The organism is Streptomyces sp. AM25, assembly GCF_058146165.1.
Genome location: NZ_JBKIWN010000004.1, coordinates 56,391 through 111,571, shown reverse-complemented (window position 1 = coordinate 111,571; position 55,181 = coordinate 56,391). Strand labels below are relative to the sequence as shown.

At 70.5% G+C, this 55,181-nt stretch carries 55 protein-coding genes and 1 tRNA gene (2 of these 56 cut by a window edge); 29 read left to right on the top strand and 27 right to left on the bottom strand.

What is annotated here, in order from left to right:
• The 3 genes from glpK to ACLHRZ_RS06620 all read right to left on the bottom strand — a co-directional run.
• Positions 1–222, bottom strand: the start of a protein-coding gene (gene glpK, locus ACLHRZ_RS06630) for a glycerol kinase GlpK (protein WP_490417326.1). It extends 1,320 nt beyond the left edge of the window; 222 of the gene's 1,542 nt are visible here — the first part of the coding sequence; the start codon lies at positions 220–222; the stop codon falls past the left edge of the window.
• Between the two features lie 42 nt (positions 223–264).
• Positions 265–1,047 (bottom strand): MIP/aquaporin family protein, encoded by a 783-nt coding sequence (locus ACLHRZ_RS06625; protein ID WP_490417325.1) that lies wholly within the window; start codon positions 1,045–1,047, stop codon positions 265–267.
• A 294-nt stretch (positions 1,048–1,341) separates the two neighbouring features.
• Entirely contained in the window at positions 1,342–2,106 is a 765-nt protein-coding gene (locus ACLHRZ_RS06620) for an IclR family transcriptional regulator (protein WP_490417324.1), read from the bottom strand.
• Between the two features lie 277 nt (positions 2,107–2,383).
• Between ACLHRZ_RS06620 and metH the strand changes: the two genes are divergently transcribed.
• Positions 2,384–5,890 carry a methionine synthase gene (gene metH / locus ACLHRZ_RS06615; RefSeq protein WP_490417323.1) on the top strand — a complete coding sequence of 1,169 codons (3,507 nt, stop codon included), beginning with the start codon at positions 2,384–2,386 and terminating at the stop codon, positions 5,888–5,890.
• Between the two features lie 36 nt (positions 5,891–5,926).
• On the opposite strand, the gene ACLHRZ_RS06610 is transcribed toward metH, so the two are convergent.
• Positions 5,927–6,409: a DUF4188 domain-containing protein gene (locus ACLHRZ_RS06610; RefSeq protein WP_490417322.1), complete on the bottom strand. Its 483-nt coding sequence runs from the start codon at positions 6,407–6,409 to the stop codon at positions 5,927–5,929.
• 81 nt (positions 6,410–6,490) lie between these two features.
• Here ACLHRZ_RS06610 and ACLHRZ_RS06605 point away from each other — a divergent pair, with 81 nt between their 5' ends.
• A complete protein-coding gene (locus tag ACLHRZ_RS06605) occupies positions 6,491–7,120 on the top strand; it encodes a MerR family transcriptional regulator (RefSeq protein WP_490417321.1) in 630 nt (209 codons plus the stop codon).
• A gap of 4 nt (positions 7,121–7,124) precedes the next feature.
• Here the strand turns inward: ACLHRZ_RS06605 and ACLHRZ_RS06600 are convergent, their stop codons facing one another.
• Both ACLHRZ_RS06600 and ACLHRZ_RS06595 read right to left on the bottom strand, forming a co-directional pair.
• Complete coding sequence (locus ACLHRZ_RS06600) at positions 7,125–7,457, bottom strand: winged helix-turn-helix domain-containing protein (protein WP_490417320.1); 333 nt, start codon at positions 7,455–7,457, stop codon at positions 7,125–7,127.
• Positions 7,454–7,873, bottom strand: a complete 420-nt coding sequence (locus ACLHRZ_RS06595; RefSeq protein ID WP_490417319.1) for a hypothetical protein — start codon at positions 7,871–7,873, stop codon at positions 7,454–7,456. The genes ACLHRZ_RS06600 and ACLHRZ_RS06595 overlap by 4 nt, the downstream gene beginning before the upstream one ends.
• Positions 7,874–8,407: 534 nt before the next feature.
• Between ACLHRZ_RS06595 and ACLHRZ_RS06590 the strand changes: the two genes are divergently transcribed.
• The 5 genes from ACLHRZ_RS06590 (at position 8,408) to ACLHRZ_RS06570 (ending at position 11,051) form a co-directional block, all read left to right on the top strand.
• Positions 8,408–8,938 (top strand): DUF6879 family protein, encoded by a 531-nt coding sequence (locus ACLHRZ_RS06590; protein ID WP_490417318.1) that lies wholly within the window; start codon positions 8,408–8,410, stop codon positions 8,936–8,938.
• Positions 8,939–8,968: 30 nt separating this feature from the next.
• Entirely contained in the window at positions 8,969–9,820 is an 852-nt protein-coding gene (locus ACLHRZ_RS06585) for a helix-turn-helix domain-containing protein (protein WP_490417317.1), read from the top strand.
• 61 nt (positions 9,821–9,881) lie between these two features.
• On the top strand, positions 9,882–10,157 hold the full coding sequence (locus ACLHRZ_RS06580; protein ID WP_490417316.1) for a hypothetical protein: 276 nt from the start codon (positions 9,882–9,884) through the stop codon (positions 10,155–10,157).
• A gap of 57 nt (positions 10,158–10,214) precedes the next feature.
• On the top strand, positions 10,215–10,439 hold the full coding sequence (locus tag ACLHRZ_RS06575; protein WP_490417315.1) for a DUF397 domain-containing protein: 225 nt from the start codon (positions 10,215–10,217) through the stop codon (positions 10,437–10,439).
• Positions 10,440–10,550: 111 nt separating this feature from the next.
• Positions 10,551–11,051 carry a hypothetical protein gene (locus tag ACLHRZ_RS06570; RefSeq protein ID WP_490417314.1) on the top strand — a complete coding sequence of 167 codons (501 nt, stop codon included), beginning with the start codon at positions 10,551–10,553 and terminating at the stop codon, positions 11,049–11,051.
• On the opposite strand, the gene ACLHRZ_RS06565 is transcribed toward ACLHRZ_RS06570, so the two are convergent.
• The 6 genes from ACLHRZ_RS06565 to ACLHRZ_RS06540 form a co-directional block, all read right to left on the bottom strand.
• On the bottom strand, positions 11,029–13,287 hold the full coding sequence (locus ACLHRZ_RS06565) for a glycoside hydrolase family 31 protein (protein WP_490417313.1): 2,259 nt from the start codon (positions 13,285–13,287) through the stop codon (positions 11,029–11,031). The two genes, ACLHRZ_RS06570 and ACLHRZ_RS06565, sit on opposite strands and share 23 nt — an antisense overlap.
• Positions 13,288–13,296: 9 nt before the next feature.
• Positions 13,297–15,546, bottom strand: coding sequence for an FUSC family protein (locus tag ACLHRZ_RS06560; protein ID WP_490417312.1), 2,250 nt, complete (start codon positions 15,544–15,546; stop codon positions 13,297–13,299).
• A 207-nt stretch (positions 15,547–15,753) separates the two neighbouring features.
• Positions 15,754–16,983: a cysteine--1-D-myo-inosityl 2-amino-2-deoxy-alpha-D-glucopyranoside ligase gene (gene mshC / locus ACLHRZ_RS06555; RefSeq protein WP_490417311.1), complete on the bottom strand. Its 1,230-nt coding sequence runs from the start codon at positions 16,981–16,983 to the stop codon at positions 15,754–15,756.
• 135 nt (positions 16,984–17,118) lie between these two features.
• Positions 17,119–17,967 (bottom strand): SCO1664 family protein, encoded by an 849-nt coding sequence (locus ACLHRZ_RS06550; protein WP_490417310.1) that lies wholly within the window; start codon positions 17,965–17,967, stop codon positions 17,119–17,121.
• Positions 17,931–18,521, bottom strand: coding sequence for a DUF3090 domain-containing protein (locus ACLHRZ_RS06545; protein WP_490417309.1), 591 nt, complete (start codon positions 18,519–18,521; stop codon positions 17,931–17,933). The genes ACLHRZ_RS06550 and ACLHRZ_RS06545 overlap by 37 nt, the downstream gene beginning before the upstream one ends.
• 98 nt (positions 18,522–18,619) lie before the next feature.
• Positions 18,620–19,321, bottom strand: a complete 702-nt coding sequence (locus ACLHRZ_RS06540; RefSeq protein ID WP_490417308.1) for a histidine phosphatase family protein — start codon at positions 19,319–19,321, stop codon at positions 18,620–18,622.
• 65 nt (positions 19,322–19,386) lie between these two features.
• Between ACLHRZ_RS06540 and ACLHRZ_RS06535 the strand changes: the two genes are divergently transcribed.
• Complete coding sequence (locus ACLHRZ_RS06535) at positions 19,387–20,370, top strand: magnesium and cobalt transport protein CorA (protein ID WP_490417307.1); 984 nt, start codon at positions 19,387–19,389, stop codon at positions 20,368–20,370.
• Between the two features lie 15 nt (positions 20,371–20,385).
• Here ACLHRZ_RS06535 and ACLHRZ_RS06530 read toward each other — a convergent pair whose 3' ends face one another.
• Together ACLHRZ_RS06530 and ACLHRZ_RS06525 are read right to left on the bottom strand one after the other, a co-directional pair.
• Positions 20,386–21,174 (bottom strand): ferritin-like domain-containing protein, encoded by a 789-nt coding sequence (locus ACLHRZ_RS06530; RefSeq protein ID WP_490417483.1) that lies wholly within the window; start codon positions 21,172–21,174, stop codon positions 20,386–20,388.
• Between the two features lie 205 nt (positions 21,175–21,379).
• Complete coding sequence (locus ACLHRZ_RS06525; RefSeq protein WP_490417482.1) at positions 21,380–22,429, bottom strand: LLM class F420-dependent oxidoreductase; 1,050 nt, start codon at positions 22,427–22,429, stop codon at positions 21,380–21,382.
• 168 nt (positions 22,430–22,597) lie between these two features.
• Here ACLHRZ_RS06525 and ACLHRZ_RS06520 point away from each other — a divergent pair, with 168 nt between their 5' ends.
• A complete protein-coding gene (locus tag ACLHRZ_RS06520; RefSeq protein ID WP_490417306.1) occupies positions 22,598–23,581 on the top strand; it encodes an aldo/keto reductase in 984 nt (327 codons plus the stop codon).
• Entirely contained in the window at positions 23,578–25,686 is a 2,109-nt protein-coding gene (locus tag ACLHRZ_RS06515; RefSeq protein ID WP_490417305.1) for a helix-hairpin-helix domain-containing protein, read from the top strand. Before ACLHRZ_RS06520 ends, ACLHRZ_RS06515 begins: the two co-directional genes overlap by 4 nt.
• A 22-nt stretch (positions 25,687–25,708) precedes the next feature.
• On the opposite strand, the gene ACLHRZ_RS06510 is transcribed toward ACLHRZ_RS06515, so the two are convergent.
• Positions 25,709–26,464, bottom strand: a complete 756-nt coding sequence (locus ACLHRZ_RS06510; protein WP_490417304.1) for a hypothetical protein — start codon at positions 26,462–26,464, stop codon at positions 25,709–25,711.
• Between the two features lie 47 nt (positions 26,465–26,511).
• Between ACLHRZ_RS06510 and ACLHRZ_RS06505 the strand changes: the two genes are divergently transcribed.
• Entirely contained in the window at positions 26,512–26,700 is a 189-nt protein-coding gene (locus ACLHRZ_RS06505; protein ID WP_171080410.1) for a DUF5703 family protein, read from the top strand.
• 82 nt (positions 26,701–26,782) lie between these two features.
• On the opposite strand, the gene ACLHRZ_RS06500 is transcribed toward ACLHRZ_RS06505, so the two are convergent.
• From ACLHRZ_RS06500 to ACLHRZ_RS06490, 3 genes are all read right to left on the bottom strand, one after another.
• The gene (locus ACLHRZ_RS06500) at positions 26,783–27,685 is read right to left on the bottom strand and encodes a chaplin (protein WP_490417303.1); all 903 of its coding nucleotides are present in this window, start codon (positions 27,683–27,685) and stop codon (positions 26,783–26,785) included.
• Between the two features lie 153 nt (positions 27,686–27,838).
• Complete coding sequence (locus ACLHRZ_RS06495; protein WP_490417302.1) at positions 27,839–28,072, bottom strand: chaplin family protein; 234 nt, start codon at positions 28,070–28,072, stop codon at positions 27,839–27,841.
• A 152-nt stretch (positions 28,073–28,224) separates the two neighbouring features.
• On the bottom strand, positions 28,225–29,565 hold the full coding sequence (locus ACLHRZ_RS06490; protein ID WP_490417301.1) for a M20/M25/M40 family metallo-hydrolase: 1,341 nt from the start codon (positions 29,563–29,565) through the stop codon (positions 28,225–28,227).
• Positions 29,566–29,809: 244 nt separating this feature from the next.
• Between ACLHRZ_RS06490 and ACLHRZ_RS06485 the strand changes: the two genes are divergently transcribed.
• Positions 29,810–29,897, top strand: a tRNA-Leu gene (locus ACLHRZ_RS06485).
• Positions 29,898–29,985: 88 nt separating this feature from the next.
• Here ACLHRZ_RS06485 and ACLHRZ_RS06480 read toward each other — a convergent pair.
• Positions 29,986–31,182, bottom strand: coding sequence for a tyrosine-type recombinase/integrase (locus tag ACLHRZ_RS06480; protein ID WP_490417300.1), 1,197 nt, complete (start codon positions 31,180–31,182; stop codon positions 29,986–29,988).
• Between the two features lie 221 nt (positions 31,183–31,403).
• Here ACLHRZ_RS06480 and ACLHRZ_RS06475 point away from each other — a divergent pair, with 221 nt between their 5' ends.
• The 8 genes from ACLHRZ_RS06475 to ACLHRZ_RS06440 all read left to right on the top strand — a co-directional run bounded on the left by ACLHRZ_RS06475 (position 31,404) and on the right by ACLHRZ_RS06440 (position 37,510).
• The gene (locus ACLHRZ_RS06475; RefSeq protein WP_490417299.1) at positions 31,404–31,955 is read left to right on the top strand and encodes a hypothetical protein; all 552 of its coding nucleotides are present in this window, start codon (positions 31,404–31,406) and stop codon (positions 31,953–31,955) included.
• A 75-nt stretch (positions 31,956–32,030) separates the two neighbouring features.
• Positions 32,031–32,201, top strand: coding sequence for a helix-turn-helix domain-containing protein (locus ACLHRZ_RS06470; RefSeq protein ID WP_490417298.1), 171 nt, complete (start codon positions 32,031–32,033; stop codon positions 32,199–32,201).
• A complete protein-coding gene (locus ACLHRZ_RS06465) occupies positions 32,201–32,698 on the top strand; it encodes a hypothetical protein (protein ID WP_490417297.1) in 498 nt (165 codons plus the stop codon). The genes ACLHRZ_RS06470 and ACLHRZ_RS06465 overlap by 1 nt, the downstream gene beginning before the upstream one ends.
• Positions 32,699–32,922: 224 nt before the next feature.
• A complete protein-coding gene (locus tag ACLHRZ_RS06460) occupies positions 32,923–33,390 on the top strand; it encodes a helix-turn-helix domain-containing protein (protein ID WP_490417296.1) in 468 nt (155 codons plus the stop codon).
• Between the two features lie 50 nt (positions 33,391–33,440).
• A complete protein-coding gene (locus tag ACLHRZ_RS06455; protein ID WP_490417295.1) occupies positions 33,441–34,346 on the top strand; it encodes a phage major capsid protein in 906 nt (301 codons plus the stop codon).
• A gap of 143 nt (positions 34,347–34,489) precedes the next feature.
• Entirely contained in the window at positions 34,490–34,837 is a 348-nt protein-coding gene (locus ACLHRZ_RS06450) for a hypothetical protein (protein ID WP_490417294.1), read from the top strand.
• 464 nt (positions 34,838–35,301) lie between these two features.
• A complete protein-coding gene (locus ACLHRZ_RS06445; RefSeq protein ID WP_490417293.1) occupies positions 35,302–36,048 on the top strand; it encodes an Lsr2 family DNA-binding protein in 747 nt (248 codons plus the stop codon).
• Between the two features lie 88 nt (positions 36,049–36,136).
• Positions 36,137–37,510 (top strand): DUF3987 domain-containing protein, encoded by a 1,374-nt coding sequence (locus tag ACLHRZ_RS06440; protein ID WP_490417292.1) that lies wholly within the window; start codon positions 36,137–36,139, stop codon positions 37,508–37,510.
• A gap of 65 nt (positions 37,511–37,575) precedes the next feature.
• Here the strand turns inward: ACLHRZ_RS06440 and ACLHRZ_RS06435 are convergent, their stop codons facing one another.
• Positions 37,576–37,785 (bottom strand): DUF397 domain-containing protein, encoded by a 210-nt coding sequence (locus ACLHRZ_RS06435; RefSeq protein ID WP_490417291.1) that lies wholly within the window; start codon positions 37,783–37,785, stop codon positions 37,576–37,578.
• The gene (locus ACLHRZ_RS06430; RefSeq protein ID WP_490417290.1) at positions 37,772–38,659 is read right to left on the bottom strand and encodes a helix-turn-helix domain-containing protein; all 888 of its coding nucleotides are present in this window, start codon (positions 38,657–38,659) and stop codon (positions 37,772–37,774) included. Before ACLHRZ_RS06430 ends, ACLHRZ_RS06435 begins: the two co-directional genes overlap by 14 nt.
• A gap of 200 nt (positions 38,660–38,859) precedes the next feature.
• On the opposite strand from ACLHRZ_RS06430, the gene ACLHRZ_RS06425 reads away from it, so the two are divergent.
• The 5 genes from ACLHRZ_RS06425 to ACLHRZ_RS06405 all read left to right on the top strand — a co-directional run bounded on the left by ACLHRZ_RS06425 (position 38,860) and on the right by ACLHRZ_RS06405 (position 43,270).
• The gene (locus tag ACLHRZ_RS06425) at positions 38,860–39,216 is read left to right on the top strand and encodes a hypothetical protein (protein ID WP_490417289.1); all 357 of its coding nucleotides are present in this window, start codon (positions 38,860–38,862) and stop codon (positions 39,214–39,216) included.
• A 515-nt stretch (positions 39,217–39,731) separates the two neighbouring features.
• Positions 39,732–39,866, top strand: a complete 135-nt coding sequence (locus tag ACLHRZ_RS06420) for a hypothetical protein (RefSeq protein ID WP_490417288.1) — start codon at positions 39,732–39,734, stop codon at positions 39,864–39,866.
• A gap of 56 nt (positions 39,867–39,922) precedes the next feature.
• On the top strand, positions 39,923–41,041 hold the full coding sequence (locus tag ACLHRZ_RS06415) for a methyltransferase domain-containing protein (protein ID WP_490417287.1): 1,119 nt from the start codon (positions 39,923–39,925) through the stop codon (positions 41,039–41,041).
• Between the two features lie 318 nt (positions 41,042–41,359).
• Entirely contained in the window at positions 41,360–42,799 is a 1,440-nt protein-coding gene (uriT, locus tag ACLHRZ_RS06410; protein ID WP_490417286.1) for a uridine transporter UriT, read from the top strand.
• 81 nt (positions 42,800–42,880) lie between these two features.
• Positions 42,881–43,270: a (2Fe-2S) ferredoxin domain-containing protein gene (locus ACLHRZ_RS06405; RefSeq protein ID WP_490417285.1), complete on the top strand. Its 390-nt coding sequence runs from the start codon at positions 42,881–42,883 to the stop codon at positions 43,268–43,270.
• A gap of 98 nt (positions 43,271–43,368) precedes the next feature.
• On the opposite strand, the gene ACLHRZ_RS06400 is transcribed toward ACLHRZ_RS06405, so the two are convergent.
• The 4 genes from ACLHRZ_RS06400 to ACLHRZ_RS06385 form a co-directional block, all read right to left on the bottom strand.
• Complete coding sequence (locus tag ACLHRZ_RS06400; RefSeq protein WP_490417284.1) at positions 43,369–45,297, bottom strand: primary-amine oxidase; 1,929 nt, start codon at positions 45,295–45,297, stop codon at positions 43,369–43,371.
• Between the two features lie 29 nt (positions 45,298–45,326).
• The gene (locus ACLHRZ_RS06395; RefSeq protein WP_490417283.1) at positions 45,327–46,847 is read right to left on the bottom strand and encodes an APC family permease; all 1,521 of its coding nucleotides are present in this window, start codon (positions 46,845–46,847) and stop codon (positions 45,327–45,329) included.
• A 43-nt stretch (positions 46,848–46,890) separates the two neighbouring features.
• On the bottom strand, positions 46,891–47,868 hold the full coding sequence (locus tag ACLHRZ_RS06390) for a hypothetical protein (RefSeq protein WP_490417282.1): 978 nt from the start codon (positions 47,866–47,868) through the stop codon (positions 46,891–46,893).
• A gap of 168 nt (positions 47,869–48,036) precedes the next feature.
• Positions 48,037–49,695: an FAD-binding dehydrogenase gene (locus ACLHRZ_RS06385; RefSeq protein WP_490417281.1), complete on the bottom strand. Its 1,659-nt coding sequence runs from the start codon at positions 49,693–49,695 to the stop codon at positions 48,037–48,039.
• 212 nt (positions 49,696–49,907) lie between these two features.
• Here ACLHRZ_RS06385 and ACLHRZ_RS06380 point away from each other — a divergent pair, with 212 nt between their 5' ends.
• The gene (locus tag ACLHRZ_RS06380; protein WP_490417481.1) at positions 49,908–50,795 is read left to right on the top strand and encodes a DMT family transporter; all 888 of its coding nucleotides are present in this window, start codon (positions 49,908–49,910) and stop codon (positions 50,793–50,795) included.
• Between the two features lie 22 nt (positions 50,796–50,817).
• A complete protein-coding gene (locus ACLHRZ_RS06375) occupies positions 50,818–51,363 on the top strand; it encodes an NUDIX hydrolase (protein ID WP_490417280.1) in 546 nt (181 codons plus the stop codon).
• Between the two features lie 79 nt (positions 51,364–51,442).
• Here ACLHRZ_RS06375 and ACLHRZ_RS06370 read toward each other — a convergent pair whose 3' ends face one another.
• Both ACLHRZ_RS06370 and ACLHRZ_RS06365 read right to left on the bottom strand, forming a co-directional pair.
• Positions 51,443–52,369, bottom strand: a complete 927-nt coding sequence (locus ACLHRZ_RS06370; protein ID WP_490417279.1) for an NADP-dependent oxidoreductase — start codon at positions 52,367–52,369, stop codon at positions 51,443–51,445.
• Positions 52,370–52,386: 17 nt separating this feature from the next.
• Positions 52,387–53,856 carry an MFS transporter gene (locus ACLHRZ_RS06365; protein WP_490417278.1) on the bottom strand — a complete coding sequence of 490 codons (1,470 nt, stop codon included), beginning with the start codon at positions 53,854–53,856 and terminating at the stop codon, positions 52,387–52,389.
• 160 nt (positions 53,857–54,016) lie between these two features.
• On the opposite strand from ACLHRZ_RS06365, the gene ACLHRZ_RS06360 reads away from it, so the two are divergent.
• Positions 54,017–54,946, top strand: coding sequence for an MBL fold metallo-hydrolase (locus tag ACLHRZ_RS06360; RefSeq protein ID WP_490417277.1), 930 nt, complete (start codon positions 54,017–54,019; stop codon positions 54,944–54,946).
• A 113-nt stretch (positions 54,947–55,059) separates the two neighbouring features.
• On the top strand, positions 55,060–55,181 hold the beginning of the coding sequence (locus tag ACLHRZ_RS06355) for a phosphotransferase family protein (protein ID WP_490417276.1). Its footprint extends 919 nt past the window's final position; only the first 122 of its 1,041 coding nucleotides appear in the window; it begins with the start codon at positions 55,060–55,062; its stop codon lies off the right edge, out of view.

Sequence of the window (55,181 nt, the reverse complement as noted above, 5' to 3'; positions counted from 1 at the left end):
GACGGCGCCGGCCACGACCTCCTGGACGTTGCGCCAGATCTCCATCGCGTCGTGCTCGACCCAGCCCGGCTTCGGGAAGATCTGCTCGTGCTCCTTCTGGTCGACGGAGACGATGCGCCCGTCGCGGTCGAAGACGATGCAGCGGGAGGAGGTGGTGCCCTGGTCGATCGCCGCGATGAATGGTCCGGCGGCGTGGGTGTCGTGGCTGTCGGTGGTGCTCATTGGTGTCTGCTCCTGGGGGGTCTGAAGGTCTCGGCGGGTGCGTCAGAACGCGAGCTGGTGGATCCCTGCGGCGAGGGCGCCGCCGATGATCGGGCCGACGACGGGGATCCAGGCGTAGCTCCAGTCGGAGCCGCCCTTGTTCGGCAGCGGCAGCAGCGCGTGCACGATGCGGGGACCGAGGTCACGGGCGGGGTTGATCGCGTACCCGGTGGGACCGCCGAGCGAGAGACCGATGCCGACGACCACGAGGGCGACCATCAGCCCGCCGGTGCCGCTGGTGGCCAGGCCCTTGGTGAGGCCCGTGGTGAGGATGAAGAGCACCAGCACCGTGGTGGCGATGATCTCCGTCATCAGGTTCTGCACGACGTTGCGGACCTCGGGGCCCGTCGAGAAGATGCCCAGCACCGGGCCGGCCTGCGGCTCGGCGGTCTGGTCGACCATGCCCTCGTGGGGGTTGGGGCTGCCGACGATCTCGTCGTCGGTCAGGTGCGCCTTGAACTGACCGTGGTAGGCGAGCCACACCAGCGTGGCTCCGATCATCGCACCCAGCATCTGGGAGCCGATGTAGAGGGGCACGTCGCTCCACTTGACCTGGCCGTCGACGGCCAGGCCGATGGTGACGGCCGGGTTCAGGTGCGCACCGGACTTGGCGCCGATGTACGCACCGGACAGTACGGCGAAGCCCCACCCGAAGGTGATGGCCAGCCAGCCCGCGTTCTGCGCCTTGGAACGCTTCAGAGTGACGGCGGCGCAGACGCCGCCGCCGAGCAGAATCAATACCGCGGTACCGATGGTCTCACCGGTGAAGATGTCGGAGCTGGACACCCGCGACTCCTTTGTCCTTCGTCCAGGGGAAGGCGAACCCCGGGTCCATCCGGTGGTCCGCACCCTCCGAGAGGGTGGTGATCGGTCCCGTGGCACTGCACACCATAGCGAATATGTCGGTAGGTGTTCGACAATGCCGACCGATGCACGGCAGTTTTCTGGACGGTTAAGGGCACGTCAAGGGAGGTGTGACGGGAAACTCCCGGCCAACTGGCCGTAAATCTACGTTCGGATACCGGTCGGTAACGAGGGGGTCTCGGGAACCCCCGAAAAGGCCCCTCGGAAGCATCCGGTCTAGAAGCGTCCGGCGCCCAGATCGCGGGAGACGGCCCGCGCGCAGTCACGTACCGCGGCCACCAGCCGCGCCCTGAGTTCACCGTCTTCGCATACCCGCTCCACGGCCCCCGTGATCCCCACGGCACCCACCGGCATCCGCCGCCGGTCGTGGATGGGTGCGGCCACCGAGGCCACCCCGGCCCAGGTCTCCTCCACGTCCGCCGCCCAGCCGCGCGCCCGGGTGAGGTCCAGCACACCCTCCAGATCGGGCATGGCCGTCACCGTCTGCGGGGTGAAGGCCTCCCGCCCGGCCTCGGCCAGCTCGGCGTGTGCCACCGGGTCGTAGGCGCACAGCACCTTGCCCAGGGCGGTGCTGTGCAGCGGCTGCATCGCGCCGACCTCCAGCACCTGGCGGCTGTCGTCGGGGCGGAAGACGTGGTGGATGATCAGCACGCCCTGCTGGTGGAGCACGCCCAGGTAGACGCTCTCCCCGCTGGAGCGGGCCAGGTCGTCCGCCCAGACCAGGGCGCGCGCCCGCAACTCGTGCACGTCGAGGTAGCTGTTGCCGAGCCGGAGCAGCTCGGCGCCCAGCTGGTAGCGGCCGGAGGCGGGGTCCTGCTCGACGAAGCCCTCCTGCTGGAGGGTGCGCAGGATGCCGTGCGCCGTCCCCTTGGCCAGTCCCAGTGCGGAGGCCACGTCGGACAGTCCCAGCCGCCGCTCGCCGCCCGCGAGCAACCGCAGCATCGCCGCTGCGCGTTCGAGCGACTGGATGGTCCGTGCCATCGGGGAAACCTCCTCCACCAGCATGCCGTTCGGCATTGCTGAACACTATCGGCCGATGCCGACCAAGAGGTACCAGGCGACGACGTGATCATGATCGCGGAGCCGGCTCCTCCGGACGCAACCGGAGTATCGAGTTCCGGGATAGCGCCCCTGTAGGGAGGTGTCCGCAGCATGGAATGCCCTCGGCTTCCCGCCTCCCCTGCAGCTACCCTTGCGGCGTGCGCCCTCTGCAGGAGAGCGCAAAGCCGACAGCCGTCGCACACCCGGGAGCATCCCCATGGCCTCGCAAACGCCATCGTCCGTCCGTGTACCCCGAGCCGAGCAGTTGCGCGAGGCCCTCGCCACCCGAGTGGTGGTGGCCGACGGTGCGATGGGCACGATGCTCCAGGCGCAGGATCCGTCCCTGGACGACTTCCAGCAGCTCGAGGGCTGCAACGAGATCCTGAACATCACCCGCCCCGACATCGTGCGCTCGGTGCACGAGGCCTACTTCGGGGTCGGCGTGGACTGCGTGGAGACCAACACCTTCGGCGCCAACCACGCGGCGCTGGGCGAGTACGACGTCGCGCACCGCGTCTTCGAGCTGTCCGAGGCCGGCGCCCGCATCGCCCGCGAGGTGGCGGACGAGTTCACCGCCGCCGACGGCCGCATCCGGTGGGTGCTCGGCTCCGTCGGCCCGGGCACCAAGCTGCCCACGCTGGGCCACGCCCCCTACACCACGCTGCGCGACGCCTACCAGCAGAACGTCGAGGGCCTGGTGGCCGGCGGCGCGGACGCGATCCTGGTGGAGACCACCCAGGACCTGCTGCAGACCAAGGCCTCGGTCATCGGCGCCCGGCGCGCGATGGCGGCGGCCGGTACGGAACTGCCGCTGCTGGTGCAGGTGACGGTCGAGACGACGGGCACGATGCTGCTCGGCTCGGAGATCGGCGCGGCGCTCACGGCGCTGGAGCCGCTGGGCATCGACATGATCGGCCTCAACTGCGCGACGGGCCCGGCCGAGATGAGCGAGCACCTGCGCTACCTCTCGCGGCACGCCCGCACCCGCGTCTCGGCGATGCCGAACGCCGGTCTGCCCGTGCTGGGCAAGGACGGTGCGCACTACCCGCTCTCCCCCGCGGAGTTGGCGGACGCGCACGAGACGTTCGTCAGGGAGTACGGGCTGTCGCTGGTGGGCGGCTGCTGCGGTACGACGCCGGAGCACCTGCGCCAGGTCGTCGAGCGGGTGCGCGGCCTGGCCCCGGCCGAGCGCGCCCCGCGCCCCGAGCCCGGCGCCGCCTCCCTCTACCAGACCGTCCCCTTCCGCCAGGACACCTCGTACCTGGCGATCGGCGAACGCACCAACGCCAACGGCTCGAAGAAGTTCCGCGAGGCCATGCTGGACGGCCGCTGGGACGACTGCGTGGAGATGGCCCGCGAGCAGATCCGCGAGGGCGCGCACCTGCTCGACGTGTGCGTGGACTACGTCGGCCGCGACGGCGTGGCCGACATGGCCGAGGTCGCGGGCCGTTTCGCCACCGCCTCCACCCTGCCGATCGTGCTGGACTCCACGGAGCCCGCCGTCATCCAGGCAGGTCTGGAGAAGCTCGGCGGCCGCGCCGTGATCAACTCCGTCAACTACGAGGACGGCGACGGCCCCGACTCCCGCTTCGCGCGGATCACCCGGCTCGCGGTCGAGCACGGCGCGGCGCTGATCGCCCTGACCATCGACGAGGACGGGCAGGCCCGTACGCCCGAGCACAAGGTGGCGGTCGCCGAGCGGCTGATCGCGGACCTGACGGGCAACTGGGGCGTGCACGAGTGCGACATCATCGTCGACTGCCTCACCTTCACCATCGCCACCGGTCAGGAGGAGTCCCGCAAGGACGGCATCGCCACCATCGAGGCCATCCGCGAACTCAAGCGCCGCCACCCGGACGTCCAGACGACGCTGGGCCTGTCGAACATCTCCTTCGGCCTCAACCCGGCCGCCCGCATGGTCCTCAACTCGGTCTTCCTCAACGAGTGCGTCGAGGCCGGCCTGGACTCGGCGATCGTGCACGCGAGCAAGATCCTGCCGATCGCCCGCCTGGAGGAGGAGCAGCGCGAGGTCGCCCTGGACCTCATTCACGACCGGCGGCGCGAGGGCTACGACCCGCTGCAGCGGTTCCTGGAGCTCTTCGAGGGCGTGGACACCAAGTCCATGAAGGCCGGCAAGGCCGAGGAACTGGCCGCGCTCCCGCTGGACGAGCGCCTGCAGCGGCGCATCATCGACGGCGAGAAGAACGGTCTGGAAGCCGACCTGGACGCTGCGCTGGCCGAGCGCCCGGCACTCGACATCGTCAACGACACGCTGCTGGCGGGCATGAAGGTGGTCGGCGAGCTCTTCGGCTCGGGCCAGATGCAGCTGCCGTTCGTGCTGCAGTCGGCGGAGGTCATGAAGTCGGCGGTGGCGTATCTGGAACCGCACATGGAGAAGAGCGACGCGGAGGGCAAGGGCACGATCGTGCTGGCCACCGTCCGCGGCGACGTCCACGACATCGGCAAGAACCTCGTGGACATCATCCTCTCCAACAACGGCTACAACGTGGTCAATCTGGGCATCAAGCAGCCGGTCTCGGCGATCCTGGAGGCGGCGGAGGAACACCGGGCGGACGTCATCGGCATGTCCGGGCTGCTGGTGAAATCCACCGTGATCATGAAGGAGAACCTGGAGGAGCTCAACCAGCGCAAGCTGGCGGCGACCTACCCGGTGATCCTGGGCGGCGCCGCGTTGACGCGCGCGTACGTCGAGCAGGACCTGCACGAGATCTACGAGGGCGAAGTCCGCTACGCCCGCGACGCGTTCGAGGGCCTGAACCTGATGGACGCGCTCATCGCGGTGAAGCGGGGCGTTCCGGGAGCGACGCTCCCGGAACTGAAGCAGCGCCGCGTGCCGAAGCGGGAGACGGCGGTCCCGGAGGCGGACGAGCCGGAGGGCTCGGTGCGTTCGGACGTGGCCACGGACAACCGCGTGCCCGAACCGCCCTTCTGGGGGACGCGCGTGGTGAAGGGCATCCCGCTCAAGGACTACGCGTCCTGGCTGGACGAGGGTGCACTGTTCAAGGGCCAGTGGGGCCTGAAGCAGTCGCGGACGAGCGGGCCGAGCTACGAGGAGCTGGTGGAGACGGAAGGCCGCCCGCGCCTGCGCGGCCTCCTGGACAAACTCCAGACCGAGAACCTGCTCGAAGCGGCCGTCGTCTACGGCTACTTCCCGTGCGTGAGCAAGGGCGACGACCTCATCCTGCTGCACGAGGACGGCACCGAGCGCACCCGCTTCACCTTCCCGCGCCAGCGGCGCGGGCGCCGGCTGTGCCTGGCGGACTTCTTCCGCCCGGAGGAGTCGGGCGAGACGGACGTGGTCGGACTGCAGGTGGTGACGGTGGGGTCGCGGATCGGCGAGGAGACAGCAAGGCTGTTCGCGTCCGACTCGTACCGCGACTACCTGGAACTGCACGGCCTGTCCGTGCAGTTGGCCGAGGCGCTGGCCGAGTACTGGCACGCGCGCGTCCGTTCCGAACTCGGCTTCGCGGGCGAGGACCCGGCGGACGTGGAGGACATGTTCGCGCTGAAGTACCGGGGCGCCCGCTTCTCCCTGGGTTACGGAGCCTGCCCGGACCTGGAGGACCGCGCGAAGATCGCCGACCTGCTCCAGCCGGAGCGGATCGGGGTGCAGCTGTCGGAGGAGTTCCAGCTGCACCCGGAGCAGTCGACGGATGCGATCGTGATTCACCATCCGGAGGCGAAGTACTTCAACGCGCGGTGAGGTGTTGGTGATCGGCCGGGGGCGGGCCCGGGCCGGCTAGGACGCGAGCCGCTCCGCGGCCCGCTCGCCCCGGCGCCCGACCGGCTCCACCCCATGGGCCGCGCCGAGCCCGGTCGGCGGCATGCCGTGGTAGATCGCTTCGTACGAGCCCGCCGGCACGATGTACGTCTCGTGCCAGATGCCGACGCTCCCCGCACTGTTCCGCGCACGGCGGTTGAACGCCGCCCAGGCGGGGCGGTGCTGCCGGTCCGGGGCCGAGGCGTAGGCGAGCAGCTTCTCGCGCGACTCCCAGTACTGGACGACCATGCGGGTACGCGGCCCGGCCGCGTACCCGCAGAACCCCAGCAGCCCGCTGTCCTCCTCGCCCGCCAGCTCCTTGAGCATGCGCGGCATGGCCGCGAGGGTGGGCAGCCAGTGGCGCACCGCCCGCCACCGGTTGACCCGCATGCCGATGAGGAAGACCACCACGTCCCCCTCGGCCGTCGTCGTGACCCGCTCCACTATCGGTGCCGTAGCCATGCCGCGCTCCCCGCTCCCTTATGGGATAGTGCCGCTATCCATGCTTGGATAGTGCCACTACCCGAGGGAGGGTGCAAGAGGATGCGACTGGCCGAACTGAGCGAGCGCAGCGGGGTGTCCACCGCGACGATCAAGTACTACCTGCGGGAAGGGCTGCTCCAGCCCGGCCACCGGGTCACCGCCACCCAGGCCGCGTACGACGAGGAACACCTGCGCCGGCTGCACCTGGTGCGCGCACTGATCCAGATCGGCAAGGTGCCGGTGGCCGTCGCGCGGGAGGTGATCGCGGCCGCGGAGGACACGTCGCTGGACCACCACCTGCGACTCGGCGCGGTCACGCGGGCACTGCCGCACGCGCCGGGGCCCACGGAGGACGACGAGGCGACGGAGACCGCACGCCGCTCGGTGGACGCGCTGCTGGAGCAGTTGGGCTGGCACGACGAGCCCGACCCTGCCCTCGGCACTCTGGTCGCCTCCGTCGCCGCGCTCGTCCGCCTCGGCTATCCCTGCGACACCGCGCACCTGCTGCCGTACGGCCGCATCGCCGCCGAGCTCGCCGTCGCGGACCTGGACGTGGTGGAGGAACAGCCCACGGCCGCCGGGCAGATCGAGGCGGCCGTCGCACTGACCGTGCTGTACGAACCGGTGCTGCTCAGCCTGCGCAGACTGGCGCACGTCCAGGAATCGGGACGGCGGTTCCGGGGCCGCTGAGTTTCTAGCTCGCGGCAATGGCTCTCAGCGCCGCCACATGCCGCTGGTAGACGGCGCGTCCCTCGTCGGTCAGCGAAAGCCACGTCCGCGGACGCCGGCCGACCCGGCCCTTCCGGACGTCCACCCAGCCCGCATCCTCCAATGCCGCCACCTGTTTGGAGAGGACCGAATCGGTGACCTCGACCAGGTCCCGCACAAACCCGAACTCGGCCTTGTCCACCGGGGCCAGGGCGGCGGCTATGGACAACCGCACAGGGGCGTTGAGCAAGGGCGCGAGGGCGTGCCGGGGGTGGCTACCGCCCCGTGGTCCGGCCGGGGCCTTTTCCTCCGTCGTCATGACGACCGCCGCATCTCGAGCCAGGCACATGCCGCAAGCGGCAGCGCACATCCCAGCGTGGCCACTGCTGCGAAGGCCACGCTGTTCGCGAATGCCGTGTTCCCGAGGACGACCGTCGGCACGAAGACGGCGGCCCAGGAGCCCACCACGATCCCGTGTTTGACACCGAAGCCGCGACGCACGACGCGCTGCCGTGCGGCATACGCACTCAGTCCCGCCACGAGGAGCCCATTGGCCGGCCCGTAGACCATGGACGCGGCGAAGCCGTGCCACAGGACGGAAACCGGGACGAGGACCAACTGCCAAGCGGCGAAGGCCCACAGATAGCGCGCGTACCAGCCACTCCGGACCCGCGCCGACTTCTCCACGTCGGCCACCCGCGCCAACGTCGCCCTGGCAGCGGTCAACTCATGCATGGCTCCCCCTTGTTCCCGTCCGTCCCTCCTTTCCAGGATGACAAGCACTTTCCAACTTGGCAAGTGCGGGGCTGCTGTTGCCTTGAGTCGCACCGCCGCACAGCTGGGGCGCTCAAAATCCTGGCAGGGCGCGCCAGCACTGCCGCCCGACCCGCGGCTGACTTGATACAGAGCTGTCGAACAAGCCCTGGCAAGCTCTCAAGAGCGCCCCAAGAGCCTCGTGCGCCCCCTTGACCGTGCCAGCGAGAAGGACTGATGGTCATGCAATCGAGCGCAGCCGGTGGACACGGGAGATCGTCATGCCACTAGATTTCATGGGGATGGACCCTGAAACGAAAGAAGAGGGGTCCGCTACGGTCTGGGTGCACCACGAGCAACAGAGGATCATCATCCAGGGTGTGACCGCTGACGACGCTCTCATGGAAGAGGTCGGCAGCATCGAGTGGGTTCCCGGCCATGCGGTGGGGGTACCGGCACACGAGTCGGTGATCTCCCTGCCAGCGCAAATGGTGTCGATCCTGAGGAAGGCGTGCGATGCCGCAGAACGTGCCGGACTTTCCGACCCTGCTCCGGAGCACGCAGAGGACAGCAGTCCATCTGGAGATGCGTGACACCTACGGCGTCGCCGGCGAAGCCGAGGAGTTCGAGCAGTGGAAGCGCACCGGCGAAGTGGACCTCGACCCGGATTCCGAGGGCTGGTCCGGCTGGGTTCCGCTGGTTCGCGAGACGATCGCCCGCGGTGTGGTCATGCGCCGGGCGCGCATCGTCTCGGAGCCGGTGAGCGAGTACATCCGGTACGAGCACGCCACCACTTCGGTGAACCTGGCCGCAGGCGAGCAGGTCCGTTGGCTGCCCAGGCGAAAGACGCTCGACATCGCGTTGCCCGGAGCCGACTTCTGGCTGTTCGACGGCCGATTTGCCCGGTTCAACATCTTCGCCGGTAACGGGGATTGGGCCGATCCCCGGTGCGAGATGACCGAGGACCCGGCCGTTGTCAGGCTGTGTGCTTCGGCGTTCGAAGCAGTGTGGGAGCGTGGCATCCCGCACGAGGAGTACAAGGTCTAGCCGCACACGCCACCATCGGGCTGCCAGCACATGTCATCGTCGTCCCCCTCGTCCAGTGTCGCGGCGGCGCGGAAGGCTCTCGCCGACCGGTTGACGGAGATCCGTAAGGACGCCGGCATCACGGGCCATGAGCTGTCAGCCCGATGTGGGTGGCACGCTGCCAAGACGAGCCGTATCCAGAGCGGCAAGGCCACGCCCACGGATGCCGACATCCGCGCATGGTGTACTGCGTGTGGGGCAGAGGAGCAGGCAGCCGACCTGATTGCCAGTGCCCGAGCCGTCGACTCCATGTACGTCGAGTGGCGCAGACGCCACCGCACAGGACTGCGGCAGGCCCAAGAGCGACTGATCAGCGGCTACCAGCAGACCTCGCTGTTCCGGATCTACGTCTCCAACGTGATCCCGGGGTTCTTCCAGACCCCCGAATACGCCACGGCCCTCATGCGGTCGATGACCGACTTCCACGAGACCCCCGACGATGTTGCCGAGGCCGTACCGGCCCGGATGGCCCGGAGCCGTCTCATGTACGAGGGCAGGCACCGCTTCGCGGTCCTGATCGAGGAATGGGTTCTCCGGAGCCGGATCGGTGACGCCGAGACGATGGCCGGGCAGCTCAGGCACCTGCTCTCGCTGATGCCGCTGGCGTCTGTCTCACTGGGCGTGATCCCCTTTGCGGGTCAGCGGAAGGTATGGCCGCTGGAAGCGTTCTACCTATTCGATGACCGGCGGGTCGCGGTCGAGAACCTGACAGCCAAGATCAACGTGGTGCAGTCACGAGAGATCGCCGAATACGCCAAGGCATTCAACGAGTTGTCAGGTATGGCCGTCTACGGTTCACGTGCCCGAGCGCTGATCACTGCAGCCATCGACGCCCTTGGATGAAACCGCGCAAGAAGTCGCAAGTTCCTGGCTGCCGAGGTCTTCCGGTCCCTAACGTCTCTTCATGACCACGGACACCGAAGCAGCCGCACAGCAAGCAGATGCCTTCATGGCAGGGAAGAAGAAGGCTGACGACGCCACGTTCATGCTTGGACAGGTGCTCAAAACTATGGGCATCAGGGTTGGCGATCGGGACTCCTGGCCTCAGCTGATGGGACGCGCCTCGCTCAGTGGCGAGCCGTCCGTCTACCTGGGGACTGTTCCGTTGCCCACCGTCCAGAAGCTGGCGAACGCCCTGATCGACGCCGAGTCGGCACGACGCAATCAGGCAGAGGCGTAGAAGACCCTGGCGACGATGGCTGTTTCGGTGTCCTTCCACCAACCGGGAAGGTTCACCATGACTGACCTGTACGGGCTCGGCATCGACGACGCCCAATTCGCCAAGGCGTGCGGAGGCAACACCCACCCCGACGGCGAATCGTGCGTCATTCTCGCCCGCATCGGTGAGGATGCCTACGCCCTCGGCGACAGCAAGCAGCCCGACGCCGAGCCGCTGAGGTTCACCACCGCCGAGCTCAATGCGGCGGGCATCGACCCCGCACGCTTCGGCCTCATGGCCTGACCGGCCCCACAACAGCAGCCTCCGGGGCCGGCTGCCCCGGTAAGACCTGGCGGCATCCGCCTTCTGGGGAAGGCGGATGCCGCCTCCAACTGTTCCGGACAGGAAGACCAGTTGCACGTTCACGGGTACCTCTGGACCGGCGAGAAGAAGGACTTCGACAAGGAGAGCATCCGTCGCCCGCCGCCGTCCGTCGCACCGACCGCCACCAGCCCCCACGATATCCAGGAGCGGCACCGGGAAGCGGTCACGGAGTGGAAGACCACCGGCGTACCGCCGGTCGGGACCGCCCTGTGGCTGCTGAAGCCAGCCCGACTGATCCAGGGCACGTGGGACGAGCCGAAGGAGGCCGCGGAGTGGCTGGGGGAGCGATTGGCCGAGCATGCACCCCGGTTCGCTTCCGACCGCGACCAGGACACAGCCCGGCTCACCGTCCTCACCGACTCCGCTGCGGAGCGGCTGGCGCAGAGCGGTGACGTATCGCTCGGGTTGTACCTGCGAGGGACCCTGTTCCTGTCAGTGGCGCTGGTGGTGTGCTCCCCGAACCGGGCGGAGCCGGGGCTGAGTTGCCCTCTCAGCCCCGGGTCTCCCCTCAGTCCTCCAGCACCACCGTGAACCCCCGCCCCGTCGGCAGCGCCGCCGTCTTCACATGCGCGACCCCGCCTCGGTCAGCCGTGTCGTACCACCACCCCTGCGAGGCACTCGCAAACGCCGCCGCCGACTCCAGGCGCGGAAGCACCCGCCCGTCCAGCGTCACCGCGTCCGGCCCTGCCCCCATGTGCACCGTGAACTCGTACGGGCGCGCCGCCTGCTTGCCCTTGAAGTCGCCCTTCGACGCGCCCACATGGAGCGTCGTGTCACCGGCGCCGTCCTCCCCCGGCCCGCGTACCGTCAGCGTCTGCTGTGCGTACGCGCCCGTCCGGTGTGCCCGCGTCACGCCGTCGTCCTCGTACAGCGTGAAGGACGACCGCCCCTTCGAGGGGTACACATCCCATGCCAGCGGCGATGACGCCGTGCGGTCGCGGTACGACCTGATCCCGGGCCACATCGGCACGTTCGCGCCCGACTTCACGAACAGCGGCAGCGTGTCCAGCGGCGCGCGGTAACCGTCCACCGTGGTCGGGCCCTCGTACGTGCGTCCCGTCCAGTAGTCGGTCCAGGTGCCCGCGGGCAGGTAGATGCCGTCCCGCACCTCCTTGTCCTCGTAGACCGGCGCCACCAGGAAGTACTCCCCCGCCAGGAACTCGTACTTCGCCGCGTCCGACGCCGCCTTCGCATCGTGCGGGTACTCCAGGGCCAGCGGGCGCACCGGGCCCACGCCCGTGCGGGTCGCCTGGGCCGCGTACGTGTACATGTACGGCAGCAGCGCTTCCTTCAGCTTCAAGTACTTGCGGTTGATCGACGTGTACGGATCCCCGTACCGCCACGGCTGCTTGTCGCTCGGCGCCCAGCCGTCCATCGTCATCACGGACGGGAGGAACGTCTTCCACTGCAGGTCGCGGACGTACGTCTGCGGGCTGCCGCCGAAGATGCCGTCCACGTCGCCCGTCGTGTACGCCAGACCCGACATCGTCGCACCCGCGTACGTCGGGATCTGCCAGCGGATGTAGTCCCACGAGCCCTTCTGGTCGCCCGACCACTGCACTCCGCAGCGCTGGGCCCCCGACCAGCTCTCCGGGGCCCAGGTGAAGCCCCGGGCGTCGCTGTTGGCCTCGATGCCCTGGTACGCGTCCTTGCAGCCGTCGAGCGCGAACTTGTAGCCGTCGCCGACCCAGGCCACGTCCAGCTTGGCGACCCGCTGGCCGGACTTCACCTGGTCGGCCAGCTTCGTCAGGCCGTCCTCCGTCCACAGGCCCATCGCCGCCTTGCGGTCGCCCAGGCCCTTGTCGACCTCCGCCAGGTTCTCGTAGCCGCAGCCGTAGCCGTCGTTGACGAGCATCCAGCCGAGCGGCATGTCGGCGGCCCGGTAGCCGTCGGCCACCTTCAGAGCGTCCAGGGTGTGGCGTTCACCGCGGTTCTTGTTGTGCAGGTAGCAGTCCGAGTCGCCGATCTCCAGGCCGTAGAGCGGCGGGAGGAACGGCTTGCCGGTCAGCCGCGTGTATGCGCCTATGACGTCTTTCGGCGTCCTGCCCGCGAAGTAGTACGCGTCGAAGCGGTGTTCATTCTCCGTCGTCGTCACCGGGTCGTCGAAACGGTACGTGCCCGGCGCGTACGTGTTGCGGAAGACGCCGTAGCCCGCCGACGACAGGTAGAACGGCACCGAGTTGGGGTGGCCGCCGTCGTCCCAGTTGTAGTCGACGCCCACTTCCACCGTCTTGCCGCGGTGCGATGTGTTGCCCCGGCCGTTCTGCATTCCTGCGCCGTAGAACTGCTCGTCCGCGCCACGGGCCAGGGTCTGGGTGGTCTGGTCCTTGTCCCAGCTCAGTCCCTTGCTCTCGGACCACAGCCGACTGCCGTCGGCCCGGTGGAGGGCGAATCGCAGCGGGGACTTGTACACGCGCAGGGTGACCCGGGACGTGCTCAGCTCGTACCGGTCGTGCCGCTCCCGCCAGCGGGTGCGCGGCGGGCTGCCCTGGGGCAGCACGATGTCCTTGCCTGTCGGATCGGCGAACACCCCGTCGGGCGCCAGCTCCAGCCGGAACGTCTCCTCGCCGGCGAACGAGACCCGCGCTGTCGCGTCGCCCGCCCGTATCCGGTAGACGGGCCCTTCGGCCGCGAATCCGGTGACGTCCCCGACGGTGGCCGCCCCGTCCCCGTCCCCGTGCGCGCTGCCGGCCGGGCCGGCCAGTGCCACGGTCAGCCCGATGACGGCGCCGACGACCATGCTTCTCAGTCGCGTTGGTTTCCTCATGCGGCGTGCTTAGCGCCTGCGGCGGAGGGGATCCATGGACGGGCGCCACGGGCTCGTGGACTTCCGGTCGGCGCGGGCCGCGTCGCGGGCCACCGCCGTGAGCCAGGCCTCGGTGTCGGTGATCAGGAGGGTGTGGGCGGTCGGGATCTCCCCGGCGGTGCGGTCGGCGAAGTCCAGTGGGCCGGAGCGGAGTTCCGGGTGCCGCTCCGTCGGCACCGGTCCCGGGCTCCCCGCGCCGCGGAGGAACTCCGCGGCACCGCGGCACACCTCCCGTACGGCGTCGGCCAGGGCGGTCAGCTCGGCGGCGGCCGCGGGCGACGGCGGGTCGTGCGGCGCCGTCTCGTGCCGGCCCAGCAGCAGCGAGCCCCCGGTGACGACGTCGTAGCCGGGGAGCATGTACGCGCCCCAGGGCGGATCGTCCGACCGCCGGGACGCCTGTTCCGTCCGGTACTGGAGGTGGGTCGTCTGGGCGAGGAGCATGGCGCGCCGGGCGGGGTACAGCGGATCGGGTCCGTGGCCGGCGAGGTGGCACAGTTCATCGGTCACGGTGCGGCAGCCCTCGCCGGCGCGGTCGAGGAAGTCCGTCACGGCGCCCTGGAGTTGGCCGTGCGCCCCTCGGGGCCAGGCGAGCAGCGCGGCGACCGCGCCGATGGCGCCGCCCACGACGACGTTGAGGATGCGCAGCGCGGGCAGTCCCCAGTCGGCGGCCCCGATCTGGCCGAAGATCAGCACCATGGCGAGCGTCACCATCGCCTGCGTCCACCAGGGCCGGAGCAACGGGCAGACGGTGAAGCCGACCAGGAACGCCACCGGCGTGACGGCGGCGTAGAACAGCGGGCGGTCCCCCACCACGATCAGCATGGCGGTGGAGAACGCGGCTCCGACGGCCGTGCCCACGACCGCGGGCACCAGGGCGGTCCGGGTGTCCGCGGCGGAGGTCCGCATCAGGCCGAGCACGGCCAGCAGCACCCAGAAGCCGTGCGGCAGGTTCAGGGTTCCCGCGATCAACCGGGCCGCCGCGAGGGCGACGGCGAGCCGGACGGCGTTCTGCAGCAGCACCGAACGGGGGCTCAGATGCAGCCGGAGTCTCCAGCACCACCAGACGGGGGCGGAGACGGCGGCATAGGCGAACGGGCCGGTGCGGGACGGGCCCCCGCCGGGGTCCGGGCGGCTGCCGAGGGCGATCCGGGCCGCCCGGCAGGCCAGCAGCACCGCCTCCGCCACCGCCCGCACCGCTGCGTCCTGGCGCAGCCGGAGCGGGGTCGGGCCGCCGGCCAGGGCACGCGCCCGCCGGTCGTCGAAGTCGTGCAGCGCCGTGGCGAGCCGGCCGTCGGACGGCCCCGGTGTGCCCCGGTCCAGATCGCGGGCGGTGTCCTCCAGCCGGGCCGCCGCGGTCTCCAGGAGCCGGGCCGCGGCCGGGTCGGGCTCCCGGGCGTCCTCCAGGACGTCGTCGATCCGGCCCCTCAGGTACCCGGCCGCCGCCCGGGTGTGATTGAGCCCCCGGTCCCGCAGCGAGACCGAGGCGGGCCGGGCCGCCGGCGGCACCCGGGAGAACAGGGTGCCCTCCAACGCCCGCTCGGCGTCCCGCCGTTCGGGCGCCGCCCCCTCGGCACCCGCCGTGCCGGCCACCGGTCCGGCCGCCGCGGCGCAGTACGCGGACAGGGCCCGCATCGCCTCCGCCAGCCGCAGGCGGTAGGGGGCGGGCGGCGGGTCGGGCCACAGCAGCAGGTCCACCGCGGCGGTGAGCAGGATGCCCACCGTGAGCCCGGCCAGCCGGTCGCCGAGCTGCCCGGGGGCGTAGGGCGGGAAGCAGGGCAGGACGTAGTACAGCTGCAGCGCCGCCGCCAGGGCCGCCGGCCGGGGGCCGGCGGCCCCCAGGAACGAGACCGCGAACCCCACCGCGAGCAGCCCCAGCGCCGCCGCCCAGTCCCGCACCGCGAGCAGCGTGCCCGCCGTGACCAGGGCCGCGGCCGCGGGCAGCACCAGGAGCAGCGCCACGGCCCGCTCGCGTGCCGGTCCGGGCAGCTTGCTGAAGAGGATCAGGGGCAGGGCGCCGAAGACGGCGTACAGCGCCATCACGGGCTGGTGGAAGCCGTAGCCGAGGACGTAGAAGCCGGTGCATCCGGCGAGAACCAGCCATACCGCGCGGCGCGCGGCCTCCGGTGCGCCCTCGTGCCGCAGCAGTCTGCGGGGACCGGATCCGGCCGACGGGGCCTCCGCGGTCTCGGTCCCGGGCTCGTGCAGCCGCCACGGCGTCATAGTCGTCACTGTAAGTGGCCGCTGTCGGGCGGCAACCCGTGGACGTCCGGTACGTCGTCCGCGGGTGCGTCGTGGCTGGTCGCGCCCACGCGGCGGAGCCGCACACCGAAACGCCCCGCGCCCCTTCGGGGCGCCCCGCTCAGGGCGTGTCCCGACACGCCGAGGGGCGCCCTCCGCAATCGGAGAGCGCCCCTCGTGAAACGTGCGTTACAGCGCCACACCCAGCAGCGCGTCCACGGCCCGCGACACCAGGCCGGGCGCGCCCGGGTCCGTTCCGCCCCCGGCGGTCTGGGCCGCGGCCCAGCGGTCGACGGCGGCCAGGGCGGCCGGGGAGTCCAGGTCGTCGGCGAGGGCTTCGCGGATCTCCTCGACGAGCGCGTCGGCGGACGGGCCGTCGGGGCGGGAGACCGCCGCGCGCCAGCGGTCCACGCGCTCCAGGGCCTCGTCGAGGACCGCGTCGGTCCACTCCCAGTCGGCACGGTAGTGGTGGGCCAGCAGGGTGAGCCGGATGGCGGCGGGGTCGACGCCGTCACGGCGCAGCTTGGAGACGAAGACCAGGTTGCCCTTGGACTTCGACATCTTCTCGCCGTCCAGGGCGACCATGCCCGCGTGCACGTAGGTCTTGGCGAACGGGTGCTCGCCGGTGAGCGCCTGCGCGTGCGAGGCGCCCATCTCGTGGTGCGGGAAGATCAGGTCGGAGCCGCCGCCCTGCACGTCGAAGCCCATGCCCAGGTGGTCCAGGGCGATGGCGACGCACTCGATGTGCCAGCCGGGCCGGCCCGGGCCGAGCGAGGCGCCGTCCCAGCTGGGCTCGCCCGGGCGGGCGGCCATCCACAGCATCGGGTCGACGGGGTTCTTCTTGCCGGGGCGCTCCGGGTCGCCGCCGCGCTCGGCGGACAGCAGCCGCATCGCCTCGGCGTCGAGGTGGGAGACGCCGCCGAAGGACGGGTCGGAGGCGACGGAGAAGTAGACGTCGCCGTCGAGCTCGTAGGCGGCACCGGCGTCGCGCAGCCGCTCCACCAGGGGGACGATCTTCGGTATCGACTCCACGGCGCCCACGTAGTGCTGCGGGGGCAGCATCCGCAGGGCGGTCATGTCCTCGCGGAAGAGGGCCGTCTCGCGCTCGGCGAGGGCGGTCCAGTCCTCGCCGTCGCGCACGGCCCGCTCCAGCAGCGGGTCGTCCACGTCGGTGACGTTCTGGACGTAGTGAACCTGCCGCTTGGTGTCGAGCCACACGCGCTGCACGAGGTCGAACGCGTTGTAGGTCGCCGCGTGCCCCATGTGGGTGGCGTCGTACGGCGTGATGCCGCAGACGTAGATACGGGCGACGGGACCGGGGGCGAGGGTCACCCGTCCGCCGGTCGCGGTGTCGTGGATCCTGAGGTCGCGGCCACTGCCAGGCAGGGCGGGCACCTCGGAAGCGGGCCAGGCATGCATGCCCCGAGCGTAACCGGATGCGGGTTCCGGATACGAACCGGATCCGGTGGTTGGCCGAACCTGCCCTCTTGCGGCAGTTGAACACGGCCCCCACTTGAACGGCGCTCGGCGCTCCGCCGGAGGTCCGGCGCTCCGTTACACCGGCGGCCAGGGGATCGCCGGCCACTGTCCGCTCGGTTCGCGGTGCCGCCCCGTGCGCAGGAGTTCCGCGACGCGCTCCCGGAGCGCGTCGATCTCGGCCGGGGTGAGCAGCTCCGCCAGCCGCCCGGCGAGAGGGCTCCCCTCGGCCAGATCGGCCGAAAGCCGCCGCAGCGCCTCCACCGCCTCCTCCGGCAACGGCTCCCCCGCCCAGCCCCACAGCAGGGTGCGCAGCTTGTCGTCCGCGTTGAAGGTCACGCCGTGGTCGATGGCGTAGAGCCGACCGTCGGCGGCGGGCAGCAGGTGGCTGCCCTTGCGGTCTCCGTTGTTGATGACGGCGTCGAGCACGGCCAGCCGGCGCAGCCGCTCGTCGTCGGCGTGCACGAGCAGCGCCGTGCGGTCGTCGCCGACGTCGGCGTAGCCCACGGCCTTCCAGCCGGGCCCGGGCTCCTCCCCCTCGACGAGGGCGAGCAGCGCGGGCTCGTCGGCGACCTCGTCAGTGGCGTCGGATCCGTCCGAGGCCTCTATCCACAGCTGGCACATGCCGGGCCCGTACGGCCCGTCCCGCAGCACGGTGGGCGGGACCAGGCCCCAGCCCATGGCCTCGGAGAGCTCGTAGGCGGCGACCTCGCGCTGGGCCAGCGTGCCGTCCGGGAAGTCCCACAACGGGCGTTCCCCGGCAACCGGTTTGTAGACGCAGGCGGCGCTGTGGCCCTCGTACTCGACCGTGCAGTACAGGACGGCGTTCGAGGCCCCGCGCACCTGCCCACGGACCGTCAGCTCGCCCCGGGAGAGCAGCTCGTGCGGGGTCACGCTCCGCGGCGGTATCCGTTCTGGCGCGGGCATACGTGTCCCTCCGGGTCGAGCGGCAGGCTGCACAGCGGGCACGGCGGGCGGCCGGCGTTGACGACCTCCAGGGCGCGCTTGGCGAACGAGCGGGCCATGGTGCCGGTGATGCGCACCCGCAGCATCGGCGGCCCGTTCAGCTCGTCCTGCAGCAGCCGCTCCTCGGCCTCGGCGAGGTCCTCGTCGGTGTCGGCCTCCAGTTCGACGAGGGCCTGTGCCTCGACGACCATGCGCTCGCTCTCCCCGTCCCAGGCCAGGGCCATGGTCCCGACCCTGAACTCCTCCTCGACGGGGGTCTCCAGGGGTGCCGCGTCCGCGAGCTCCGCGGGGGCCACGGCGGGGACGGGGGCACTGCCCCCGGTGCGCCGGACCACCTCGTCCAGCAGTTCGTCGATGCGCTCGGCGAGCGCCTCCACCTGGGCCTTCTCCAGGGCGACGGTGGTGACCCGGCCGGCCGCGCTGGCCTGGAGGAAGAAAGTGCGGCGGCCCGGCAGCCCGACCGTACCGGCGACGAAGCGGTCCGGCGGGTCATAGAGGAACACCTGACGGGACAACGTCCTGCTCCATGGGGTTCGGTGGTCGGAAGGTACGGATCCGGGTGTGGTGCCGGCGGCCCCGCCTCACCACGTCCCCACCCTACTGCGCACGGCGATCACGGTGCCCCCGCACCACCCCCCACGGCCGCGTCCCCGCTGCCGGGCCCGGCGCCGGGGACCTCCTCGTGCGGAGCGAGCCCCGCGAGGTCCCCGGTGTCGCCGAGGCGCATCAGGAACGGCCGCAGCCGCGTGTAGCGGACGGCGCTGACCGAGCACGGGTCGACGGCGATCCGCTGGAACTGGTCGAGGTGCAGGCCGAGCGCGTCGGCGACGATCGCCTTGACGATGTCGCCGTGCGAGCACATCAGGTAGACCGCATCGGGCCCGTGCTCCCGCTCGATGCGCTCGTTCCAGTCGCGCACGGCGTCGACAGCACGGGCCTGCATGGCGCGTACGGACTCGCCGCCGGGGAAGGCCGCGGCGGACGGGTGGCGCTGCACGACCTCCCACAGCGGCTCGCCGGCGAGCTCGGCGATCTTGCGGCCGGACCAGTCCCCGTAGTGGCACTCGCCGATGCGCTCGTCGGTGTGCAGCGGCAGCTGCGGACGGGCGGCGAGCAGCGGGGCGAGGGTCTCCCGGCAGCGCTGCAGCGGGCTGGTGACCGCGGCGGCCAGCGGCAGGGCGGCGAGCCGGCCGGGAAGGGCGGCGGCCTGCGCCGCGCCGCGCTCGTCGAGGGCGACGCCCGGGGTCCATCCGGCGAGCAGGCCCCCGGTGTTGGCGGTGGACCGGCCGTGCCGGACCAGGATCAGCGTGGGCATGGGGGCCAGCCTACGACGACCGGCCCGGGTGTACCGGAAGCAGGGCGAGACGCAAGAATGCCTGCGTGATCGTGGACTGCGCCATCTACCGGGACGGGCGCCGCGCCGAGGGCCCGGCCGACTTCTCGGACGCGCTGGAACAGGCGCGCAGCCAGGGCGACTCCTTCGTCTGGATCGGGCTCCACGAGCCCACGGAGGACGAGTTCGCGCTGGTGGCCGAGGAGTTCCGGCTGCACCCGCTGGCCGTCGAGGACGCGCTCAAGGCGCACCAGCGGCCGAAGCTCGAGGCGTACGACGACTCGCTGTTCCTGGTCCTCAAGCCCGTGACGTACGACGACGAGCGGGACACCGTCACCGCCGGCGAGCTGATGCTGTTCGTCGGCGACTGCTTCGTCGTCGCCGTCCGGCACGGCGGGGGCGGCACGCCGGCCCGGGCGCGGCAACGGCTGGAGCAGGACCCGGAGCTGCTGCGGCACGGTCCGACGGCGGTGATGTACGCGATGAGCGACGAGGTCGTCGACCGCTACACCGACGTGGCGGCCGCCCTCCAGGCGGACCTGGACGAGCTGGAGGCGGAGGTCTTCGCCCCGGTCGGCACCGACAACAAGAACACCGCGGCGCGAATCTACTCGTTCAAGCGGCAGCTCGTGGAGTTCCGGCGCGCGACCGTCCCGCTCACCGTGCCGCTCGCGCGGCTGTCCGGCGCCGGACTGCCGTTCGCGGACGAGCGGTCCCGGCCGTTCTTCCGCGACGTGAGCGACCACCTGGCCCGCGCCAACGAGTCCGTGGAAGGCCTGGACCGGCTGCTGTCCGACATCCTCTCGGCGCACCTGGCGCAGATGGGCGTCCAGCAGAACGACGACATGCGCAAGATCTCGGCCTGGGCGGCCATGGCCGCGGTCCCGACGATGATCGCCGGGGTCTACGGGATGAACTTCACGCACATGCCCGAACTGCGGCAGCCGTGGGGGTATCCGGTGGCGGTCATGGTGATGGCGGGGCTGGTGGTGTGGCTGTACCGGATGTTCAAACGGCGCGGCTGGCTGTGACAACAGCCGGGCCGGTCAGACGAATTCGGGGTGCCGGGGCGCCGGCCCGCCCAGGGCGTTGCGCCGGTGCGGCATGCGCAGCGTGACCATCCGCCGCCATCCGACGAGGCGTTCGTAGGCGTACAGCCCGTGGACGGCCGCCGCGAGGACGGCGGACCTGCTCCGGGGCCAGCACAGGATGCGGCCCATGTGCCGCACCACGGCGAGGCTCACGTCACGGTGGACGGCGATCTCGGCGAGGGCGCTGCGGCGCAGGGCCCGGCGGATCGTCCGGCCGTGCCCGGCGGCGGCGAGGCGCAGCAACTCCTCGTGGCAGTAGGCGAGATGATTGCTCTCGTCGTGGCAGATCACGGTGATGGCCCTGCCGACCTCGGGGTGGTCGCCGAAGTGCTCGACGAGCATGTCCATCCGGTCGGCCGCGCGCTGCCCGGTGACCCTGCCGTGGGCGAGGTAGGCGACGATGTCCCGTTCCGTCAGCCGGTTTTCGCCGCGCAGCCTGTCGTGCGGCAGGCCGGTGCCGCGGCGCTCCAGGAGCATGGTGTAGTCGGTCTCCGGGGGCACCTCGACGGGCTCCAGGCCGCGCTTGTGCAACAGGGTCCGGAAGATGCGGCCGTGCTTGTCCTCGTCGGCGCCGTGCCGGGCGATCTTGGGGGCGAGGGTGCGGTGGCGTTCGGGGACGAGGGCCGCGATCCGGCCGTTCCGCCGGCCGCCCCGGGCTCCGCCGCTCGCGGCGATCGAGCAGAAGAGCCGGAAGGACTCGTTGTCGCCGAGGACCTCCTGGAACAGACTCCTGGCCGAGAGCACCACGGCCACCTCCGTCTCCGCACCGTCACGATGACATTCGCGAAATCCCAGTCAAATGCCGTGCATGAACGGCGGCAACAGGGGACGGCATGCACTCGGCCGAACGGGGGCCGTAACCCGTGGCGCGTACGGGCGTTGTGCTGGTGTCGGCCGTGGCGGGGAAGCCTCCCCCGAGCCCCCACCACGGCCGCAGAAGTGTCCGCGCCTACGCCAGCCCGGCCCGCTCCAGCGCCTCGACTCCGGTCCGCAGGGCCGTGATCCGCTCGTCCAGTGTGAACCCCGCGGGAGCGAGGGACAGCGTCGTCACGCCCGCGTCGGCATAGGCCTGCATCCGGTCGGCGATCCGCTCCACCGGGCCGAGCAGCGTGGTCGAGTCGATCAACTGCCGCGGCACGGCGGCGGCCGCGCCCTCCTTGTCCCCGGCGAGGTACTTCTCCTGGATCTCCGCCGCCTCCTTCTCGTAACCCATGCGCTGCGCCAGCTTGTTGTAGAAGTTCTGCTTGGCGCTGCCCATGCCGCCCACGTAGAGGGCGGTGTACGGGCGGAAGAGGTCGGCGAGCGCGGCCGGGTCGTCGCCCACGGCCATCGGGACGGTCGGCACGAGGTCGAAGCCGTCGAGCTCCTTGCCCGCCTTGGCCCGGCCCGCGCGCAGCGCACCGAGCGTCGTCTCCTCGGCGTGCTCGGGGGCGAAGAAGACGACGAGGGCGCCGTCGGCGATCTCGCCGGTCTGCTCCAGGTTCCTCGGCCCGATCGCCGCGATGTACAGCGGGATGTGCTCGCGCACCGGGTGCACGGTCAGCTTGATCGGCTTGCCCGGGCCGCCCGGCAGCGGCAGCGTCCAGTGCTCCCCCTCGTGGGTGAGCCGCTCACGGGACATGGCCTTGCGGATGATCTCGACGTACTCACGGGTGCGGGCGAGCGGCTTGTCGAACTTCACCCCGTACCAGCCCTCGGACACCTGCGGGCCGGAGACGCCCAGACCCAGCCGGAAGCGGCCGCCGGACAGCGAGTCGAGGGTCGCCGCCGTCATCGCCGTCATGGTGGGCGTACGGGCGGGAATCTGGAAGATCGCCGAACCCACGTCGATCCGCTCGGTCTGCGCGGCGACCCAGGAGAGCACGGTGGGGGCGTCGGAGCCGTACGCCTCGGCCGCCCAGCAGACGGCATAACCGAGCCGGTCGGCCTCGCGGGCCACCGCCAGGTTGTCCGCGTCCATCCCGGCTCCCCAGTAGCCGAGGTTGATTCCGAGCCGCATCCGAGACATCCGGGCACTCCCTACCGATCAGTAACGTCGTCGTTCCCGGGACTGTAGCGCGCCGACCAGGGCTACGTCACCGGGCGCCGGAGGCGGGCAGGACCCGTTCCGGCTTCGTGATGTGCCATGGCCTCTTCCCGGTCGCGTCGGCAAGTAGGGTCACCCGCTATGGAGTACAGGCATCTCGGCCGTACGGGCCTGCGCGTGTCCCGGCTCGGGCTCGGCACGCTGACCTGGGGCCGGGACACCGACGAGCACGACGCGGCGGAACAGCTCAAGACGTTCCTGGAGGCGGGCGGCACGCTCGTCGACACCGCGGACGTCTACGCGGACGGCGGCGCCGAGTATCTGCTCGGGCAGCTGATGGAGGAGCTCGTCCCGCGCCGCGACCTGGTCATCGCGACGAAGGCGGGCAGCGTGCCCGACCCCGACCGGCGGTTCGACGGCTCGCGCGGGCACCTGCTCGCCGCGCTCGACGCCTCCTTGGAGCGGCTCGGCACCGACCACGTGGATCTGTGGCAGCTGCACGCCTTCGATCCGTTCACGCCGCTGGAGGAGACCCTGCAGGCCCTCGACCTCGCGGTCACCAGCGGCCGGGCCCGCTACGCCGGGGTCTCGGGCTTCTGCGGCTGGCAGCTGGCCAAGGCGGCCACCTGGCAGCTCGCGGCGCCCGGCGTGCGCACCCGGCTGGCCAGTACGCAGATGGAGTACTCGCTGCTGCAGCGCGGCATCGAGCGCGAGGTACTGCCGGCCGCCCGGGACCTGGGGATCGGCGTCCTGCCCTCGTCGCCGCTGGGGCGCGGCGTGCTGACCGGCAAGTACCGGCGCGGGACCCCGGCGGACTCGCGCGGCGCCTCGGACCAGCTGGCCGCGCTCGTCGCGCCGTATCTGGACGAGGCGTCGGGGCACATCGTCGACGCGGTCGCCACGGCGGCGGACGGACTGGCGACGACACCCCTGCACGTGGCCCTGGCCTGGGTCCGGGACCGGCCCGGCGTGGTCGCGCCGATCGTCGGGGCGCGGACGGCGCAGCAGCTGGCGGCGGCGTTGTCAGTGGAGGCCCTTACGCTTCCGGACGAGATCTGCAGGGCTCTCGACGACGTGTCGGCGCCCGTGCACCGCTATCCCGACCAGGACTGGAGCACGCTGTGACTACCGATCGCCCCGCCGAGGGAGCCGATTCCGCTGCCGCGGAGGGTGCCGGTGCGCCCGTGGACGACCCGGCGCAGGGCGGCGCGTCCACAGGCGCCGGCCGCGGGGCCTCCGGTGCCCCGGAGTCCGGCGCCGCCCCGCACGGGCCCGGAGCAGCCGGCAGCGAGACGGGCTCCCCCGCCGAGGGAGCCACTGCCGCGGAGGCCGACGGGACTCCGGGTCCGGAGGGCGGGCGGCGGTCCGCCGCCGCCGAGGCGCTGGCGGCCGCCGTGCGGGCCGTGGAGAGCGGGGAGCGGTCGGCCGCCTCCTTCTTCAACGAGCCCGCCGCGCGGCCCGCGGCGCGGCCCGTGCCGAAGCCGGCCCGGACCCCGGCGGCCCCGACGGCCCCGTCGGCGCCCGTCCGGCGGCAGCCGGTTCCCCCGGGGGCCGGGGTGCGCGAGATGCTGGCCGCCGGCGGGGCGCCCGAGTCGTTCGCCGGGCCCGCGACCGAGGTCCTCGGCGAGCAGGCCGCCGAGGTGCTGCGCGAGGATCCGTGGCAGTTGCTGGCGGTGCCGGGCGTCCGTCCGGAGCAGGCCGACGGGTTCGCCCGGGCGCTGCTCGGGGCGGAGTGCGGTCCGGGGGACGAGCGCCGGGCGCGGGCCCTCGTGGTGTGGCTCCTGGAGCGTGCAGTGCTTGCGGGGCACACGGTGCTGGAGTCCTCGGTCCTGCGCGCCGAACTGGCCCGCCGTTCCGTGCCCGACGCGGATGAGGCGCTGCAGGCCGCCATCGCCGAGGGTGCGGTGCTGGTGTTCCAGGAGGGCGAGGCGGACGAGGAGGCGGAGGAAACCGCCGACGTCCGGCTGCTGTTGGGGCTCGACCGGTACGCCATGGCCGAGGAGAGCCTCGCCGACGGCCTGGCGCGGCTGCTCAACAACGGCCCGGCGGAGGCCGGTTCGGAGTGGGAGGAGGCCGCGGAGGCCGCCCCCTCCCCCTCCGCCGCCGAGCTCGTGCGTGCCGCGGCCGGTTCCGGGCTCGTGGCGCACAGCGGCGGCGAGGCGGCCCGTGCGGAGCCCGTCGCGCTGGTGGCCGCCGCCCGTTCGCTGGGGCTGCGTGCGTGCGCCGCCGCGTACACCGAGGACGGCAGGCGCCGGCTCGTCGAGCAGGGCGAGGCGGACGCCGTGACGGTGGCGGGCCTGCTGGCGGGCCGGGAGGGCCCGGGGCGGGACGAGGACGGTGCGCTCGCGCTCGACCTGCTCGCCGTCCTCGATGCGCCCCAGCTGGACGTGGAGACGGCGGCCCTGCTGGTGGAGTCCCTGGCGGACGGCACCCGGCTGGTGCTCGGCGGCGACCCGGGCGTGCTGTGGTCGGCGGGTGCGGGGCGGGTGTTCGCCGATGTGGTGGCGTCGCGCGTCTGCCCGGCCGTGGTGTCGCGCACGCCGGATCCGGGGCCGGTCGGCGAGCTGGTGTCCGGCATCGGCATCGGTGAGCTGAACCGGGTGGAGGCCCCCGGCAAGGAGGTCGTGATCGTCCCCGTGCGGGACGCCGGCGAGGCGGTGCACCGCACGGTGCAGCTCGTCGCGGACTCCGTGCCGCGGGCGATCGGCGTGCCGGCCGCGCAGACGCAGGTCATCACGCCGGGGCACGGCGGCGCCGCGGGTACGCGCGTACTGAACGCGGCGCTGAAGGAGCGGCTGAACCCCGGTCCCGGCCGGTTCGGCGGCTTCGATCCGGGCGACCGGGTCGTGCACGTCCCGGCACCGGGCCGGGCGGTCCCGGGCACGGTGGTCTCGGCGGATGCCGAGGGGCTGCGCCTGGACTGCGGCGGCACCCCGGTCGTCGTCCCGCCGGAGCGGGTCCCCGAGGAGGTGCGGCACGGCTGGGCCGTCACCGCGCACCAGGCCGCCGGGATGCGCTGGCCCGCCGCCGTGGTGGTGCTGCCGGGCGATGCGGCCGGGGAGTTGACCCGGTCGTGGGTGTACACCGCGTTCGGCCGTGGTGAGCGTCATCTGTCGGTCGTGCACGGTGTCGACCAGGCGCTGCCCCGGGCGGTCGCCGAGGTGCCGGCGAAGGAGCGGACCACCCGGCTGCGGTCCCTGCTGGAGGCGCAGCACCGCGCCGCCGGGTGATCCGGAGGAGTGGGGGGAGGGCTCAGCCCTTCCCCTGCCGGGCGCGGACTTCGCTCCCGGCCTCCTCGTCGGCCTCCTCGTCGGTCTCTTCGTCGATGCCGTCGTCGATCCCGTCGTCGAAGGCGTCGTCGCCGAGGTCGTCGAGCTCCTCGTCGAAGACGGCGCTGACGTCGAACCGGCAGATCACCCGCTGCGCTTCGGGCTGTTCGAAGGGTTCCGAGAGCCAGTCCCCCGGTTCCGCGAGCCCGTCGGCCGCGGCCACCCACAGCGTGGAGTCGCCCTCCTCCAGGCCGAACTCCTTGTGCCGGGAGGCGATTTCGTCGGGCTCGTACTCCCCGAAGAGCACCGTGACCGCCGCGTGCACACTGCTGCCCACGATGCCCGCCGCGGTGCCGGCCGCCCCGGCGTCCGCCTCGATGTCGACGTCGGGGTCGAGGTCGGCGACGCGCTGGGCCTGGGCGAGCAGCCGCTGGGGCTCGGCCACCGCGTAGTCCCTGCGGATCAGCACGCTGAGCGCACTCGGCTCCTCCGGCCCCGCGTAGGCGGGCAGGCTGTCGTCCCCGGGGATCTCGAAGGGGGTGACCTCGTCGTAGACGTCGTAGAGCAGCTCGTCGTACGCCTCGGCTGTCGCGGCCAGCTCGTTGAACGCGGCGTAGACGGCCGGGTCGTCCTCGCCCGAACGGCGTTCTACGGCCTCGAGGTGGCGGTCCAGAGCGGCTTTGACCGCCTCGGCGGCGGCCCGTACCTCGGCAGCGGTCGGCTGCGCAGCATCAGACATACTGCAGACGCTATCCGTACCGGGGCTGTTCCCGCACAATAGATGCGATGCCGGAATACGAATTCTGTGATGTGTATGTGCCGCGGGGGGTCTCCCGAGGAGCGGCCACGCGCCTGCTGACCGATCATGCCGAGTACGGACACTGGGAGTTGGACCGCCTGCGCCTGTATCCCGACGGCAGCCGCAGGGTGCGGCTGCGGCGGCGGATCATCCGCCAGCTGCGCGCCACGTGGTGAGCGCGCGGACGGCCGTGAGGACACGGCAGGAGCGGGCCCCGCGATCTGCGGGGCCCGCTCCGTGCTGCGGTGACGTACGGGCTCAGCCCTGCGCGCCCTGCGAGCGGCGGTAGAGGACCGCACCGCCGAGCAGCAGCGCGGCGCTGGCGGCACCGGCCATGCCGACCTGGCCGGCACCGGTGTGCGCGAGCTGGGCGGCCTTGGTGCCGGCCTGCGCCATGGTGGACGGCTGCTCGGGCGCACGGTGCACGCCCTTCACCGCCGTGACGGGCTTGACCTCGTGCGTGCCGGGCGCGCCGGGGGCGTGGCCGCCCGGCTGGTGCTGCGCGGGCTGCTGCTGGTGGCCCGGCTGACCGCCCTCGGAGGGCGGGTTGCCGTGGTGCTGCCCGTGCCCGGGGTGGTGCGGGCCGTGGTCGTCGCAGTCGTCGGACGGGGGCTGCCCGTGGTCGTGACCCGGCTCGTGCCCGCGGGGGCCGCCCTGCTCGTGGTCGCCGCCGCCGTTGAAGCACCCGTTGCCGTCGGCCGAGTTGCCGACGGCGACGACGCCGACGCTGTCACCGCAGGCGTTGACCGGAACGCTGACCGGCACCTGCACGACGTTGCCCGAGGCGATGCCGGGCGAGTGCTCGGCCTTGCCCGCGGCGAGGCCGAGGCCCGCGCCGTGGCCCTCGTGGCCTTCACGGCCCTCGTGGCCCTTGTTGCCGTGGCCCTTGTGGCCCTCGTGCCCCCGGTGGACGTGACCGCCGCCGTTGCTGCAGGTGTTGCCCGAGGCCGAGTTGAGCAGGCCGATCACGTTCACGGTGTTGCCACAGACGTTCACCGGAGCGTGGACCGGGACCTGGACGGTGTTGCCCGAGGCGACACCGGGGGAATGCGCGGCGACGCCCTCGGCGCCGGTGTCCGCGTGTGCGTAGCCGCCGGTGACGGCGAGTACCCCGCTCGCCGCCGCTACGGTGAGCAGGCCCTTCTTGGAGACCTGTCGCATTGCTTCTGCCCCTCTGCTGCTTTTTGCGCTTCTTGCCATGTCGAAAACCGAGCGGCACAGCCGACGGCTCATCGAAACCCCGGCGGCTCCGAAGCGCATGGCGCGCGCTTCGGAGCCGCCCTCCTTCAAACCCTCATGGAAGGGGGCACAACGTCACTCGTTGACGCAGACGTTGCCGTGAGTCGGGTTCAGCAGCCCGACCACGTTGACCGTGTTGCCGCACACGTTGACCGGAACCTGCACCGGAACCTGCACGACATTGCCGGAGACGACTCCGGGGTCGTTCACGGCAGCGCCCTGGGCACCTGTGCCGGCAGCAGCCACCCCCGCGCCCGCGAGCACGAGACCGCCGGTGGCAGCCGCAGCAGCGGCGACCTTCTTGAGCATGGATTCCTCCTTGTTGGCATGCGGTCCCAGCCGCGGACCGCACACCTGTAACGACACGGAGGCAATCGGGCTACGTCGCCACGAGCCCATTCACTCTTTCCGGCTACGAAAGCGCCAAGATCGGGCAGAGTGGCATTTGTTCGGTACTCGACTCAGCACTGATCCAGGAAGCGGTCGAGCACGCGCACCCCGAATTTCAGACCATCCACGGGCACCCGCTCGTCCACCCCGTGGAACATCCCGGCGAAGTCCAGCTCGGGGGGCAGCTTGAGGGGGGCGAAGCCGAAGCAGCGGATGCCGAGGTCGGCGAAGGACTTGGCGTCGGTGCCGCCGGAGAGCATGTAGGGGACGGCGCGCGCGATGGGGTCCTCGGCCTTCAGCGCCGACTGCATCGCCTCCACGAGGTCGCCGTCGAAGCTCGTCTCCAGGGCCTTGTCCGCGTGCACGTCCTCGCGCCGCACGCGCGGCCCGAGGATCCGGTCGAGGTCGGCGAGGAACTCCTCCTCGTACCCCGGCAGGAACCGGCCGTCGACGTGCGCCGTGGCCTGCCCGGGGATCACGTTGACCTTGTAGCCGGCGCCGAGCATGGTCGGCGCCGCGCTGTTGCGCAGCGTGGTGCCGATCATCCTGGCGATGCCGCCGAGCTTGGCGAGGGTCGTCTCCATGTCCTCCGGGTCGAGCGGGGTGCCGAGCGCGTCGGAGAGCTCGTCCAGGAAGGACCGCACGGTCTTGGTGACGCGCACCGGGAACTCGTGCCGCCCCAGCCGGGCGACCGCCTCGCAGAGCTCGGTGATCGCGTTGTCCGTGTTGGTCATCGAGCCGTGGCCGGCGGTGCCGTCCACGGTGAGCCGCATCCAGTGCATGCCCTTCTCGGCCGTCTCGATCAGATAGAGCCGCAGGTTCTCGTTGACGGTGAAGGAGAAGCCGCCCACCTCGCCGATCGCCTCCGTCACGCCCTCGAAGAGCCCGGGGTGCTTGTCGACCAGGTGCCGGGCGCCGTAGGTGCCGCCCGCCTCCTCGTCGGCGAGGAAGGCGAGCACGACGTCGCGCGGGGGCTTGCGTCCCGAGCGCATCCGGTCGCGGACGACCGCGAGCGTCATCGCGTCCATGTCCTTCATGTCCACCGCACCGCGACCCCAGACGCACCCGTCGGCGATCTCGCCGGAGAAGGGGTGGTGGGTCCAGTCGTCGGCGTTGGCCGGGACGACGTCGGTGTGCCCGTGGATGAGCAGGGCGGGCCGGGACGGGTCCTCGCCCTCGATGCGGGCCACGGTCGAGGCGCGGCCCTTGTGCGACTCGAAGATCTGCGGCTCGAGCCCGACCTCGGCGAGCTTCTCGGCCACGTACTCGGCGGCGGCACGCTCCCCCGGTCCGGAGTGGTCGCCGTAATTGCTGGTGTCGATCCGGATCAGATCACGGCAGAGGTCGACGACCTCGCTCTCGGCGCTCCCCGCCCCCGTGCCTCCGCCAGGGGCCGGCTTCGACTCGCTCACGCTGCCTCCTCGTGGTTCATCGGCCGGGGCCCGACTGCGGACGGCCCCCGGCCCTGGGTACACCCGCCATCCTCTCTCGCCCGTTCCCGCAGCCCAAGGCCGCAATACTGCCGACATCAGCCCGCAACGAACGGCTCCGGCCGGGCCCCGGGCCCCTCGCCCGGCCGGGTGATCGAGCACCCCCGGATGTTTGCTATTGTTTTCTCTGTCGCCGCGGGGAACACCCCGCAGAGACAAACACCCGGTCCGGGTGGCGGAATGGCAGACGCGCTAGCTTGAGGTGCTAGTGCCCTTTATCGGGCGTGGGGGTTCAAGTCCCCCCTCGGACACCAGCTAAGACCCCAGTTCACCTGGGGTTTTTTGCTTTTCTGGGCAGTGGCGTGACCAACCACGTGACCAACGGCCCAGCGAACTTCCTGGTCAGACCAGGGATGACAGGCCGATCCGGCCTGCTCCGGAGGCGGCCAGGCGCCGCGCTCCGTCCTTCCGTGAGTGCCCGTACCGGGCCATGGTGTAGCCCGGCGAGTGGTGCCGGACATTAGCGGAGACCTCTACGGGGTTCTCCCCGGCCTCCAGGTCGTTTGTGACCTTGCTGTGCCGCCAGTCGTGGATGCGGAACTCCTCGGGCAGCTTCAGCCGGGTCCGCAGGGTCCGCCAGCGAGCGGAGACCTTCTCCGGGTCCTGGGGGCCTCCGGCCTCGCCCCGGTAGAGCTTGAAGCCGTCCCGGGCGAACACCAGGTCGTGGTCCACCCAGGCATCCCCGAGGCGTTCCCGCTCGGCGTCTTGGCGCTGCTTCTGCCACTTCAGGACGTTCATCACGGACTGATCCACGTAGATCACCGCGTTGTCGTCGCCGTCCTTGGTGAGCTTTCGCAGCCGGTAGGAGTTGCCTTCCTCCACCACGACCCAGCCCAGTTCGATGGCGCCCTCGTCCCAGCGGACGAGGGACCACTTCATGCCCAGGGCTTCGCTGCGCCGCACGCCCGTGGCGACGTACACACTCCAGAGGGGCGCGTCCCGGAGGCAGTGATGGGTCAGGCCACCGTCACAGGCCCGGTTGCCGCAGGGCTCCCACACTGCCGACAGGAACCGGCTCGACTGGTCGTCGTCCAGCGTCGGATACCTCGACTCCTGGGCTCTGATCTGCCGCTGCGTGGGCGGGTGTGCCGTGGAGGCCGGGTTCGTCGGTATCAGCTTCGGGACGGCTGCCCCGAGGGCCCCAGAGAGGATGTTGTGCACGTGCCGGACGCTCTTGGCCCCGAGCGGCTTGCCCTTGTTGGTCGGGCAGGGTGCGGTCTCCAGCAGTCGGTACAGGTCGTCCAGGGTGTCGTCTGTGACCTCACACAGCTTCACGCCGCCGATGTGCGGCTTGATGTGCAGACGAACCTTCGCCTCGTACCCGGCCATCGTCGTCCCCTCCTTCCTGTGGTTCGCCAGCCACTTGTCCAGCCAGTCACCCAGGCTCATGTCCGAGCGGGCCGCGACCTTCCCGGCCTCGTAGTCGGTGATCCACTTGCGAAGCGCTCTCTCCGCCTCGGTCTTGGTCTTGAAATCCCGGTCTATCCAGTAACGGACCTTCTTCCCTTGTGACTTGTCGAAATGGAGTGGAGTTCGCACGCCCCAGGTGTTCGGCCGTCCCGTTCGCTTGATCTCCACGGGGGTACTGCCGAGTCCGTTTCCGCGTTTTGCCACGGGTGGTGGCGCCCTCTCTGTCGGCTCTGCCGGTCGGTGGTGTGCCGTACCGGGCCGGGCTCTGCCGCCTCGGCGCCTCAGTTTGATCACGACCCACCAGCATCTGTCAACTGATGGTGGACCACCCTCCGTGGTACTGTCTTGTTATGGAAGCTGACAAGAGCGGGTTTGAGATCACCCAGCACCAAGGCGCATGGGACATCCGGATGTGGTGGCCGAGCGGTCCGGTTACGGGTGGCCCGCAGCGCATCACGATCGAGAAAGCGGAGAACGCCCCCGCGCGCGATGTGGTGCGGGGCATTTCCACCACCGTGCTCCGCAGGCTGGACCTCGGGGGAGCGGTCAAGGAGGCGCAGGCAGCAGCCCCGAGCCTGGAGGAGAAGGCACAGAAGGTCACGCGGCAGATTGAGGAGGCGGGGAGGACGGCCGGGCGACTCCTCGCCACGGACGGAGTGACGACGCTGTATCTGGCCGCGCTGTCGGCTGTGTACGTCCAGATGACGGCTATCGGCGCCGTACGCCCTGCCGACTGGTTGGCCCAGTTGATCGAGCGGCGGCCGGAGACCGTCAGAGACCACCTGAAGAAGGCGCGCCGGGACGGATTCCTTAGTTCGCTGACAGGCAAAGCGGGCGGGGAGTTGAGCGACAAGGCCCGAGAAGTTCTCGACTCCCTGCCGGATGCGGACACATCCAACTGACGGAAGTTCCAACCAATTTCATACTTCGATGGCCCCCGAGGCTTCTCGGGGGTCTTTCTTTTCCTGGAGGCTCTTGTGGCTAAGCTGATGACCGTTGAAGACGTTGCCGACTATCTGAACGTGCCCGAATCGTGGGTCTACTCGAACTGGCGCAAGCGCGAGCTGCCTTTCCGAAAAGTGGGTCAGGCACTGCGCTGCCGCCCGGCGGACCTGGACCGCTGGCTGGACGGGCAGGGAGCGAAGTGATGTTGGAGGAGAGCCCGTTCGGGAAGCGCGCGGCTTGGGAGGTGGTAGAGCCGATAGCACCAGCCGCCCGGCGCAGAGAGTCACGGCCGGCCGAGCGGGCCGCGATGGAAATCGGCGAAGAGGAGTTGGCCAGCTCGCTGCCTGCGCCACGATCTGTCATCCGCTATGAATGGGAACGGTCCCTGTGGAACTGCCCTGAGGTTCCGGGCAAGTACAAGCATGTGCTGGCGGCGGCCTCATTCTTCGCCACCTTCGACACTGGCCGAGACCTGCGAGCCCCGCAGGAACTCATAGCCGAGACTTCCGGGGCATCACTGAGCACGGTGGGCCGCGCCATCCGTTACGGGCGCGAGCACGGGTGGCTGTGGGTCGAGCACAAGTCCAGAGGGAAGGGCGACTGTGATATTCACTGGCTGACGATTCCCGCACACGGCCACGGTCACAGCTTCAAGGACGTGCGAGCCAGGGCCAGGGATTATGACCACATGTCACGCTGACGTACTACCTAGTGATGTTTTACCGAGGGAGTCCCACCAAGGGACTCCCACCGAGTGACTTTTATCGAGTGATCCTGGGCAGGTCAAGCACAGATTGAGATGGCCAGTCTCTCAGGACTGGCCATTCTCGTTCCCGGATGTCCACCGGCCAAGGCGAGCACGCTTATCCCGTTACCGAGAATGTGACCTCCATCCCAGTTTCGAGTTTCAGTGGTGGTTCTAGCTTGGATCTCACCGACGCATTAGGTGAGACAGCTTCCTTCACAATGCCTCCTGCCCCGGCCGCCTTGCAGTGGCCGGGGTCTTCTTTTTTGCCTGTTGATTCACCAAATGGTTTGGAGTATGCCGTGAACCTTTACGACCGTCATCGAGCCAAGGCCCGCCGTACCAGCCTCGGCCTGTCCGTGTCCCACCTCGCTGCCCTGCTCGGCACCGCTGCCACCACCGTCTACCGGTACGAGGACGGCACCCGTAAGCCGGATCTCCTCACGTTCGTACGCATGGCCCACCACCTTCGCATTCCGGTCTCCTCGCTGGTTGAGCAAGCTGCCCAGGAATGTCGAACGTTCGATTCTGAAGGTCGCAACGTGATGGTGGCAGCTCTCCATGTTGCCGAAGCTATGCGGGCCGCAGAGCCCGGTGCGGGGCGTTCTCTGATGACCTCTGTGCAAGCCCGCGCAGCGGTCCGCTAGAACCGTGCCACCCATTCCCATTGATTGATTCTTAGCTGGAGGAGAACACCATGTCCGATCAGAAGTCCATCACGCTTCAGGACGCTGTCCATTCCGAGAACAGTTTTGCCATTTCACAGATCGTCGCGGCCACGGCCCTGGAAATGCTGGTGGGATTCAAGGGTCTGGCTCACACCGTGCACCGGGACGCCGAGGAAGATTTCCGGGGCGGTGTCGGTACCAAGGTCCGCATTCGCCGCCCCGAGGTACTGAAGGCCGCGAACTTCAACGGCTCCGTGAACAGCATGGTGCAGCCGGTCAAGGACACGACCATTGAGTTGGAGATCACCGACCATGCACTGTCGGCGGTCGAGATCACCGACAAGGAAATGCGCTTCGACCTCTACACCTTCGAGCAGCAGATCACACTCCCCCAGTCCGCGGGAGTCGGTGACTACCTGGAACAGAACATCGCGAACACGATGAACCAGCGGACCGCCGAGGGCGCTTCAGGCCTGATCCCCATGAAGGCTACGCAGCCCCGGCATGCGATCATCGACGCGGGCACAGTTCTGGACAAGAGTCGTACGGCGGGCCGCCGTTGGCTGGCTGTTTCCCCGGACGTAAAGAACGTCCTGCTGAAGGACGACAACTTCTCTCAGGTTGCCCAGGCCGGGACGGATGAGTCCCTGCGCGGCGGCATCATCGGAGAAGCCTACGGCTTCACCGTCGTCTACTCGCCGTTTCTGGCGGACAAGACTGCCGTTGCCTACGTCGGTTCGGCGTTCGCCATGGCCGTCTGCTCCCCGCCTGTCGTGCGTAGCGAGTTCTCCGCGTCCGCCGGTCATCAGGGCTACTCAATGCGCTGGCTGATGACCTTCAACGATGACTCTCTGAACCAGCGCTCCATCATGGACGCGTACGTGGGCTCGTGTGTCCTGGACGAGCGACGCTCGGTCGGCCTCAAGCTGGCCTAACCCACAACGGGGCTTCCACCATTTCAGTGGAAGCCCCGGTTTCTTTGTTCGTTCAAGCCCGATGCGCGTTGTGAGCGCTCCCGTTCCGTTCGTGCTCCGCCGTGCCGGCTGCTACCCACCATGACCGTTCTGGAGGCTCCGCCATGCCCAAGCCACGTAACCCGCACTCTCCCCATTCCCGCTACCGCGAGGCACAGAAACTCACCGTCCTGCCGATCGACCACGATTTGCCCGTGCCAGACCTCCCGGAAGGCCGGGAATGGTCGGACCATGAAATGGCGCATTGGAAAGAATTGTGGGAGACCCCGCAAGCGTCTCAGTGGGACGATTCCACGGCCGGAATCGTGGCGGCCGTGGTGGTCTATTGGTCCGCGATCCTGACAGGTTCCGCATCGAACACTCAGCACATGGAATACCGGCATCTGACCAAGGCTCTCGGACTCACCCCAGAGGGAATGCGCGTTCTCGGGTGGGTGATGGGAAGTGAGTAAGAAGCTTGCCCGACGCCGGGCTCGACAGAACGTCGGCGCACCGCCCCGGACCGGGGAGGCGCAAGGACATCAGGAGGGTGCCGAGTGCCGTAGCACCTGCTCAGAGTGCTGGTTGGCCTGGTGTCTGCACGTCGCCTGGCTGGCCACAGGCGGCGCTGGAGAACCGTGGAGCGACGGCCGCCGACACGATCCGGAATCGTGCCTTGAATGCTGAAAATTGATTGGCAAACATTCGATGGAAGGGAGGCACCCCTGGTGGGTGCTTTCCGGTTAACTAAAACCATTACCCCCATTGCTGAATTCACGAGAGTAATGGTCTAGATATCCGTACGTTACCATTCCGTGATACAGGAACGGCAGAGTTGATCTCACGCCGCACCACTGAGTGCGAAGGCCGTCAGAGAGTCACTCCGGCCGCTTGCTGAGACTTCACTGCTCCGCCCTATCTAAGGATTCGTGCGCCCATGCGTAAGACCGTTCTTGTGCCCGTCGAGTACACGTATTGCGATGCTCATATCGCTCGTGACGGCTCAGAGGTGGAGGCAACCAAGACGCTGGCTCTCGGGGACTCCGTGTGGCATCTGTGCCTTGAGCACAACGTCACCTTCGGTCGGTACCTCGTTGACGCCCTGGGGGCACCGGAGGGCGCTCCTGCCGACGCGGCCCCGACGGCTTCCGAACCTGTGCCCGTGGCTGAGCCGTCGCCCACCGTGGCGGAGTGCGACGCGAACGACGCGAACGAGGAAGCGAACGAGCCTGAGCCCGTGCGGTCCGTGATGCTGGCGGGTGAAGTTCCGGGCTACAACTGGGAGTCAGCCCGTGAGGCCATGCGCAACGCAGGCTATGAAGTGGTCGGACGCGCGGATGACTCCACCGTGCTGCTCATCCTGGGTGAGGGCGGGGAGCGCAACGGTCACAAGCTGCGGGACGCCTCCGAGCGCGGCATCCCGTGCATGGACGTGCGCGAGCCGGGCTGTTTCAAGTCGGCTGTCCTGGCTGGCGAGTTCGCCGGTGGTGATCCGCTTCCCGAGCCTGCCAAGGTTGTCGGCTCGGGGATGAGCGACCGTGAGCGCAACCGGCTGGTCCGAGCGTGGGCACGCAAGAACGGGTGGCCGAACCTTCCCGCACAGGGACGTGTCCCGATGCAGGTGCGCCACACCTACGAGCTGGCCCACCGGGACGCATCCGAGGGGAATGCGGCAGCGGCCTGAGCACAACCCCTACCGTGCCGGGCGCAGAGTGCGCCCGGCCTCCCCGGCCAGAGGCCACCCAACTAACCTTTCATGAGACAGAGGCAGCATGAACACCCCCGTTCTGTACGGTCCCATCGGCCACGCCGTCCGCAAGATCGCCCCGTTCCTGGAAACGGACCCGTTGGGGGTGTACGTCGCTGCCCTGACGATGTGGTCGGCCGCTATCGGCGGAACGGTCAAGGTCTCCTCCCGCGGCTCCGCTCGCCCCGTGCTCCTGTGGTCGGCCCTGGCAGCCGGAACGGGCAGGGGCAAAGGAACCGCGCTGCGGGCAGCGCTTCACGTCCTGGACAAGCCCCTCGGCCGCTTCCTGGCCACACACACCACATCCGGGATCACCTCCGGCGCGAGCCTGGTACACCAACTGTGGGAGCAGCAAGAAGCCACCGCCGAGACCGAACCCGGCCGGGACGTACGGACGTTGGTGATCGAGGAGGAGTGGACGGAGGTGCTGAAGCGGGTCAAACGTGACCCGTCGTTCACCACCAAACTCCGGGCCGCGTGGGACGGGGCGACGCTGCGCAACACCACGAAGGAAGAGGCTCAGGAAGTCCGCGATCCTGCCATGGTTCTGCACGCGCACATCACGCCGTCCGACTGGGCCAAGTACGTGGGCGAATCCGAGGCGGCCGGGGGCTCGTACAACCGCATCCTGCCCTTCCTCCTCGCCTCCGTACCGATGCTCGACGACGACCGCATCAGCCTGCCGACCGTGGACGGCATGGAGCTGTCCGACGCCTACGCCTGGGCCACCGCCCGCCCCCGCGTGATCACCCTCGCCGAGGACGCCCGACCCCTGTGGCGGACCGTCCGCCGGTACGCGCGCATCCTGGGCGAGACCCTGCCGGAGGGACAGGCGGTGTTCATCGAGCGCACGGCCGAACAAACCCTCCGGCTCGCGGCCTGCCTCGCCGCCTCCGAATGCTCCGAAACCATCACCGACGACATGCTGTTCGCCGCCTTCACCCTCGTACGCCGCTCCGTCCAGGACGCCGTCCGCATCACCAAGGACGGCACCACACCGACGACCAAGCGTCAGCCGCCCAGCCTCGCGGACAAGGTCCGCGCCCGCATCGAAATGCACGGCGGCCGGGCAACGTCCACTCAGATCCTGCCGTTCGTGGGAGCGACGGCCGCTGAGGTCAAGTCCCTGCCCGGCATCACGGTTCGCACGGAGCGCCTCGGCAACGGCGGACGCCCGGCCGTCGTCTTCACCCTCACCCCAGACGACTCCTCACACGACACGTCACGGCCGGCTCAGCAGACCGTAGTGGACCTAGCCGCACCGGACGCACAGACCGAGCCTCTCGAACGTCCGCGCCTCCGGCTGGTGCCCCCTTCCGGCCTCACGCCCAAGAAGCGGTCGCCTCGTCCGCCCTCGACTCCGATGCTGGCTGAGAACCCGTTCCGTGCCCTGCTATAACCAATCCACAGTGCCCCGGTCCTGGATCATTCAGGCCGGGGCACACGTGTTTTCGCAGCACTGTTTCAGAGCGTAGGGAGTTCCCTAGCCTGGACCTCGGTGACAAACACCGACCATGACGACGACGCGAAGATCAGGGCAGGCCCCTGGGGGGCCTTGCTGTCACGGACTGGGACAACGCCGGGGATCTCTCGGGAGATCTCTATGCATGCCTGATTCCCATTGCTGTAACTGGACTTGAGCCAGTTCACATTGGTCAGATCAGCCTTCTTCATAGTTCCCTGCCACTTCGATGATGAGGCGCTTTGATTCGTTTTCGTCTAGCGCCGTGTTCCAGATGTCCTTGAACGCCGAGTCGTATTGGTCAATCTCGGTTGTCTTGTCCAAGTAGAGGGCGCCGGTGTAGCCGTCCACGTAGACGGTGGGAGGCTCGGTCTCCTTGCCGTCAGCGTTGCGCGGGAAGCGCAGGATGCCGAACGGTCCCGACATGACGCCCGAGTGCAGCCCAGCGCTGAGCGGTACCACCTTGATCGTCACGTTGGGCAACTCACTCACTTCTGCCAAGTGCGCAAGCTGCCCTGCCATGACATCATTCCCGCCGACAGGGCGCCTCAACACTGTTTCACTCAAAGCGACGTTGAGGGTCGGCCGGTAGGTGGCCCTGGTGAGTAGCACCTGACGGGTGATTCGGAGTTGTACCCGCCGTTCGATCTCTTCTGCTTCTTCGTTAGGACTGTGGCACCTGATGATCGTGCGCGCGTATTCCTCCGTTTGGAGAAGCCCCGGCATTAGGTCGCTTTCATACCAGTCCAGCCTCTCGGCTGCCTCCTCCAAACCAATGAACAGATCGAATCCCTCGGGGATGACATCACCATAGGCGTGCCACCACCCTTTTGCCTTGGTCTCCTTGGCTAGCGCTTTCAGGACCTCGGTGATTTCCGGAGAAGCCCCATACACCTTGCACATCATCTCGACGTCGAGGCTTCGTAGTGACGTCTGCCCTGTCTCGATGCGCCATATAGTCGCCTCCGCCCGCTCCAGTTTGCGCGCCGCTGCTCGCACTGTCAGACGCGCCTCATTGCGTAGATCGCGCAGATATCGACCCAGTTGCCTGCGCGGCACGGTTGAGCCTGTGGGTCCGTCCGACATCGCCCGCCCCCTCCTGTCCTTCACATGAAGGACTCTCGACACTCGGAATGTAAGGCTCAGGACGCTCGTTCCGCAACGGGCGTCAATCTTCTGAGACTTGCATGCTTGAGTCTTGCAAACTGCTGTCTCTCGGGAGCATTCTGAGCACTCCCCGAGCCGCCATGTTGCCTACATGGCAAGGGAGATGAGGAGCAGTGATCATGAACTCGCCACCGGAGCTGATGACTTACCGCGTTGGTTCGTGGTTGGTGGACGCGCAGCACGGCAAGGTGGGTCAGCTCATGGGAGACGAAGGCCCGTACGTCCAACTGCGCCCGCCGGGCGGTGGGCGTGAGTGGGACGCGCGACCAGAAGCGCTGAGGTTGGCCTCTGTCGACGAGCGGAGGCAGGCGGGGGTGACACAGGACCAGGGGCACCTCACCGACGCCGTGTCGCGGCGCGCCTTCCTGGTACACGTGGGCGGGGTCACCGAGGTGCCCGAGCCACTGGCCCTGCCTCACCCGCCGGACAGTGACACGTCGGCGGAGGCCCTGGCCCCGGTGAGGGGGCGCTCATGATGATTCCCCCGCCCATGTGGGGCCTGGATCCCGTGCCCCCCGTGGCGCATGCGAGCGGGCCGCCCATCTGCCCGACCCGAGATGAGTGCAGCGTTTGCCGCCGGTACCAGAGCGCTATCGACGCTGCCGAGGCTGCCGGATACCGCGCGCACGCCGCCGAATATCGGAAGTCGTGGGCCGATCACGAAGCACGCATGCCTCATAAGGACGCGGTGTGACACGGCGTCCGCACCGGGCGCCCCGTAGGGGCACTTGGGTGGACTGGTCGGGCATCTTCGAAGGCGCCTTCGCCGCGGTCTTTCTCGTGGCCGTCTGTGTCGGTGTCGTCTGGCTCGCTCTCCACGGCGGCCCCACCCGCTTCTAGACTCCTGCCCCTCCGCCGGTGCCACCTCTTCCCGACAGAGGGGCAGGGCACGACGCCCGGTCGGTCACCGTGCCGCGTCGGCGGCCGGCCGGGGCACCAACGCACGACGGTACGGGGGCGGTCCCCGTTCCGGCACAGCGAAGGAGGCACGATGAGCGTGATTCTGCGGAACAACGATGCTGGTAAGGACAAACTGCCGGGTGAGCCCTACCCCGGGCCGCACCTGCCGCCCACCCCTGATGGCGGCCCCGGCGTGCCCAACCCGCCCAAGAAGGCCGTCCGGTAGTGACCATGAACGCACACCAGGAGCGCCCCAGCCGCACGGAGCTGGGGCGCGTCCTCATGTCGGCGGGCGTCCTCTCAGAGGACTGGGCACCCGCCTTCGTCGAGGTGCCCCGTTCCGCCTTCCTGCCCGAACTAATGTGGCCCTTCGACATGAACGTTGGGCGGAGTATCGCCGTGTCCGTGCAGGAAGCCCCAGAGGACTGGCAGGCGTACGCGGACGCTGACGTTCCCATCGTCACTCAATGGGACGACGGCAAGCACACCGGGACAGAACCGGGCGAGGTTTCCACCTCTTCTGCGTCCATGCCCAGCGTCGTTTTCCGGATGCTCCAGGATCTGGACGTACACCCCGGGCTCCGGGCATTGGAGGTGGGCACCGGTACGGGGTGGAACGCCGCGCTGCTGGCTCACCGGCTTGGCACGCAAAATGTCGTCACGGTGGAAGTGGACGAGGCCGTGGCGGAGTCGGCACGGGTGGCCCTCGAACAGTTCGGGCTTCCTGCCCGGGTCATCCACGGCGACGGCTTCGACGGATACGCCGAAGCGGCGCCGTACGACAGGATTATCGCGACCTGCGGTCTCCGGTCCATCCCGTTCGCGTGGGTGGAGCAGTGCCGACCCGCCGGGGTGATCGTGGCCCCGTGGGGGACGCACTACAGCAACAGCGATGCCGTGGCCCGGCTGGTCGTCGCCAACGACGGCGACAGCGCGTCGGGCGGGTTCACGGGGCCGGTGGAGTTTATGAAACTCCGGTCTCAGCGCCTTTCGCCCGTGGTGCACCGGGACTATGTTCCGGGCAGCGTGGCCGATGGCGATGAGTCGTCCACAACGATCACGGAAGCCGAGTTCGTCGGGGAACGGTTCAGTCCCCAGCACTTCGCCCTGGGGCTTCGCGTGCGACAGTGCGTGAACGTCGTCGCCGAGAAGCGCGACGGGGCGCGGCCTGTCTGGTTCTACGGGCTGGCGGACCGCTCATGGGCATGCGTCCAGTTCCGCGACCAGGACACTGCGCGCGTCTGGCAGTCGGGCCCGCGCCGACTGTGGGACGAGGTACAAGCGGCCTACCGATGGTGGATGGACCGTGGCACGCCAGACCACACGCGCTTCGGCCTCACGGTGACAGCCAAGGGGCAGTGGGCATGGCTGGATGATCCAGCCGACTCCTGGCCCCTGTGATGTTGGCCCCGCTCGCGGTGCTCGTGGCTGTGGGCGGGGCCGCATCTCTGTGCCTGACCTGCCCTGACACTGGTTGGTCACATGACCAACGCGTGACCAACAGCGGTCAGGAACGGTCCGAAACCCGCAGGAAAAGCCAGGTATCATGGGGGAACAGGAAGGGCCCCAAAGCTGTTGTTTCCGCAGGTCAGATGCCCTGCGAGCCGGTGCCCGAGGCGAGAGTTCAAGTCCCCCCTCGGACACTCACAGAATGAAGAAACCCCAGCTCAGCTGGGGTTTTTCTGTGTGTTCGGATCCACATCACACGGGCGTCAGGGCATGAACGTTTCTCTCACCGACCGGACCGCCGGCAATCCCGCGACGGGCCGCACCGTCCGGGTGGGCGTGCTGGTCACCGCGCTTCTCACGGCCTGCATTGCGTTCCAGCTCAATGCCAGCATGCTCAGCCCCGCGCTGAAGAACATCCAGGACAGCCTGGGGGCGAGCTCCGCGGAGGTCGGCCTCACCCAGACCGCCTTCTTCACCTCGGCGGCGCTGTTCTCGCTCTTCCTGCCGCGGCTCGGCGACGTCGTCGGGCGCCGCAAGGTGCTGGCCGGGATGCTGGCCCTGATGGCCGTCGGCTGCGTCGTCGCGGCGCTGGCGGGCAGCGTGCCCATGCTGTTCGTGGGCCGCATCCTGCAGGGTGCTTCGGGCCCGACCGTCCCGCTGTGCCTGATCATGCTGCGGCAGGAGGTCACCGAGCCCAAGCGGTACGGCACCCTGCTCGGCATGCTCACCGCCGTCAACGGCGGCGTCGCCGGCATCGACTCCCTCGCGGGCGGCTTCCTCGCCGACAAGCACGGCTTCCAGGCCGTCTTCTGGGCCATGGCCGCGGTGGCCGTGATCGCGACCGTGCTGGCCGCGACCATGACGCCGGAGTCCAGGGTCGAGGGCGCGGACCGGATGGACTGGCCGGGTGTCGGCCTCCTCGTCGTCTCGGTCGGCTCGCTGCTCGTCGCCCTGAACGAGGCCGGCAAGCTCGCCGCCGCGAACTGGGGCCTGGTCGCCGGCCTGGTCGTCGTCGCCGCGGCCGCGTTCGCCGCGTTCTGGCGCGTCGAGGGCCGCTCCGGGCACCCGCTGGTCGCCACCCGGCACCTCAAGCAGCGCGGCACCTGGGCCACGCTGCTGACCACCACGCTCACCATGACCGGCGTGTTCGCCGTCATGAACGGCCTGATCCCGGCCTTCGCCCAGGACGCCAAGGCCGGCCTCGGCATGACCGCCGAGCAGTCCGCGTGGTGGACCCTCACCCCGTACGCCCTCGCCGGCCTGGCCATGGGCCCGGTCGCCGGCCGCCTCGCCGCCACCTTCGGCTACGGGCGCGTCCTGCGGATCGGCCTCGTCGGGTCGGTGGCCTCCGTCGTCCTGATGATCGTCACGATTCCGGAGCACTCGCGCCCGATGCTGCTGGCGACGTCGATCCTCGTGGGCATCGCCTACGCGGGCGTGGCGAACATCGTGCTCAACGGGCTCGGCATCGTGCTGTCCCCGAACGAGAACCCCGGCTTCCTGCCCGGCCTGAACGCGGGCGCGTTCAACCTGGGCGCGGGCCTGAGCTTCGCCCTGCTGTTCGCCGTGCAGACCGCGGCCCAGCCGTCCGACCCGGCGTCGGCGAGCGGGTACGTCGCCAGCATGATCGCCGGTGTGGTCATCATGGCCGCGGCGATCGGGACGTCCTTCCTGATCCCGAAGCCGGTGGCGGCGGAGGCGCAGGAGTAACGGCGCAGCGCCGTCCGCAGCGTCCGAAAGCCCCGGCTGCGCCGGGGCTTTCGGTATTCCGCGATGCGTATCATCGGCCGGATGATCACCAAGAAGGCGTCCCCCGCCCCCTGCCGGATCACCGTGTGCCGCGGCTGCTGCTGCGGCGACCCGGCGAAGGTGCCCGGGGTCGACCACGGCGGGCAGATACCCCGGCTGCGCGAGGCGCTGGGCGGGGCGGCGGACGTACGGGCGTCGGAGTGCCTGGACGTCTGCGACCAGGCCAACGTGGTCGTGGTGCAGCCGTCCGCGGCGGGGCGGGCCGCCGGGGGGCGGCCCGTGTGGCTGGGGCTCGTCAACGACGACGAGGCGCTGGCCGACATCGCGGCGTGGGTCCGGGCCGGCGGCCCGGGCCTGGCGGAGCCGCCGGGGGTGCTGGACCTGTACGAGTTCCGGGTGTCACGGCGGGTGGGGAAGACGTTGGAGGGCTGATCGCGCCCCGAAGGGGCGCGGGGCTGATACATGTGCGGCTCCGCCGCGTGGGCGCGACCGGCCACGACGAACCCGCAGTTGACGCACCGCAGGAACGCTTACGGCAGGTCCAGCGCCGGGTTCCGGTCGAAGAAACCCGTCGGTTTCAGTGCGAAGCCCGTGGCGTCGACCGGCATGACCGGCCACTCCTCCAGCCGCGGCAGATGCGTGGGCCCGAACGTGTGCCAGACCGTCAGCTCCGTGTCCCGCAGGGACTCGCCGCCCGCCGTCCACTCCGGCAGGCCCGCGCCCCCGGGGTGCTGGTTGGGGTGTTCGCCCGCCGGGTAGCGGCGGTCGGGCCGGTGCCGGGTGACCCACACGTGCTTGGTGCCGTAGGCCATGCGGCGGGCCACCGGTGAGCCGGGGCGGGCGAGGACGGCCGGGCCGGGCTGCGGGACGAGCGTGTAGGCGACCGGTTGCCCCATGCGGTTCCGCGCGGCGGGGTTGGTGATGCGCCAGCGGCGGCCGGCGGCCGGGTCCGCGAGGCGGCCGCCCTCCGCGCTGTCCGCGAGCACGGTCGTCCGGGTCGTGAACGCATTGCCGTTGGGGTTGCCGGGCCCGTCCGGCAACGGCACCACGTCCACCTCCTCGACCGTGTTGGCCGGGCCGTCGACGGCCACGTCGAGCCGTACGCAGAACAGGTGCTGGTGGTACGGGGCGAGCAGGCCCGGCGCCACCTCCGTGCCAAACGGGGAGCCCGCGCCCGGCTCGACGGCCGAGGTCTGCACGATGCCGGTGGACTTGGCCTCGAAGGCGATGGTGCCGTCCTGGTGGAAGTACCAGTAGAAGGCGTAGTCGTAGTTGCCGACGGTGGCGATGAAGGAGACGACCAGGCGGCGCGAGCGGCGGCTCTCCACGGCCTGGTCGGCGAAGATGTCGGTGTGCTTCCACAGGAGTCCGTGGTCCTCCTCGTGGATGCAGATCGCGTTGGGCAGGGTCTGCGGCCGGCCCAGGTCGTCGGCGACGACGGCGTCGAGGTAGCGGATCTCGCCGAGGCAGTCGCAGCCGAGGCGGAGGGCGTTGGCGTTGGTGCCGAGGCCGTACTCGCCCGTGTCGAGGAAGGCGACCCAGTTGCGGGACGGCTCCGGGTCCCCGTAGGCCACGGCCATCTCGGCGAGGGAGGCGCGGTGCAGCACGGAGCGTTCGCGGTCGCCGTCGCGGTGGGTGATGCGGTGCAGGACGAGGCCCTCGCGGGCGTTGAAGTCGACGCGGAAGCTCCAGTTCTGCCAGGTGAGGAGCGGGCCGTCGAGGCGGAAGGAGGGGCCCTCGGGCTGGGTGATCTCCAGCGGGCGCAGGTCGGTGCGGGCGGGTCCGGTGAACTCGCCTGCGTAGCGCCCGCATTCGGCGGGTACGGGCACCGCTCCGGTGTCGACGAGGCGCACCACCCGCCGCTCGGTCACGTCGACGTCGGCCACCAGCCCGCCCACCGGGTGGGCCCACGGGCTGTCGGACGCGTCGCAGCGCAGCCAGGTCAGCGAGCGCACCAGGCGGCGGTCCGGCCGGGCGTCGGGGGCGCAACCGGCCGCCAGCGGTGCGCAGACGGCCAGTTCCAGGGCCTCGTCCGGCACGCCGCGGGCGGCCATGGCCGTGCGCCAGCCGGGGTCGGCCTTGACGATCGCGTCGACGGAGAGCTGTTCCTGCAAGGTGAGTTGGGGCTGCCCGTCCGTGGCCGGGTCGAGTTCCCGGTGTGCGAGGAGCGATCCGGCGGTGACGTCGACGACCGCCTCGGCCGCCGTGCCGGTGGCCGCGTCGAGGAGGGTGAGCCGCAGTCTGCGGACCACCGGGTCGCCGGGGCGGTGGGCGGCCGCGGTGTGCCGCTCGGGCTCGTCGAGCAGGACGAGCGGGAAACGGGTGGTGTCGTGCACCTTGCCCGCTTCTTCGAGTATGCGGCGGGCCTCGGTGATCTCCTCGGCGCTCAGCGGGTCGAGAGGGTGCGGGAGGGCGGGGCCCGCGGGGGGTGTGGGGGCGGTGTGGCAGCAGGACGTCATGAGGGAACCTCTCTCTCGGCTCGATCGGTTCAACGGGCGGCCTTCGCCGCCTTCTCCAACTGGAAGGCCTCGTTGCCCAGTCCGATCCGCGCGTGCACCTGCGGACGCATCACCTTGAGCACCAGGCCGTAGCCGAGCCCCAGCAGCACGGCCGCACCGATGATGCCCGGGAGGATCCAGCGCAGTACGGAGCCGGGGGCGGTGCCCAGCAGGACGTGGAAGTCCGTGACCGCGTAGCAGGCGATGACCACCAGGGCCGCCCCGGCGAGGCCGGAGGCGAGCAGCCGCGGGGCCTGGGTGCGGGCCGCGCCGCGCCGGACGAAGAAGGCGATGACGGCCGCGCTGGCCGTGGCCATGAGCACGATGACGCCGAGGGCGCCGACGTTGCCCATCCAGGTGAACAGGTGCAGCACGGGCGCCGTCGGGTCGCCGTGCGGCCGGTCGTCGGTGGCCGCGAAGACGACAACGGCCAGCAGCGACACGGCAGTCTGCAGCAGGGAGCCGTGGGCGGGCGCGCCGCTGGTCCGCGAGGTGCGGCCGACGGCCGCGGGGAGCAGGCCCTCGCGGCCCATGGCGAAGGCGTAGCGGGCGACGACGTTGTGGAAGCTGAGCATGGCGGCGAACATGCCCGTCACGTAGAAGACGTGCATGACGTCCGTGAAGGCCGTGCCCAGCCGGCCCTGGGCGAGGGTGAAGAGGAGGTCCGGCCCTTCCTTCCGGGCGAGTTCGACGATCTGCGAGGGCCCGGCGGCGACGCCCAGGGCCCAGGAGCCGGCGGCGAAGAAGAAGGCGGTGAGGCCCACGGCGAGGAAGGTGACCCGGGCGACGGTGACCTGCGGGCTGCTGGTCTCCTCGGCGTAGACGGCGGCCTGTTCGAAGCCGACGAAGGAGGCGATGGTGAAGCAGAGAGCGGTGCCCAGTCCGGCCCCGGAGAGGGTGACGGGGTCGAAGGCGTGCAGCGAGATGCCGTCCTTCCCGGGGCTTATGAGGCCGGAGGTGTCGAAGACGGCGACCATGACGCACTCGGCGATCAGCAGGAAGCCGAGGACCCGGGCGTTGAGGTCGATCTTCAGCCAGCCGCAGAGGCCGATGGCCACGACGCCGGCGAGGGCGGGCACCCACCAGCCGACGGCCAGCCCGAAGTACTTGTCGAGCAGGCCGGCGACCTCGAAGCCGAAGATGCCGTAGATGCCGAACTGCATGGTGCTGTAGGCGACCAGCGCCACGACGGAGGCGGCCGTTCCGGCGGTGCCGCCGAGGCCGCGGGCGATGTAGGCATAGAAGGCACCGGCGTTGTGGACGTGCCGGCTCATCTCGGCGTAGCCGAAGCTGAAGAGGGTGAGCACGACGCCGAGGATGACGAAGAGCAGCGGCTGGCCGACGATGCCCATCGTCCCGTAGGTGGTGGGCATGACGCCGGCCGTCACCATCAGCGGCGCGCTGGCGGCGGTCACCGACAGCAGCAGTCCCGGCACGCCGATCCGGTCGGCGCGCAGGCGTCTCTCCAGGCCCTTGAACGTGCGGATGTCGCTTGCTATGCCGGTCGGCATGGCGGGGTCGTCCTTCCCGTGGGGGTAACGGTGCTGCTCGTCCTCACTCGGCCCCGAGCACGGCGCGCCGCGCGGCCTGGAAGGCCTGTCCGGGGTCCCGGTCGGGGTAGGACCAGGGGGCGCGGGTGGCGTGCGGGCCGATCCGGGTGAGCAGGGCGGCCGCCTCGGCGGGGCGGTCCTCGTGGAGCTTGGCGTGCGCGAGGTAGTTGAGGTCGACCTTGCGGCGCGGGTGGGCGAGGGCGGGTGCGGCGTCGGCAGCGTCCTCGTCGATGTCCCATTCGAGCCACCAGTCGAAGGCGGCCTTCATCACCTGCCGGGCCCGGCGGGTGGTCCAGTGGCCGGAGCGCGCGGGGTCGGCGGGCTCGACGCCGGCGCGGGCGAGGACGCGGAAGCGCTCGGCGTGGGCGACGACGGGCAGCACGGCCAACGGCGAGTCGGCGGGCGCCTGTTCGGCGGCCCAGGAGGCGAAGTCGTAGACCTCGTGCAGCGGGTCGTCGCGGTCGCCCTGCTGGTGTTCGGCGAGGCAGGCGGCCATCAGGTGGTGCGCGTGGTGGTGGTCGCGGTGCCGGGCGCGCACCTGGTCGAAGGCGCGGACGCGCTCGTCGTCGGTGCCGGTGCGGCGGGCGAGGATCAGCAGGCAGAGCCAGGGGGTGGGGTCGCGGGGCGCCATCCGGGCCGCGGCGAGGCACAGGGTGCGGGCCTCGTCGGGGCCGTCCTGGCCGCGCACGGCCCGGAAGACGGCGGCGCAGGCGAGGAGGGCGGCGGCGTCGGGGCTGTCGGGCTCGGCCAGTTGCCAGTCGCGGGCCCAGGCGGCGCTGGTGGCGCCCTCGGCGAGGACGACGAGGCGGTGGCCGCGGCGGTCCCAGTCCTCGCCGGTGCAGGCGAGCAGCTTGCGGGTGCCGTCCCAGCGGCCGCGGGCCAGGTCGTCGCGGACCGCGGCGAGGCGGAGGTCGTCGAGCGCGGGGTCGAACGTCGGCCCGTCCTTGTGCCGGGAGCGGCCCAAGGGGGGTGGAGGCGTCATCGGCGTACGTCCCTCCGGTCGCCTCGGCGCTGCGCGCGTAATCGTTATCAGTGACGCACAGCAAACCGGTAGTCACTGCTCCGAGTCAAGACCCGATCTTGATACTGACGAAACGTCAACTGACGTACCGTCAGGAGTGGTTACCTCCGGTTGCCGTTCCCGTACGCCCTACGCGAGGTCCCGCGCCGCCGCACGCCCCGCGGCACGGCCCGAGAAGAGGCAGCCGCCCAGGAACGTCCCCTCCAGCGAGCGGTAGCCGTGCATGCCGCCCCCGCCGAACCCGGCAGCCTCCCCCGCCGCATAGACGCCCGGCAGCGGCTCGCCGCCGGGGGTGAGGACCCGTGCCGAGAGGTCGGTCTCCAGACCGCCGAGGGTCTTGCGGGTAAGGATGTTCAGCCGCACGGCGATCAGTGGACCGGCGGCCGGGTCGAGGATGCGGTGCGGGGCGGCGATGCGGGAGATCCGGTCGCCCAGGTAGCCGCGGGCACCGCGGAGGGCGGCTATCTGGAGGTCCTTGGTGAAGGGGTTGGCCATCTCCCGGTCGCGGGCGGCGATTTCGCGGCGCAGCCCGTCCGCGTCGATCAGCTCCTTGCCGGTGAGCGCGTTCATGCCGCGCACGAGCGCGTCCAGGTCGCGCTCGACGACGAAGTCCGCGCCGCGGTCCAGGAACGCCTGCACCGGCCCCGGCACCCCGGCCCGCGCGCGGCCCAGGACGCCGCGGATGCTCCGGCCGGTCAGGTCGGGGTTCTGGTCGGAGCCGGAGAGCGTGAACTCCTTGCCGATGATGCGCCGGTCGAGCACGAACCAGGTGTGGTCGTGGCCGGTGTGCATGATGTGTTCGAGGGTGCCGAGGGTGTCGAAGCCGGGGAAGAGCGGCACGGGCAGCCGTCTGCCGGTCGCGTCGAACCAGAGCGGGGACGGGCCGGGCAGGATGCGGATGCCGTGCCGGGCCCAGACGGGGTCCCAGTTCTCGATGCCCTCGGTGTAGTGCCACATCCGGTCACGGTTGACGAGCCGCCCGCCCGACGCCTCCGTGATGCCCAGCATCGCGCCGTCCACGTGCGCGGGGACCCCGGAGAGCATCCGCTCGGGCGGCTCGCCGAGGCGGCGCGGCCAGTGGGCCCGGACCAGGTCGTGGTTGCCGCCGATGCCGCCGGAGGCGACGATCACCACGGGGGCCCGGAGGGCGAATTCGTCCGCCTTCTCGCGGCTGCTCGCCACGCCCCGGGCCGCCGCGCTGGGGGCCAGGACCTCGCCGCTCACGGTGTCGACGGCACCGGCGGTGCGGGAGAGGGCGGTGACGCGGTGCCGGAAGCGCAGGTCCGCCAGGCCGCGGGCGGCGGCGTCGTGCACCTGCCGCGCGAAGGGCTCCAGCAGGCCCGGCCCGGTGCCCCAGGTGACGTGGAAGCGCGGGACGGAGTTGCCGTGGCCCGTGGCGTCGTAGCCGCCGCGCTCGGCCCAGCCGACGACCGGGAAGAGGCGCACCCCGAGCCGGTGCAGCCAGGCCCGCTTCTCGCCGGCGGCGAAGTCGACGTACGCCTCGGCCCAGCGGCGCGGCCAGTGGTCCTCGGGGCGGTCGAAGGCGGCGGTGCCGAGCCAGTCCTGCCAGGCCAGGGCGTGGCTGTCGCGGATCCGCAGGCGGCGCTGCTCGGGCGAGTCCACGAGGAAGAGACCCCCGAAGGACCAGAACGCCTGACCCCCGAACGACTGTTCGGGCTCCTGGTCCAGCAGGATCGTCCGCCGCCCCGCCGCGGCGAGCTCCGCCGTGGCGGCGAGGCCGGCCAGGCCCGCCCCGATCACGATCGCGTCCGCGTCGTACGTCGTCACATCCGCACATCCGCCCTGGTCGGAGAGGTATCGAAAGGACCCTTCGGAAGGGTGTTCGCGCGCGTCCGATCCTCGGGGCACCCTCGATCACAGTCAACCGTTTGACTGGATGAACGGCCGAAAGAGGGGTACTCGACGGTCATCCCGTCTCCGGGGCGGCTATCGTCTTTCTGTCAAGTCTCCTACGACCGCCCGGTCTTGAGGTGCGCGACGTGCTGGTCTTCGCCTTCGCCGTGAGTGCCGCCTGCTGCCTGGGCGTGGGGTTCGTGCTCCAGCAGAACGCCGCGCAGCGGGCGCCGATGAGCGACTTCCTCTCGTTCCGGCTGCTGCTGGACCTCATGCGGATGCCGCGCTGGCTGGCGGGCATCGCCCTGATGGTGACCGGGATGATCCTCGGCGCCCTGGCGCTCGGGCAGGGCGAGATCTCGCTGGTCGAACCGCTCCTCGCGACGAATCTGCTGTTCGCCATGGCCCTCTCCCGCTGGCAGACCAAACAGCCGCTCGGCCGCACCGGCTGGGGCGGGCTGGTCCTGCTGGCGTGCGGGGTGACGGCCTTCATCGTCGCCGGGCAGCCGCACGGCGGCGACACCGTCACCGACCCGCTGCGGCACTGGCTGATCATCGGGATCATGGTCGGCACCGCGATGCTGCTGGCCGCGGTCTCCAAGCGGGTCCGGATGAGCACGGAGGCCGCCCTGCTGGCGGTGGCGGCCGGGCTGCTCTACGGCGTCCAGGACGCGCTGACCCGGGTCAGCGGCGAGCGCTTCGGGCACGGCGGCTGGGCCGCCCTGATCACCAGCTGGCAGCCGTACGGGGTGCTGGTGATCGGCGTGACGGGCCTGGTCCTGGTGCAGAGCGCCTTCGAGACGGCCCCGCTGCGCATGTCGCTGCCCGCCCTCACCGCGGCCCAGCCGCTGGCCGGCATCGCCTGCGGCGTGGGCTTCCTCGGCGACCGGCTGCGGACCACGCCGGGGGCGCTGGCCTGGCAGGCGGCCGGGCTGGCGGCCATCGTGGTGGGGATCGTGCTGATCGGACGGCATCCGGCGATGCCGTCCGGGATGACGGAGGCGGGGCACATGCGGGATCTTCAGCCGCACTGAGGTCGTACGGTTGGATCCCTGTATGACCGATCAGCAGCACCAGCAGCCGCTGTCAGCGGACGAAGTACTGGACATCGTCGACGAGCACGACCGCGTCGTGGGGCAGGCCCCGCGCGGTGAGGCCTATGCGCGGGGCCTGCGCCACCGCTGCGTCTTCGTCCTGGCCCGGGACACGGAGGGCCGCATCTTCGTCCACCGGCGGACGGACCGGAAGCTCGTCTTCCCGTCGCACTACGACATGTTCGTGGGCGGCGTCGTCGGCACCGGCGAGACCTACGACGAGGCAGCGCTGAGGGAGGCGGAGGAGGAGCTCGGCGTGAGCGGCCTCGCGGCGCCCACGCCGCTGTTCCGGTTCCTGTACGAGGGGGACGGGGGGAGCTGGTGGTCGGCGGTGTATGCGGTGCGGTGCGACCTGGCGGTCAGGCCGCAGGCGGAAGAGGTGGCGTGGTGGGATTTCCTCTCCCCGGGGGAGCTGGAGGGGCGGCTCGGGGAGTGGGAGTGGGTGCCGGACGGGTTCGAGGCGTTCACGCGGTTGCGTGAGGGCGGGTTCCTCGCTGCCGACCGTTGATCGCGGCTACCGCCGCTCGTCCTCGATCGCCGGACGGGCTGATTTCAGCCCGCCCGGCGATCGAGGACCGGGGCACCCCCTACCCCACCGTCACCACGACCTTCCCCCGCACATGCCCCTCGGCAGAGAGCCGCTGCGCGTCCGCCGTCCGTTCCAGCGGGAAGACCTCCGCCACCTCGACCCGCAGGGCCCCCGCCTCCGCCAGATCCGCCAGCGCCGCCAGATCCGCCGCGTCCGGGCGGACCCACAGCAGGCGGCCGCCCAGTTCCGTCACCGCCGGGTCCGCGATGGAGACCAGACGGGCACCCGGGAGCGTCAGGTCCGGGGAGGTGCGGACGACACCGCCGCCGACCAGGTCCAGCACCGCGTCCACGCCGCCGGGCGCCAGGGCCCGGACGCGGTCGGCGAGCCCGTCCCCGTAGGTGACGGGCTCGGCCCCGAGCGTGCGCAGGTAGTCGTGGTTGCGGGCGCTGGCCGTGCCGATGACGCGGGCGCCCAGGTGCCGCGCGATCTGGACGGCCATGGAGCCCACCCCGCCCGCCGCGGCGTGGATCAGGACGGTCTCCTCCGGGCGCACCCGCAGCGCCTTGACCAGGGACTGGTAGGCGGTCAGCCCGGCCAGCGGGATGCCGGCGGCCTCCTCGAAGGTGAGGTTGCCCGGCTTGCGGGCCAGGGTGCGCACGGGGGCGGCCACGTACTCGGCGAAGGTGCCGCGGGAGAGGAAGTCCTCCCGGACGTAGCCCATGACCTCGTCGCCCTCCGCGAACTCGGGGACGTCCGGCCCCACGGCGACGACGACGCCCGCCATGTCCCAGCCGGGGACTACGGGGAAGACCGGCTGGATCATGCCGTCCAGGTAACCGGCCTGGGCCTTCCAGTCGACGGGGTTGACGGCCGCGGCCTTGACCCGGACCAGGACGGCGTCCGGGCCGACCTTCGGCTGCGGGAGGTCGCCGTACTCCAGGACCTCGGGGCCTCCGTAGGAGCGGTAGCTGACTGCCTTCATCGTGGCTCCTTCCTGCGTCACCGGGTGACCCCTGCGGTTTCAGCGTCTGCCGCTCCGGCCGGTGCCGCCACCGCAGCGTCCTGCAGCGTGTGGATCTTCCGCAGGCCCAGTCCGGCCACCACGGAGACCAGCAGGAACGCCGCGCCCGCGATCACGAAGGTGAGCGTGAACTGGCTCTCGGCGGGCAGCTTGGGGGCGCCCGGCGGCAGGTGCTCGATGCTCTTGGAGGCCAGCACCGTGGTGATCATGGCGCTGCCGATGGCACTGCCGGTCGAGCGGGAGATGGAGTTGATGCCGTTGGCTATGCCGGTCTGGTGGTGCGGCACGCTGGCGACGATGACGGCCGGCATGGCCGCGTAGCCGAGGCTGATGGCCGCGCCGACGAACATGCCGGCGGCGATGACGGCGTAGGCGTGCTCGTGGTCCAGCGCGATCCACACGAAGCCCGCGGTGCCGATGAGCGAGGCGAGCAGCAGGACGGGCCGGGGGCCCTTGTGGCGGACGAGCTGGCCGCCGACGGGGGCGGCGAGCAGCGAGACGATCGTGCTCGGCAGCAGGAACTCGACGGAGGCGCGCAGCACCGTCGCGTCGAAGCCGTAGCCCGCGATCTTCGAGGGCATCTGCACCAGGTAGGAGACGCCGATGAAGAGCGCGAAGGAGCCGAAGCCGACGAGCAGGCCGGAGAGGTTGGCGAAGAGCACCGGGCGGTGGGCGAACATCCGCATGTCCACGAGCGGTTCGCGGACCTTGTGCTCGACGAGCGTCCACACGGCGACCATCACGACGGCGCCAGCGAAGCAGCCGATCGTGCGGGCGGAGGACCAGCCCCACTCGTGGCCCTGGGTGATGGGCAGCAGGAGCAGGACGAGGGTGGCGGCGAGGCTGAGCGCGCCGAGGACGTCGGTGCGTCCGCCGGTGGTCTCCTTGGTGGCCGGGACCAGGGCGGCGACGGCGATCAGGGCGAGCGCGGCGAGGCCGGTGGCCAGCCAGAAGGCGCTGCGGTAGTCGGGGTCGTCGCCCGAGGTGAGCAGGCCGGTGGCGACGAGCGCCAGGCCGCTGCCGAAGGCGAGGGTGCCGCTGACCATGGCCATGGCGCCGGGCAGCTTGGCCGGGCGGATCTCCTCGCGCAGCACGGACAGCGCGAGCGGGAAGATCGCGGTCGCGGCGCCCTGCAGGACGCGGCCGACGATGAGCCAGGTCAGGGAGTGGGTCACGGCCGCCAGGACGGAGCCCGCGACCATGACGACCAGCACGCCGACCAGGGTCTTCTTCTTGCCGTGCTGGTCGCCGAAGCGGCCGAGCAGCGGGGTGAAGACGGCGGCGGACAGCAGGGTCGCCGTGGTGACCCAGCTGACGTTGGCGGACGTGGTGTGCAGGTCGCGCTGGATGAGGCCGAGGATCGGCACGACGAGCGTCTGCATCATCGAGACGACCATGGCGGCGAGGCTCAGGGCGAAGACGATGACCGTCTCGTTTCTGGATTTCACGGGAGTCCTTCGGAACCTTCTCGTTACTTCACGACATGGATGCTTGAGGTCGTCAAGCAACTGGGGAAAGGTACGCCCGATGCTTCAGGTGGTCAAGTTAATAGTTCAAGTGATGAAGCTCTCGGTCCCCCGTATCCTGACGGCCAGTCAAGGGAGGATCATGAGCAACAGCACCACCTCGCACACGCTCGCCGAGCCGTACACCGTCCCCCTCGCGCCGGGAGTGAGCGCCTACATCCAGCCCGACGGCGGCTGGTGCCTGAACAACGCCGGGTTCGTGACCGACGGCACGACCACCCTGCTGATCGACACCGCCGCGACCGAGCGGCGCGCGCGGCTGCTGCGCGACGCCGTCACCGCCAGCGGGGCTCCCCTGCCCTCCCTCGTGGTCAACACCCACCACCACGGCGACCACACCTACGGCAACTGCGTCTTCCCCGGAGCCACGGTGATCGGGCACGAGGCCTGCCGCCGCGAGACCCTGGCCGCGGGCCTGCAGCTCCACCTCGCCTGGCCGGACGTCGACTACGGCACCATCGAGATCACCCCGCCCGCCCTCACCTACACCGACACCCTCACCCTCCACGTCGGGGAGACCGAGGTGCGGCTGCTGCACCCCGGCCCCGCGCACACCGTCGGCGACACGATCGTCCACCTCCCGCAGCAGGGCGTCGTGTTCACCGGCGACCTGGTCTTCAACGGCGGCACCCCGTTCGTCATGATGGGCTCGCTCAGCGGCTCGCTGCGCGCCCTGGAGACCCTGCGCTCCCTCGACGCCGAGGTGGTCGTGCCCGGCCACGGCCGGGTCACCGACCCCGGCGTCTACAACACCCTGGAGGCCTACCTCCGCTACGTCGCCGACCTCGCCCGCACCTCCCACGCCGCCGGCCTCACCCCGCTGGAGGCGGCCCGCGGGGCGGACCTCGGGGAGTTCGCCGCGCTCCAGGAGAGCGAGCGCCTGGTGGCCAACCTGCACCGCGCCTACGCCGAGCTGGACGGGCTCCCCGAGGGCTCGCCCCTGGACCTGATCACCGTCCTGGGCGACATGGCGGTGATGAACGGGGGCAAGCCGGTCGCCTGCCACGCGTGAGGTGACCCTCGGCCGGGCCCCGAGGACCCTGGACGTCATACCGACTGGTCGGCATCATGATCCGCGGCGGTATCGAGCACTGAACGTCCCATCTCCCCTACGAGGAGCGAGCGATGAGCAGAGACGGCGTCCCCGGGGCTCCCGGAGTCCCCGGAATCGACCCCGAGCGGATAAGGGCCTGTCTGGACCGCGCACGGCCCGGGCTCGTCCGGGGCCCGCTGTCGGCCGAGCTGAT

Coding starts and splice junctions, on each gene's coding strand:
- ACLHRZ_RS06620 (WP_490417324.1), bottom strand. CDS start 2,106: ATGGCACGGACCATCCAGTCGCTCGAACGCGCAGCGGCGATGCTGCGG.
- metH (WP_490417323.1), top strand. CDS start 2,384: ATGGCCTCGCAAACGCCATCGTCCGTCCGTGTACCCCGAGCCGAGCAG.
- ACLHRZ_RS06610 (WP_490417322.1), bottom strand. CDS start 6,409: ATGGCTACGGCACCGATAGTGGAGCGGGTCACGACGACGGCCGAGGGG.
- ACLHRZ_RS06605 (WP_490417321.1), top strand. CDS start 6,491: ATGCGACTGGCCGAACTGAGCGAGCGCAGCGGGGTGTCCACCGCGACG.
- ACLHRZ_RS06600 (WP_490417320.1), bottom strand. CDS start 7,457: ATGACGACGGAGGAAAAGGCCCCGGCCGGACCACGGGGCGGTAGCCAC.
- ACLHRZ_RS06595 (WP_490417319.1), bottom strand. CDS start 7,873: ATGCATGAGTTGACCGCTGCCAGGGCGACGTTGGCGCGGGTGGCCGAC.
- ACLHRZ_RS06590 (WP_490417318.1), top strand. CDS start 8,408: ATGCCGCAGAACGTGCCGGACTTTCCGACCCTGCTCCGGAGCACGCAG.
- ACLHRZ_RS06585 (WP_490417317.1), top strand. CDS start 8,969: ATGTCATCGTCGTCCCCCTCGTCCAGTGTCGCGGCGGCGCGGAAGGCT.
- ACLHRZ_RS06580 (WP_490417316.1), top strand. CDS start 9,882: ATGACCACGGACACCGAAGCAGCCGCACAGCAAGCAGATGCCTTCATG.
- ACLHRZ_RS06575 (WP_490417315.1), top strand. CDS start 10,215: ATGACTGACCTGTACGGGCTCGGCATCGACGACGCCCAATTCGCCAAG.
- ACLHRZ_RS06565 (WP_490417313.1), bottom strand. CDS start 13,287: ATGAGGAAACCAACGCGACTGAGAAGCATGGTCGTCGGCGCCGTCATC.
- ACLHRZ_RS06560 (WP_490417312.1), bottom strand. CDS start 15,546: ATGACGCCGTGGCGGCTGCACGAGCCCGGGACCGAGACCGCGGAGGCC.
- mshC (WP_490417311.1), bottom strand. CDS start 16,983: ATGCATGCCTGGCCCGCTTCCGAGGTGCCCGCCCTGCCTGGCAGTGGC.
- ACLHRZ_RS06550 (WP_490417310.1), bottom strand. CDS start 17,967: ATGCCCGCGCCAGAACGGATACCGCCGCGGAGCGTGACCCCGCACGAG.
- ACLHRZ_RS06540 (WP_490417308.1), bottom strand. CDS start 19,321: ATGCCCACGCTGATCCTGGTCCGGCACGGCCGGTCCACCGCCAACACC.
- ACLHRZ_RS06525 (WP_490417482.1), bottom strand. CDS start 22,429: ATGCGGCTCGGAATCAACCTCGGCTACTGGGGAGCCGGGATGGACGCG.
- ACLHRZ_RS06520 (WP_490417306.1), top strand. CDS start 22,598: ATGGAGTACAGGCATCTCGGCCGTACGGGCCTGCGCGTGTCCCGGCTC.
- ACLHRZ_RS06510 (WP_490417304.1), bottom strand. CDS start 26,464: ATGTCTGATGCTGCGCAGCCGACCGCTGCCGAGGTACGGGCCGCCGCC.
- ACLHRZ_RS06505 (WP_171080410.1), top strand. CDS start 26,512: ATGCCGGAATACGAATTCTGTGATGTGTATGTGCCGCGGGGGGTCTCC.
- ACLHRZ_RS06500 (WP_490417303.1), bottom strand. CDS start 27,685: ATGCGACAGGTCTCCAAGAAGGGCCTGCTCACCGTAGCGGCGGCGAGC.
- ACLHRZ_RS06495 (WP_490417302.1), bottom strand. CDS start 28,072: ATGCTCAAGAAGGTCGCCGCTGCTGCGGCTGCCACCGGCGGTCTCGTG.
- ACLHRZ_RS06475 (WP_490417299.1), top strand. CDS start 31,404: ATGGAAGCTGACAAGAGCGGGTTTGAGATCACCCAGCACCAAGGCGCA.
- ACLHRZ_RS06465 (WP_490417297.1), top strand. CDS start 32,201: ATGTTGGAGGAGAGCCCGTTCGGGAAGCGCGCGGCTTGGGAGGTGGTA.
- ACLHRZ_RS06455 (WP_490417295.1), top strand. CDS start 33,441: ATGTCCGATCAGAAGTCCATCACGCTTCAGGACGCTGTCCATTCCGAG.
- ACLHRZ_RS06450 (WP_490417294.1), top strand. CDS start 34,490: ATGCCCAAGCCACGTAACCCGCACTCTCCCCATTCCCGCTACCGCGAG.
- ACLHRZ_RS06445 (WP_490417293.1), top strand. CDS start 35,302: ATGCGTAAGACCGTTCTTGTGCCCGTCGAGTACACGTATTGCGATGCT.
- ACLHRZ_RS06440 (WP_490417292.1), top strand. CDS start 36,137: ATGAACACCCCCGTTCTGTACGGTCCCATCGGCCACGCCGTCCGCAAG.
- ACLHRZ_RS06435 (WP_490417291.1), bottom strand. CDS start 37,785: ATGAAGAAGGCTGATCTGACCAATGTGAACTGGCTCAAGTCCAGTTAC.
- ACLHRZ_RS06430 (WP_490417290.1), bottom strand. CDS start 38,659: ATGTCGGACGGACCCACAGGCTCAACCGTGCCGCGCAGGCAACTGGGT.
- ACLHRZ_RS06425 (WP_490417289.1), top strand. CDS start 38,860: ATGAACTCGCCACCGGAGCTGATGACTTACCGCGTTGGTTCGTGGTTG.
- ACLHRZ_RS06420 (WP_490417288.1), top strand. CDS start 39,732: ATGAGCGTGATTCTGCGGAACAACGATGCTGGTAAGGACAAACTGCCG.
- ACLHRZ_RS06415 (WP_490417287.1), top strand. CDS start 39,923: ATGTCGGCGGGCGTCCTCTCAGAGGACTGGGCACCCGCCTTCGTCGAG.
- uriT (WP_490417286.1), top strand. CDS start 41,360: ATGAACGTTTCTCTCACCGACCGGACCGCCGGCAATCCCGCGACGGGC.
- ACLHRZ_RS06405 (WP_490417285.1), top strand. CDS start 42,881: ATGATCACCAAGAAGGCGTCCCCCGCCCCCTGCCGGATCACCGTGTGC.
- ACLHRZ_RS06400 (WP_490417284.1), bottom strand. CDS start 45,297: ATGACGTCCTGCTGCCACACCGCCCCCACACCCCCCGCGGGCCCCGCC.
- ACLHRZ_RS06395 (WP_490417283.1), bottom strand. CDS start 46,847: ATGCCGACCGGCATAGCAAGCGACATCCGCACGTTCAAGGGCCTGGAG.
- ACLHRZ_RS06390 (WP_490417282.1), bottom strand. CDS start 47,868: ATGACGCCTCCACCCCCCTTGGGCCGCTCCCGGCACAAGGACGGGCCG.
- ACLHRZ_RS06375 (WP_490417280.1), top strand. CDS start 50,818: ATGACCGATCAGCAGCACCAGCAGCCGCTGTCAGCGGACGAAGTACTG.
- ACLHRZ_RS06370 (WP_490417279.1), bottom strand. CDS start 52,369: ATGAAGGCAGTCAGCTACCGCTCCTACGGAGGCCCCGAGGTCCTGGAG.
- ACLHRZ_RS06360 (WP_490417277.1), top strand. CDS start 54,017: ATGAGCAACAGCACCACCTCGCACACGCTCGCCGAGCCGTACACCGTC.